Annotated in this window: 55 protein-coding genes (2 of these 55 cut by a window edge); 36 read left to right on the top strand and 19 right to left on the bottom strand. The window is 60.2% G+C overall.

What is annotated here, in order from left to right; translation table 11 throughout:
- The 6 genes in view from G9X67_RS30955 to G9X67_RS30930 are tightly spaced (at most 60 nt apart) and all read right to left on the bottom strand, a layout consistent with a single transcriptional unit that may run on beyond the window.
- Positions 1–149, bottom strand: the beginning of a protein-coding gene (locus G9X67_RS30955; RefSeq protein ID WP_171600419.1) for an ABC transporter permease subunit. It extends 949 nt beyond the left edge of the window; 149 of the gene's 1,098 nt are visible here — the first part of the coding sequence; it begins with the start codon at positions 147–149; its stop codon lies off the left edge, out of view.
- A gap of 6 nt (positions 150–155) precedes the next feature.
- Complete coding sequence (locus G9X67_RS30950; RefSeq protein WP_138388846.1) at positions 156–1,742, bottom strand: ABC transporter substrate-binding protein; 1,587 nt, start codon at positions 1,740–1,742, stop codon at positions 156–158.
- 42 nt (positions 1,743–1,784) lie between these two features.
- Complete coding sequence (locus G9X67_RS30945) at positions 1,785–2,735, bottom strand: dihydrodipicolinate synthase family protein (RefSeq protein ID WP_171600418.1); 951 nt, start codon at positions 2,733–2,735, stop codon at positions 1,785–1,787.
- 60 nt (positions 2,736–2,795) lie between these two features.
- Entirely contained in the window at positions 2,796–3,686 is an 891-nt protein-coding gene (locus G9X67_RS30940; RefSeq protein ID WP_171600417.1) for an SMP-30/gluconolactonase/LRE family protein, read from the bottom strand.
- Positions 3,683–4,513, bottom strand: a complete 831-nt coding sequence (locus G9X67_RS30935; protein ID WP_138388849.1) for an NAD(P)-dependent oxidoreductase — start codon at positions 4,511–4,513, stop codon at positions 3,683–3,685. Before G9X67_RS30935 ends, G9X67_RS30940 begins: the two co-directional genes overlap by 4 nt.
- A gap of 20 nt (positions 4,514–4,533) precedes the next feature.
- Positions 4,534–5,247, bottom strand: a complete 714-nt coding sequence (locus G9X67_RS30930; RefSeq protein ID WP_138388998.1) for a FadR/GntR family transcriptional regulator — start codon at positions 5,245–5,247, stop codon at positions 4,534–4,536.
- A gap of 317 nt (positions 5,248–5,564) precedes the next feature.
- On the opposite strand from G9X67_RS30930, the gene G9X67_RS30925 reads away from it, so the two are divergent.
- The 6 genes from G9X67_RS30925 (at position 5,565) to G9X67_RS30900 (ending at position 13,880) form a co-directional block, all read left to right on the top strand.
- Positions 5,565–7,502, top strand: a complete 1,938-nt coding sequence (locus G9X67_RS30925; RefSeq protein WP_171600416.1) for an ABC transporter substrate-binding protein — start codon at positions 5,565–5,567, stop codon at positions 7,500–7,502.
- A gap of 123 nt (positions 7,503–7,625) precedes the next feature.
- Positions 7,626–8,612: an ABC transporter permease gene (locus G9X67_RS30920; RefSeq protein WP_027664799.1), complete on the top strand. Its 987-nt coding sequence runs from the start codon at positions 7,626–7,628 to the stop codon at positions 8,610–8,612.
- Positions 8,613–8,621: 9 nt separating this feature from the next.
- The gene (locus G9X67_RS30915) at positions 8,622–9,743 is read left to right on the top strand and encodes an ABC transporter permease (RefSeq protein ID WP_129422515.1); all 1,122 of its coding nucleotides are present in this window, start codon (positions 8,622–8,624) and stop codon (positions 9,741–9,743) included.
- Positions 9,744–9,750: 7 nt separating this feature from the next.
- Positions 9,751–11,472: an ABC transporter ATP-binding protein gene (locus tag G9X67_RS30910; RefSeq protein ID WP_171600415.1), complete on the top strand. Its 1,722-nt coding sequence runs from the start codon at positions 9,751–9,753 to the stop codon at positions 11,470–11,472.
- Complete coding sequence (locus tag G9X67_RS30905; protein ID WP_138388852.1) at positions 11,469–12,680, top strand: mandelate racemase/muconate lactonizing enzyme family protein; 1,212 nt, start codon at positions 11,469–11,471, stop codon at positions 12,678–12,680. The genes G9X67_RS30910 and G9X67_RS30905 overlap by 4 nt, the downstream gene beginning before the upstream one ends.
- A 12-nt stretch (positions 12,681–12,692) precedes the next feature.
- Positions 12,693–13,880: a galactarate dehydratase gene (locus G9X67_RS30900; protein ID WP_011649533.1), complete on the top strand. Its 1,188-nt coding sequence runs from the start codon at positions 12,693–12,695 to the stop codon at positions 13,878–13,880.
- 183 nt (positions 13,881–14,063) lie between these two features.
- On the opposite strand, the gene G9X67_RS30895 is transcribed toward G9X67_RS30900, so the two are convergent.
- The 7 genes from G9X67_RS30895 to G9X67_RS30865 form a co-directional block, all read right to left on the bottom strand.
- Positions 14,064–14,636: an NADPH-dependent FMN reductase gene (locus tag G9X67_RS30895; RefSeq protein ID WP_003550113.1), complete on the bottom strand. Its 573-nt coding sequence runs from the start codon at positions 14,634–14,636 to the stop codon at positions 14,064–14,066.
- 85 nt (positions 14,637–14,721) lie between these two features.
- Positions 14,722–15,387 (bottom strand): nitroreductase, encoded by a 666-nt coding sequence (locus G9X67_RS30890; RefSeq protein ID WP_138388854.1) that lies wholly within the window; start codon positions 15,385–15,387, stop codon positions 14,722–14,724.
- Between the two features lie 392 nt (positions 15,388–15,779).
- Positions 15,780–16,133 (bottom strand): metalloregulator ArsR/SmtB family transcription factor, encoded by a 354-nt coding sequence (locus G9X67_RS30885; RefSeq protein WP_138388855.1) that lies wholly within the window; start codon positions 16,131–16,133, stop codon positions 15,780–15,782.
- Between the two features lie 193 nt (positions 16,134–16,326).
- Positions 16,327–17,019, bottom strand: a complete 693-nt coding sequence (locus G9X67_RS30880; RefSeq protein ID WP_138388856.1) for a response regulator transcription factor — start codon at positions 17,017–17,019, stop codon at positions 16,327–16,329.
- A 1-nt stretch (position 17,020) separates the two neighbouring features.
- Positions 17,021–17,398 (bottom strand): response regulator, encoded by a 378-nt coding sequence (locus G9X67_RS30875; RefSeq protein WP_003550117.1) that lies wholly within the window; start codon positions 17,396–17,398, stop codon positions 17,021–17,023.
- A gap of 3 nt (positions 17,399–17,401) precedes the next feature.
- On the bottom strand, positions 17,402–18,043 hold the full coding sequence (locus tag G9X67_RS30870) for a response regulator (protein WP_138388857.1): 642 nt from the start codon (positions 18,041–18,043) through the stop codon (positions 17,402–17,404).
- A complete protein-coding gene (locus G9X67_RS30865; protein WP_138388858.1) occupies positions 18,040–21,675 on the bottom strand; it encodes a PAS domain-containing protein in 3,636 nt (1,211 codons plus the stop codon). Before G9X67_RS30865 ends, G9X67_RS30870 begins: the two co-directional genes overlap by 4 nt.
- A 351-nt stretch (positions 21,676–22,026) precedes the next feature.
- On the opposite strand from G9X67_RS30865, the gene G9X67_RS30860 reads away from it, so the two are divergent.
- From G9X67_RS30860 to G9X67_RS30765, 20 genes are all read left to right on the top strand, one after another.
- Positions 22,027–22,779, top strand: a complete 753-nt coding sequence (locus G9X67_RS30860) for an NAD(P)H-binding protein (protein ID WP_138388999.1) — start codon at positions 22,027–22,029, stop codon at positions 22,777–22,779.
- Positions 22,780–22,867: 88 nt separating this feature from the next.
- Entirely contained in the window at positions 22,868–23,101 is a 234-nt protein-coding gene (locus tag G9X67_RS30855; RefSeq protein WP_138388859.1) for an AbrB/MazE/SpoVT family DNA-binding domain-containing protein, read from the top strand.
- Positions 23,098–23,502 (top strand): type II toxin-antitoxin system VapC family toxin, encoded by a 405-nt coding sequence (locus G9X67_RS30850; protein WP_138388860.1) that lies wholly within the window; start codon positions 23,098–23,100, stop codon positions 23,500–23,502. The genes G9X67_RS30855 and G9X67_RS30850 overlap by 4 nt, the downstream gene beginning before the upstream one ends.
- Before the next feature lie 118 nt (positions 23,503–23,620).
- Positions 23,621–24,934, top strand: coding sequence for a hypothetical protein (locus G9X67_RS30845; protein WP_171600414.1), 1,314 nt, complete (start codon positions 23,621–23,623; stop codon positions 24,932–24,934).
- 271 nt (positions 24,935–25,205) lie between these two features.
- On the top strand, positions 25,206–26,399 hold the full coding sequence (gene repA / locus G9X67_RS30840; protein WP_017991335.1) for a plasmid partitioning protein RepA: 1,194 nt from the start codon (positions 25,206–25,208) through the stop codon (positions 26,397–26,399).
- A 4-nt stretch (positions 26,400–26,403) separates the two neighbouring features.
- Entirely contained in the window at positions 26,404–27,405 is a 1,002-nt protein-coding gene (repB, locus tag G9X67_RS30835) for a plasmid partitioning protein RepB (protein WP_138388862.1), read from the top strand.
- Between the two features lie 154 nt (positions 27,406–27,559).
- Positions 27,560–28,864 carry a plasmid replication protein RepC gene (gene repC, locus G9X67_RS30830; RefSeq protein WP_171600413.1) on the top strand — a complete coding sequence of 435 codons (1,305 nt, stop codon included), beginning with the start codon at positions 27,560–27,562 and terminating at the stop codon, positions 28,862–28,864.
- 109 nt (positions 28,865–28,973) lie between these two features.
- Positions 28,974–29,858, top strand: a complete 885-nt coding sequence (locus G9X67_RS30825; protein WP_138388864.1) for a dihydrodipicolinate synthase family protein — start codon at positions 28,974–28,976, stop codon at positions 29,856–29,858.
- Between the two features lie 7 nt (positions 29,859–29,865).
- Entirely contained in the window at positions 29,866–30,543 is a 678-nt protein-coding gene (locus tag G9X67_RS30820; protein WP_171600412.1) for a GntR family transcriptional regulator, read from the top strand.
- 55 nt (positions 30,544–30,598) lie between these two features.
- Complete coding sequence (locus G9X67_RS30815; RefSeq protein WP_138388866.1) at positions 30,599–31,927, top strand: sugar ABC transporter substrate-binding protein; 1,329 nt, start codon at positions 30,599–30,601, stop codon at positions 31,925–31,927.
- On the top strand, positions 31,927–32,865 hold the full coding sequence (locus G9X67_RS30810; protein ID WP_138388867.1) for a sugar ABC transporter permease: 939 nt from the start codon (positions 31,927–31,929) through the stop codon (positions 32,863–32,865). Before G9X67_RS30815 ends, G9X67_RS30810 begins: the two co-directional genes overlap by 1 nt.
- The gene (locus G9X67_RS30805) at positions 32,865–33,680 is read left to right on the top strand and encodes a carbohydrate ABC transporter permease (protein ID WP_064655543.1); all 816 of its coding nucleotides are present in this window, start codon (positions 32,865–32,867) and stop codon (positions 33,678–33,680) included. The genes G9X67_RS30810 and G9X67_RS30805 overlap by 1 nt, the downstream gene beginning before the upstream one ends.
- Positions 33,681–33,698: 18 nt before the next feature.
- Positions 33,699–34,703, top strand: a complete 1,005-nt coding sequence (locus G9X67_RS30800; RefSeq protein WP_171600411.1) for a sugar kinase — start codon at positions 33,699–33,701, stop codon at positions 34,701–34,703.
- Between the two features lie 337 nt (positions 34,704–35,040).
- Entirely contained in the window at positions 35,041–36,363 is a 1,323-nt protein-coding gene (ugpB, locus tag G9X67_RS30795) for a sn-glycerol-3-phosphate ABC transporter substrate-binding protein UgpB (RefSeq protein WP_138388869.1), read from the top strand.
- A gap of 65 nt (positions 36,364–36,428) precedes the next feature.
- Positions 36,429–37,313: a sn-glycerol-3-phosphate ABC transporter permease UgpA gene (ugpA, locus tag G9X67_RS30790; RefSeq protein WP_138388870.1), complete on the top strand. Its 885-nt coding sequence runs from the start codon at positions 36,429–36,431 to the stop codon at positions 37,311–37,313.
- Between the two features lie 12 nt (positions 37,314–37,325).
- Complete coding sequence (gene ugpE / locus G9X67_RS30785; protein WP_138388871.1) at positions 37,326–38,174, top strand: sn-glycerol-3-phosphate ABC transporter permease UgpE; 849 nt, start codon at positions 37,326–37,328, stop codon at positions 38,172–38,174.
- 1 nt (position 38,175) lies between these two features.
- On the top strand, positions 38,176–39,222 hold the full coding sequence (locus G9X67_RS30780) for a sn-glycerol-3-phosphate import ATP-binding protein UgpC (RefSeq protein WP_138388872.1): 1,047 nt from the start codon (positions 38,176–38,178) through the stop codon (positions 39,220–39,222).
- A 54-nt stretch (positions 39,223–39,276) separates the two neighbouring features.
- Positions 39,277–40,026: a glycerophosphoryl diester phosphodiesterase gene (locus G9X67_RS30775; protein WP_138388873.1), complete on the top strand. Its 750-nt coding sequence runs from the start codon at positions 39,277–39,279 to the stop codon at positions 40,024–40,026.
- Between the two features lie 9 nt (positions 40,027–40,035).
- Positions 40,036–40,821, top strand: a complete 786-nt coding sequence (locus tag G9X67_RS30770; RefSeq protein ID WP_138388874.1) for a DeoR/GlpR family DNA-binding transcription regulator — start codon at positions 40,036–40,038, stop codon at positions 40,819–40,821.
- Positions 40,818–41,663: an HAD-IIB family hydrolase gene (locus G9X67_RS30765; protein WP_138388875.1), complete on the top strand. Its 846-nt coding sequence runs from the start codon at positions 40,818–40,820 to the stop codon at positions 41,661–41,663. The genes G9X67_RS30770 and G9X67_RS30765 overlap by 4 nt, the downstream gene beginning before the upstream one ends.
- Here G9X67_RS30765 and G9X67_RS30760 read toward each other — a convergent pair.
- The 3 genes from G9X67_RS30760 to G9X67_RS30750 form a co-directional block, all read right to left on the bottom strand.
- Positions 41,621–42,466 (bottom strand): carbohydrate ABC transporter permease, encoded by an 846-nt coding sequence (locus tag G9X67_RS30760; protein ID WP_171600410.1) that lies wholly within the window; start codon positions 42,464–42,466, stop codon positions 41,621–41,623. The two genes, G9X67_RS30765 and G9X67_RS30760, sit on opposite strands and share 43 nt — an antisense overlap.
- A gap of 5 nt (positions 42,467–42,471) precedes the next feature.
- The gene (locus G9X67_RS30755) at positions 42,472–43,410 is read right to left on the bottom strand and encodes a sugar ABC transporter permease (RefSeq protein ID WP_171600409.1); all 939 of its coding nucleotides are present in this window, start codon (positions 43,408–43,410) and stop codon (positions 42,472–42,474) included.
- Positions 43,411–43,498: 88 nt separating this feature from the next.
- Positions 43,499–44,746 carry a sugar ABC transporter substrate-binding protein gene (locus tag G9X67_RS30750; protein ID WP_064655552.1) on the bottom strand — a complete coding sequence of 416 codons (1,248 nt, stop codon included), beginning with the start codon at positions 44,744–44,746 and terminating at the stop codon, positions 43,499–43,501.
- A gap of 574 nt (positions 44,747–45,320) precedes the next feature.
- Between G9X67_RS30750 and G9X67_RS30745 the strand changes: the two genes are divergently transcribed.
- Complete coding sequence (locus tag G9X67_RS30745; RefSeq protein WP_171600408.1) at positions 45,321–46,355, top strand: LacI family DNA-binding transcriptional regulator; 1,035 nt, start codon at positions 45,321–45,323, stop codon at positions 46,353–46,355.
- A 19-nt stretch (positions 46,356–46,374) separates the two neighbouring features.
- On the opposite strand, the gene G9X67_RS30740 is transcribed toward G9X67_RS30745, so the two are convergent.
- Together G9X67_RS30740 and G9X67_RS30735 are read right to left on the bottom strand one after the other, a co-directional pair.
- Complete coding sequence (locus G9X67_RS30740) at positions 46,375–47,310, bottom strand: alpha/beta hydrolase (protein ID WP_171600407.1); 936 nt, start codon at positions 47,308–47,310, stop codon at positions 46,375–46,377.
- On the bottom strand, positions 47,307–48,455 hold the full coding sequence (locus G9X67_RS30735) for a Gfo/Idh/MocA family oxidoreductase (protein ID WP_171600406.1): 1,149 nt from the start codon (positions 48,453–48,455) through the stop codon (positions 47,307–47,309). The genes G9X67_RS30740 and G9X67_RS30735 overlap by 4 nt, the downstream gene beginning before the upstream one ends.
- Positions 48,456–48,730: 275 nt before the next feature.
- Between G9X67_RS30735 and G9X67_RS30730 the strand changes: the two genes are divergently transcribed.
- A complete protein-coding gene (locus G9X67_RS30730) occupies positions 48,731–49,549 on the top strand; it encodes a sugar phosphate isomerase/epimerase (protein ID WP_171600405.1) in 819 nt (272 codons plus the stop codon).
- A 92-nt stretch (positions 49,550–49,641) separates the two neighbouring features.
- Here the strand turns inward: G9X67_RS30730 and G9X67_RS30725 are convergent, their stop codons facing one another.
- On the bottom strand, positions 49,642–50,403 hold the full coding sequence (locus tag G9X67_RS30725) for a DeoR/GlpR family DNA-binding transcription regulator (protein ID WP_003550157.1): 762 nt from the start codon (positions 50,401–50,403) through the stop codon (positions 49,642–49,644).
- 245 nt (positions 50,404–50,648) lie between these two features.
- Between G9X67_RS30725 and G9X67_RS30720 the strand changes: the two genes are divergently transcribed.
- The 8 genes from G9X67_RS30720 to G9X67_RS30685 form a co-directional block, all read left to right on the top strand.
- Entirely contained in the window at positions 50,649–51,449 is an 801-nt protein-coding gene (locus G9X67_RS30720; protein WP_171600404.1) for a class I fructose-bisphosphate aldolase, read from the top strand.
- Positions 51,450–51,452: 3 nt separating this feature from the next.
- A complete protein-coding gene (locus G9X67_RS30715; protein WP_171600403.1) occupies positions 51,453–52,394 on the top strand; it encodes a PfkB family carbohydrate kinase in 942 nt (313 codons plus the stop codon).
- 340 nt (positions 52,395–52,734) lie between these two features.
- Complete coding sequence (ugpC, locus tag G9X67_RS30710) at positions 52,735–53,880, top strand: sn-glycerol-3-phosphate ABC transporter ATP-binding protein UgpC (protein WP_018480621.1); 1,146 nt, start codon at positions 52,735–52,737, stop codon at positions 53,878–53,880.
- A 135-nt stretch (positions 53,881–54,015) separates the two neighbouring features.
- Entirely contained in the window at positions 54,016–55,092 is a 1,077-nt protein-coding gene (locus G9X67_RS30705) for a Gfo/Idh/MocA family oxidoreductase (protein ID WP_171600402.1), read from the top strand.
- On the top strand, positions 55,092–55,937 hold the full coding sequence (locus tag G9X67_RS30700; protein WP_171600401.1) for a sugar phosphate isomerase/epimerase: 846 nt from the start codon (positions 55,092–55,094) through the stop codon (positions 55,935–55,937). The genes G9X67_RS30705 and G9X67_RS30700 overlap by 1 nt, the downstream gene beginning before the upstream one ends.
- Positions 55,934–56,743: an alpha/beta hydrolase gene (locus G9X67_RS30695; protein WP_171600400.1), complete on the top strand. Its 810-nt coding sequence runs from the start codon at positions 55,934–55,936 to the stop codon at positions 56,741–56,743. The genes G9X67_RS30700 and G9X67_RS30695 overlap by 4 nt, the downstream gene beginning before the upstream one ends.
- Positions 56,744–56,747: 4 nt before the next feature.
- The gene (locus tag G9X67_RS30690) at positions 56,748–57,449 is read left to right on the top strand and encodes a ribulose-phosphate 3-epimerase (RefSeq protein ID WP_138388889.1); all 702 of its coding nucleotides are present in this window, start codon (positions 56,748–56,750) and stop codon (positions 57,447–57,449) included.
- Positions 57,450–57,565: 116 nt separating this feature from the next.
- Positions 57,566–57,671: the 5' end (the start) of an ROK family protein gene (locus G9X67_RS30685; RefSeq protein ID WP_171600398.1), read on the top strand. It continues 851 nt past the right edge of the window; the window shows 106 of its 957 coding nt (coding positions 1–106); its start codon is at positions 57,566–57,568; its stop codon lies off the right edge, out of view.

The raw sequence follows: 57,671 nt of genomic DNA, 5'->3' as shown, positions 1-57,671 counted from the left end.
AGGCCGAGCAGCGTCGTCACGACTGCCACGACACGTCCCGCCAGGCGCCGCAGCAGGCTCAGTGCCGGGTGAGGGGCCGCCTCGGCGAACCCGCCCGCCGGGGAGGGCAGTCTGCTCCCCCCCTTCGATGTCATATCGGCGCTCGCCACGGCGTTCTACTCCTTGGTCACGTCATGCCAGCGCGTCGACCATGTCGTATGCCCGTGATAGCCCTTGACGTTGGCGCGCATGACATAGGGGTCGGTTCGCTGGAAGAAGATGACCAGCGGCGAAGCCATGCCGGCATAGATGCCGTCCATCTTCTTGAAGATGTCGGTGCGTTTTTCCGTGTCGCGCTCCTTCATCGATTGGTCGATGAGCGTGTTGAGCTCGTCCACCTTCATGCCCGTGCGCCAGAGGTAATAGCTGCCGAGGCGGGCCTCGTCGCTATTGTCGGGGTTGAAGGCATATTGCGTGGCGACCGCGAAGGGATCGGGCAAGCGGGCGCCGGAATTGCCGAGCAGCACTTCGAATTTGCGTTCGCGGAAGGCGGGCGTGAACTCGCCGGGCACGAGCTCGAGATCGAGGCCGGCGGCGCGCGCACTCGCCTGCAGCGCTTCGGCGAAGGGCAGGGTCGGGGCTCCCGACGGATTGAGCACCTTCTTCAAGCCATTGGGATATCCGGCTTCCGCCAGCAGCTGCTTGGCCTTGGCGGGATCGTAATCGTAGCGGACCGCCGCCTCATCGGGAGCGCCGATCATGCCGCGCGGGATCATCGACTGCCAGGGAAAGCCCGTATGGCGCATGATATTGCCGGAGATCGCTTTCCAGTCGAATGCATGCTGGAAGGCCTCGCGAACCTTTGGCTTCTGCAGATCCGGGTCTTTCTGATTGAGGGCGATATAGTAGAAGCCGAGACCCGGGACATTCTCGATGACCATGTCCTTCTTGGTGGCGAGCGCATCGAGGTCGCCGCTTGCAACATACTGGCCGACATCGACGTCGCCGGCTTCGAGCTGCAGCCGGAGATTGCCGGATTCAGGGATGTGACGAGCGACAACGCGCGCCATGGCCGGCTTGCCGTCCCAATATTTCGGCTGCGCATTGAAGATCGCGACATCGTTCGGCCGCCACTGCGCCAGGCTGAATGGGCCGCTGCCGGCGGAATTGGCGGAAAGCCAGGCGCCGCCGAAATCGCCGTTTGCCTCGTGCGACAGCACCGTCTTCTTGTCGACGATGCCGATCGACGAGCCCGCCAGCGAATAGAGCACCAGATCGGTATTGACCGCTTGCGGCAGCTCGATCTCGAGCGTGTGTTCGTCTTTTGCGCGAACGAGCTTTTCGACGTTTTCAGGTGTGAAGCCCCAGAGCGCGATGTCCGTGGAGCCGACCTGGCCCATCTTGATGACGCGCTGGATCGACCAGGCAGCATCTTCGGCGGTCACCTTGTTGCCACTCTGGAAGACCGCGTCGTCGCGTAATGTCAGCGTGATGATCATGCCATCCGCCGAGACGCTCCATTGCGTCGCGAGCATTGGCTTCAGCGTTTTAAGATCGTCCGGCGACAACTGCACGAGGTTGTCGTAGAGATTCGAGATCAGCTCCGAAACCGTGCGGGCATTGTTCTGGGCCGGATCGAGCGTCCTTATGCCGGTGAGATTGGTGCCGATCACCAGCATGTTGGGCGGCGACGCCGCGAAGCTGGGCTGCGCCGTCGTCAGGGCGCCGGCAATTGCGATCGTTGTCAGTACTTGTCTCAGCATCTCAAGACCTCCCAATCCTGTTGTTTGTGGATAGTGTCGAAATCAGCCGGCCGCCTTTACGGGCGGCTGGTCTGAATGAGTTTGAATGTCGCCTTCGGCCTCCCAGCCTTGAAGCAGCCGACGAAGCTCCTCGCGGTCATGCTGGTCGAGCTGCGGCAATCCCGGCACACGCACGGGACCGACGTCGAGACCGGAATAGGTGACGGCTTCCTTGACGACGGTCACGTTCGCACCATTGCGGAATTTGGTTCGCATCCGCTCGAATGGCTCGAGCTTGTTGACGATCGCCCTGGCGGCGGCAAAATCGCCTTTTTCAAGCGCAGCGTGGACCCCAAGCGAGAGCTTCGGCGCGACATTGACGAGGCCGGATGTGAAGCCGCGCGCACCCGCTGCCGTAAATGTCGGCGCCCAGCTCTCCGCCAGGCCGCAGACGAACAGCGCGCCGCCGGGGCTCGCCGCCGGGATCGCCCTCGACAACAACATCAGATCGGTCGTGGCGAATTTGATGCCGGCAATATTGCCGTGATTTGCGAGGCGGACGATATCAGCGACGGCGAAGCCATCCGCCCTGACATAGGCGATGAGCGGCAGGGCGGAAGCATCCGCAAGATTGCAGAAATAGTCGATCTGGGCTGCAGGTGCTGCGAAGGGATCGACGGGTTGATGCGACATGACGGCGGACGCGCCGATCGCCGCCGCATCTTTCGCCATCCCGATCGCCTCGCGCAGCGACCGGCCGATCGCCGCCGTCACCGGCGCCTTGCCGTTAACGCCTGAAACCGCCGCCTCGTGGACGATCCTAATCTCCTGCGGCGTCAGAGCATAGAATTCCCCGGTATTGCCGGCAGCGACGATGTTGTGAATACCCGCTGCCGCTACCCGCTCATAGACCTTCGCCGTGATCCGGGGTTCGACTTCACCCTGGCTGTCATAGGCGGTGACCGGAACACCCGATACGCCTGTAAGCGCCTTGCGCATGGTTGCGATGCTCATCTTTCTCCCCCGTTATCTTTCCATCAATCCGCCGTCACCCGGAGGGTGATCGGCACGTTGTCATCCGACGGGATGCTCCCCGAAGCGGAAGGGCGGCAGGCCCTCTGCATCCACGTCGAAGGCGATCACCGTCCCCGTCTCGAAACGCCCGCTGCGATCCGTCGACAGGCTCGTGACGAAGAGGGTGCGCAGATCCGGCCCTCCGAAACACGGCATCGTCGGTGCGGGGACCGGCAGAATGTAGATTTCGACGACTTCGCCTTCGGGCGATATTCGGTTGAGGCGACCGGCGGAAACGCCGGCACTCCAGTAGAACCCGTCACGATCGGTTGTCGCTCCGTCCGGCCGACCCTCGTCTTCAGTGAAGCTGCGGAGCCGGCGCCCATCGCCGAGGTCGCCCGTATCAGGATCGAAGTCGAATGCCTGCAGGAAGCATTGCCGGCTGTCGGAATGATACATCCGCCGGCCATCCGGCGACCAGGCAAGGCCGTTGGAGCTCGTCAGGTTCGTGGCCACGGTCCGCGTGCTGCCGTCGGCGCTCACGCGGAAAAGTGCGGCCTCATCGATCTGCGGCTTGGATTCACTGATCGAGCCGATCCAGAAGTGCCTGTCGGGACCGACCTTTCCATCGTTGAGGCGGCAGTTGATGTCGCGTCCGACCGGATCGCACAGAAATTCCAAATCTCCTGAGACGGGATCGAAAAGATGGACGCCCGTCTGAAGCGCCACGACGATCCTGTGATCGCGGCAAAGCCCGAGGGCGCCGATTGCAGCCGGCATGTCGAAGCGGTCGATCTTTCCAGAAGCCGAGAGCTGGACGAGTGCCGGCGCCAGAATATCGACGAACCACAAAGTGCCGGTCCCTTCGTCCCATACCGGTGATTCACCGACCGTCAGCGGCTGCTGGAACACCGGACGGACGTCCGGGCGGATGATCCGAGGCGCAGTCATTCGACCGTCTCCAGGCTCTTGGCCAGGCCCTCGGCATCGCGCATGCGGATGGTACCGTCGTGATTGATCTCACAGAACCCGCCACCCTGGAACGCCAGCGCGACCGGCCCCTCGGATCCCTCTTCGATGCGGGCGTGATCACGCGGCCGGTCCTGTGGCTGGTAGCCCAATCGTGCCGCCAGATCGTTCTCCCACCACATCTCCTCGGTGTCAGAAACGCCGTAGACCACTGTTGCTGCGATCAACGGGTGCGAAAGGCCGATCCTGACCAATTGCGCCAGGTCTCGCGCGCTGATCCAGATCGCAACCGATCGTTCGCTGTTGGGATAGGTGCCCGCATTGCCGATGCGGATGGAAAGAGAGCGAATGCCCGACGTGTCGTAGTAGAGCCCCGCCACAAGTTCGCCCCAGCATTTGGAAAGTCCGTATGGGCTGTCGGGGCGCATCGGGTCGAGCGGCGACACCAGCTGGCCGCGCGGATAAAAGCCCGTGGCATGATTGCTCGATGCATAGACGACCCGCTGGACCTTGTTGATCCGCGCGGCTTCGTAGAGATTGTATGTTCCAAGCACGTTCGCGTGCAGAATGGCATTCATGTCCGTGCCGCTTGCGATACCCGCAAGATGGACGACGCCATCGATATCCTTCAGCGCAGCCGTCGCCTCGTCGAGCTTTGTAAGGTCGGCCTTGACGAAATTCTCGTTTTCGCCAAGCCCGTCAGGTTCCTGGAGATCGATCAGGCTGAGGTGCTCGACATGCGACCGAAGAAGCGGGCGCAGTAGCGTCCCTACACGTCCGGCAGCACCCGTCATAGCGACCCGTTTCATCGTCTCTCCTCCCATATCGCTCAAACGCCCTGGAACATGCGGGCACGAGCATTCAATATGTGTTTTTTCATCGCATCATGCGCTTCGGTTTCCCGGTGCGCGAAGATCGCCTCAACGATCACCGCATGCTCATCCTGGACGCTGCGGATCTGTTCCGGCGTTCGCTTCAAGCTCAAGCTTCGCGTAACGGAATGCCCGATGGCGAAATGCGGCTTGAACCACTCGCGCAGGGTGATGTGGAACTGGTTCCCGGTCGCCATGGCAATTGCATCATGCAGAGCCTGGTCCTCCTCGGCGCCAAGCTCCCCGTTGCGCAAACATTGCTCGATCGACAGAAGCGCTGCCGTTATCCGCTCCCTGTCGACCGGTTGCCAGTTTCGCGCTGCAAGCTCCGCCGCCTCGGCTTCGAGACCGGCGCGGAATTCGAAGAACCGCTGGACATCGGCCAAGGAGCCGACCGGCACCATTTTCAGCATCGACGAATCCGGCCTTTGTCTGACATAGGAACCGGAACCCTTGCGCGAAACGACCAAGCCATCGGCTCTCAAGCGTTCGAGCGCTTCGCGCACGACGGGTCTCGATGCGCCGAAATCAGCGGCGAGCTTCGTCTCCGGCGGCAGCCGTTCGTTCACCGGAAAGTTGCCGTCGGCGATCATCCCCACGATCTTCTCGTAGATGATGTCGCTGAAGCGCGTTGCGCCCCTGTTCGAAACGGCATCGACGGCGAGTGTCATCATGGTCCTTTTCTCTCAAGGCCGCGTGCGCCGGGTCAGCGGCCACACCTTGGCTGTCGCCGGCCATGATGTTCAGGGCGGCGACAGCATCTGACAGATCCAACGTTTTTCGTCCTGCTGGCCGTATTTCAGCGGCACAACGTCGCATTTCAATGCAGCATGGCTACAAAATTTGTAATTATCTGTCAACTCTTGTAATCATTTGAGAACGTGTCTATGGTTTCGATCGTAGCGCCGAGGAGGGCGTCAGCGTCGGGTCGGGAGCCCGTCGCATCAGCCGGCGCAAAGGCTGCGCCGGCACAAAAGGGAGGAATTCGATGGCCAAAGAAATACTGTCGCGTGGCGTCACCCGCCGCGCCGTGCTTGGTGGCATGGCTGGTGTCGCGGCGCTGTCTATCGCCGGTCGCGTGTCTGCCGCAGGCGGCGAAGCGCCGGCCCTTGCGCAGCTCGCCAAGGATGGAAAGCTGCCGCCGCTGGCTGAGCGCCTGCCGAAAAAGCCGATGGTCGTGACGCCGTTCGAGAAGGTCGGCACCTATGGCGGTTCGCTGCGCCGCGGCCTTCGCGGTTCATCCGACCATAACGGCATCCTGCGTATGGTCGGCAACCAGAGCCTTGTGCGCTGGAACCTCGATTTTACCGCCGTGCAGCCGAACCTTGCCGAGCGCTGGGAAGTCAGCGACGACGCAACACAATTCACGTTCCATCTGATCGAAGGCGTGCGCTGGTCCGACGGTCATCCCTTTACGGCCGATGACGTCGTTTTCGCGATCGAAGACTGCGTCAAGAACACCGAGCTCTACAGCTCGACACCGGCGCAGCTTGCCGTCGCCGGCAAGCCGGTCACCGTCGAGAAGATTGACGACTATACGGTGAAGTTCACCTTTGCTGCGGCCAACGCGCTTTACCTGGAAAACCTCGCCACACCGCTTGGCCAGCATCCGACGCTGTTCCCGAAGCATTACTGCAGCCAGTTCCTGCCGAAATATAATCCCAATATCGAGGCCGATGCGAAGAAGGCCGGCGTCACCAGCTGGACGGAGCTCTTCCGCAGCCGTTGCGGCGACATCGAGATCCCGTCGCGATGGGGCAATGTCGACAAGCCGACGCTCGATCCATGGGTGGTCAAAGAGCCCTATGCCGGCGGCGCGACGCGCGTCGTCATGACCCGCAATCCTTATTTCTGGCAGGTCGATACCGAGGGCAACCAGCTCCCCTACATCGATGAGATCAACTTCGGCATCTCGCAGGACGTCGAATCGCTGATGCTGAACGTCATCTCTGGAAAGATCGACATCCAGGAACGTCACATCAGCGTTCTCGCCAACAAGCCGACGCTGTCCAAGAATATGGAAAAGGGCGATTATCGGCTGCTGACGCTCGTGCCTTCGGCCTCGCAACAGTGCCAGATCTATTTCAACATCACCCACAAAGATCCTGCCATGCGCAAGATGTTTGCCGACAAGGCGTTCCGGCAAGCGCTGTCGATCGGCATCAATCGCCAGGAGCTCATCGACATCGTCTATTTCGGACAGAGTGAGCCCTATCAGGCCGGGCCGCGTCCGACCCATCCCTGGTATAACGAGAAATACGCGCGCCAATTCACCGAATTCGACGCCGACAAGGCAGGCGCGATGCTCGATGAGGCCGGCTATAAGAAAGGCAGCGACGGTTTCCGCCTCCGGCCTGACGGCCAGAAGGTGTTCTTCTCGATCGACGTCATTCCGACGCTTTATCCCGACCTCGTCGATGCCCTGGAACTGGTCAAGGCGCATTGGGCTCAGATCGGTGTCGACATGAAGGTCAACACGATCGAGCGGGCGCTCTATTACACCCGCGGCGACGACAACGCCCATGACGCGGCGGTGTGGCCAGGTCCTGGCGGTCTCGATCCAATGCTCGATCCGCGCGATTTCTTCGCCTTCCATCCGCAGGGTTCGCGTTACGCCATTCCGTGGACGCTTTGGTACACCTCCAACGGTGCACGCGGCGAAGAACCGCCGGAAAGCCAGAAGAAGCGCATGAAGCTCTTCGACGAAGCGCGTTCGACGGCCGATCTCGACAAGCGCGGCGCGATCATGAAGCAGATCTTCGACATCGCGGCCGAGGAGTTCGAGACCGTCGGCCTTTGCCTTGCCGTCGGCGGTTTCGGCATCATCCGCAACAATCTGCGCAATGTTCCCGAGAAGGAGCCGGATAGCTGGTCCTGGCCCAATCCCGGCCCTGCAATGCCGCAGCAATTCACCTTCACGAGCTGATTTTCGTCATAAGCGCCGTACCATCAGGTACGGCGCTTTCTTTCAGTTCGCCCTCCGAGATGCCTTGCCGGCCCTGACGGCCGACAAGGCCCGGAAGGCGGCGTTCAATGCAAGAGGCGCCTCATGCTGGTCTTTATCGCCAAACGCTTCCTATGGATGATCCCATCGCTGTTTGCCGTCAGCTTCCTGGCTTTCGTGCTGATCCAGCTGCCGCCGGGCGATTATGTCACGACCTATATTGCGACGCTGGCAGCCTCCAACGAGATCGTCGATCAGAACACGGCGGCGCAATTGCGCGAGCGCTTCGGCCTCGGCGACCCGATGCTCGTCCAATATTTCAAATGGATGTGGGGCATTCTCACGCGCGGCGATTTCGGCATCTCCTTCGAATGGCAGCAGCCGGTCTCGGACCTGATCTGGGAGCGCATGGCGCTGACGCTGGTTCTGGCCCTGTCGACATTGATCGCCACCTGGGCGATCGCGCTGCCGATCGGCGTCTATTCCGCCGTGCGCAAATATTCGATCGGCGACTATTTCTTCACCGCCTTCACTTTCTTCGGCCTGGCCGTTCCGTCCTTCCTGCTGGCGTTGGTGCTGATGTATGTCGCGGCGGTCGAATTCGGGCAGGATGTCGGCGGGCTCTTTTCGCCGGAATACGAGAACGCGTCCTGGAGCTTCGCCAAAATGGTCGACCTCTTCTCGCATCTCTGGCTTCCGGTCATCATCCTTGCCGTCTCCTCGACGGCGAGCCTCATCCGCGTCATGCGCGCCAACATGCTCGATGAGTTGCCGAAGCCTTACGTCACAACGGCCCGGGCAAAGGGTCTCTCTGAGTTCCGGCTGCTGATGAAATATCCTCTGATGATCGCGCTCAATCCGTTCATCTCGACGATTGCCTGGCTGCTGCCCAACCTCATTTCCGGCTCGGTCGTTGTCGCGATCGTCCTCAATCTGCCGACGGCCGCACCTTTGCTGCTGCAGGCGCTGATGGCCCAGGACATGTATCTGGCCGGCGCCTTCGTCCTGCTGATCTGCGCGCTGACGCTGATAGGCTCTCTGATCAGCGATATCCTGCTTGCGCTGGTCGATCCCCGCATCCGGTTGGAATAGGAGCCCCACGTGGCCGACATCACCGTTACAAACATTCCCCCGGATCGCGCCGCCGTTGCATCGCAGTGGCAACTCATCTGGTGGGCTTTCCGCCGGCACCGGCTGGCCATGGTGGCGCTTGTCGTCACTGTGCTGATGTATATCGTCGCCCTGCTTCCCGGCTTTTTCGCCATCAACGATCCGTACCTGCAAAATGCGCGGGCGACCTTTCACCCGCCGCAGAAATTGCATCTGATCGATACTGAGAACGGGTTCTCCTTCGGCCCGCATTATTATCCGATGAAGCTCACCCGCGATCCGGAAACGCTGGCCGCCATCTACAAGGAAGACACGACAAAACGTGTCGACGTCCAGTTCTTCGGGCGCGGCTATGAATATTCCGTGTTCGGCCTATTCAGGACCAACATCCATCTGATCGCCTCGCCCGACAAGACGACGCCGCTGCTTCTCTTCGGCGCCGACAGGCTTGGACGCGATGTCTTCAGCCGAACTGTGCAGGGCTCGCAGATATCGTTGTCGATCGGCCTCGTCGGTGTCTTCTTCTCGTTGATGCTCGGCATCGTGCTCGGCGGCATCTCGGGGTATTACGGCGGCCGCATCGATTTCTTCCTGCAGCGGGTGATCGATTTCGTGCTGTCGCTGCCGACGATCCCGATCTGGCTGGCGATGGCCGCGGCCCTGCCACAGGACTGGCCTGCGACGCTACAATATATGATGATCACGATCATCCTGTCGCTGACCGGCTGGGCGCAGCTCGCCCGCGTCGTTCGCGGCCGCTTCCTGTCCTTGCGCACCGAGGAATTCGTCGCCGCCGCCAGGCTCGACGGCGTTCGCGAAAGACGCATCATCTTTCGCCACATGCTGCCGAGCTTTGCCAGCCATATCATCGCGTCGATCACGCTTGCGGTGCCGGCAATGATCCTTGCCGAAACCTCTCTTTCCTTCCTGGGGCTCGGTCTGCAGCCGCCGACCATCTCCTGGGGCGTGCTTCTGCGCGAGGCCCAGAACATTCGCTCGATCGCCACCGCGCCATGGCTCTTCATGCCGGGCTGTGCCGTCGTGGTCGCCGTGATGGCGCTCAACCTTCTCGGCGACGGCCTGCGCGATGCAGCCGACCCCTACAACAAATGAGGCCGGCATGACCGATACCCTTCCTATTGCCGGCAGGCCGCTGCTCCAGGTGAAAAATCTGACGGTGGAGTTCCCTCTGCGCACCGGCGTCTTTCGCGCCGTCAGCGATCTGTCTTTCTCGATCGAGCCGGGCAAGACGCTCTGTGTCGTCGGCGAAAGCGGATCTGGCAAATCGGTGACGGCGCGTTCGATCCTGCAGATCGTCGATGCGCCTGGCCGTATATCCGGCGGATCGATCATATTGAACGATCAGAACGGCGGCTCGATCGATCTAACCAGCCTCAATCCGCGCGGGCGTCAGATCCGGGCGATCCGCGGCCGCGACATCGCCATGATCTTCCAGGAGCCGATGTCGTCGCTGTCGCCGATCCACACGGTCGGCAACCAGATCGTCGAGGCGCTTCGCCTTCACACCCGGATGAGCAAGGCAGAGGCGCGCGCTGAAGCCATATCGCTGCTCAGCCAAGTCGAGATTCCCTCACCGGAAAAAGCGCTGGACCGATATGCCTTTCAATATTCCGGCGGGATGCGCCAGCGCGCGATGATCGCCATGGCGCTCGCCTGCAAACCGCAACTGCTGATCGCCGACGAGCCGACCACGGCCCTCGACGTGACGACCCAAGCCGAAATTCTCGACCTGATCGCCCGGCTGCAGAAGGCCAAGGGCATGGCCGTTCTTTTCATTACGCATGACATGGGCGTCGTGGCGCAGATCGCCGACGATGTGCTCGTCATGCACAACGGCGTCGCCAAGGAATATGCGCCGGTCGAGCAGATCTTTCATGCGCCGAAAGACGACTATACCCGCATGCTGATCGGCTCGGTGCTGAAGCTGGAAGCGAAGGCCGAAATCCGGCTGGCGCGCCCGCCGCTCGACACGACGGCGCCACCGATCCTCGAACTCCGCAATGTCTCGATGGATTTCGGCGAGGTGAAAGCGCTGGACGATGTTTCCATTTCGCTTCTGCCGGGCGAGACGCTCGGCATTGTCGGCGAGAGCGGATCCGGCAAGACGACGATGGGTCGCTCGATCATGCGGCTGATCGATCCGACTGCCGGCGAAATCCTCTATCGCCGCGCCGACGGCGACATCATCGATCTGGCAACGGCAAAAGGGCAGACGCTTGCCGCCGCAAGGCGGGAATTGCGGATGGTGTTTCAGGATCCTTTCGGCTCCCTCAACCCACGCATGACCGTCTCACAGATCATTGGCGAGCCGCTGCTCGTCAATGGCGTTGCAAAAGGGCGGGCGCTGGAAGAGCGGGTTTGTCACCTGATGGAGCAGGTTGGCCTGGACCCGAGGGCACGCGAACGCTACCCGCACGCATTCTCCGGCGGCCAGCGCCAGCGCATCGGCATTGCCCGCGCCATCACCCTCAATCCGCGCGTCATCGTTGCCGATGAGGCGACCTCGGCGCTCGACGTCTCGGTGCGCTCGCAGGTGCTTGATCTGTTGATGCGCCTGCAGGACGAACTCGGTCTCGCCTATATCTTCATCAGTCATGACATCGGCGTTATCCGCTACATGTGCGACCGTGTCGGCGTCATGTACAAAGGCCAGCTCGTCGAAATCGGCGACGCGGAGAAGGTCTGCCGCACACCCGAGCACGCCTATACGCAGGCGCTCATATCAGCGATTCCGCGCCCTGATCCGCGTGATCGCGATCAATCGCGGCGCTTCCGCTACGTCGCGCCGGACATTTTGAAGAATGGGAGTTTTCAGCGATGAAAATCACCGGAATCCGCACTTTTCTCATGCATGTCGGTCAGCCCGATCCCGCGAACTGGGCTTCCGACCAACGCTCCAGTAGTGGCGTCTCGAAACAGTTCGGCGGCACCAGAAACTGGCTCTTTCTGAAGGTCGATACCGACGAGGGCATCACCGGCATCGGTGAATGCTCAGGCTGGCCGCGCGTCGTCGAGACGGCGATCCATGATCTCGCCCCACTCCTCATTGGCGAAGATCCGGCCCATATCGAACGGCTATGGCAGAAGATGCATATCGCGATGATGGGCCATGGCATGCTCGGAACGGTCGGAGGCGGTGCGATGACCGGCATCGACATGGCGCTATGGGACATCAAGGGCAAGGCGCTCGGCGTGCCTGTCTGGATGCTGCTCGGCGGCAAGGTGCGCGACCGGATCCCGATCTATTCGCATGCGAATACGCCCGAGCGTGCGCTTGCCATCAAAGCGCGAGGCATAAAGGCGATCAAATGCGGCGGCGTCGCCGATCCGGTCCGCAAGGTTGCTGCGCTGCGTGACGCCGTCGGTGACGACATGGACATCGCCATCGATCTGCATGGGCCGCCGTGGCTGACGCCTGCGGATGCCTGCCGGCTGGTGCGGGCGCTCGAACCCTATGAATTGATGTGGGTGGAAGATCCGATTGCGCCGGAGAATATCGACGGCTACCGGCGCATCCGCGACGCAGCACATGTGCCGCTTGCCGCCGGCGAGCGCTCGGCGACCATCTTCGGCGAGCGTGAGCTCATAGAGAAGGAACTGGTCGACATCATCCAGCCGGACACCGGCCGGGCCGGCGGCATCACCCAGATGAAGAAGATCGCGGCCATGGCCGAAGCCCATCATATCCAGATGGCGCCGCATTCGGGTTCGCTCGGGCCGGTGGCGGAATATGCGGCTCTGCATCTGCTTGCAGCGATCCCCAACGCCCTCATCCTTGAGCGGCTCGACGACGACTGGGACGGCCGCCGCCAGACGATCGTGCCGCACCCGCAACAGGTCGACGGCTTGATCGCCGTTCCCGATGGCCCGGGACTTGGCTGCGATATCGACGAGGCCTTCGTGGCGCGCTTCCCCAGCAACGGCAATGTCTCGGTGCCGCAAAGTGCCGGTGCCTACAATCCCGGAACCGACAACGAGCATCTCTACGTGCAGACGCGCCAGTCGCGCCGCACCTATTTCAATCGCTAGAAGGACAGAAAGATGAAGATCGACCGCATGCGGGTTTTCATGACCCGCGACAAGGACCGTCCGCGCGTGATCGTCGCGCTCGACACCGATGACGGGCTGACGGGTTGGGGCGAATGCTACAATCACGGCCCCGACAAGGCGCTGCCGCCGCTGCTCGATTATCTCTACGGATTTGTCTCCGGCCAGGACCCGACACGCGTGGAGTATCTCGTCAATCTGCTGATCCAGCAGAGCCGCTTTCCGCCGGGGGCGCTTGGCCTTGCCGCGATCTCCGCGCTTGATCACTGCCTGTGGGACCTTGCGGCCAAGGCGGTGAATGTCCCGGTCTACAAGCTGCTCGGAGGCGAAGTGCGCGACCGCATCAAGGTCTATGCCGGTGTCTATACCGCGCCGGATGCGCCGGCGGCCCGCGACGAATTCGATCGCCTGAAGGAGGGATGGGGGTTCACCGCCTTCAAGCTCAGCCCCTGGCGGATCGACATGCACTCCAACCGCTGGGGTAATGTCGTCAAAGCCTCGGCGGATTATTTCCGCTCGCTTCGCGAAACGGTCAATGACGAATACGAAATCGCCTTCGATGCCCATGCGAAGATTTTCGAACCGATCGCCGCTCGCCAGCTCGGCAATGCGCTGGCGCCTTATGACCCGCTGTTTTTCGAGGAGCCGCTACGTCCTGAAAATATCGAGGCCTGGGGCGATCTGAAACAGGGGCTCAACTGCACACTTGCGACCGGCGAGTCGCTCTATAACAGAAACGAGTTCCTGCGGCTGCTGCAGGTTAAGGGCGCCGACCTCATCCAGCCCGACATCTGCGTCGTCGGCGGCATCAGCGAAATGCGCCGCATCGCCACACTCGCCGAAGCCTTCTTCGTCGGCGTGGCGCCGCACAACCCGATGGGCCCGCTTGCGACGGCGGTCAATGTTCATTTCTCGGCGGCGGCACAGAATTTCCGCATCCTCGAATACCGGCTGCCGAAGGGACAGGCCTATGTCTATGGCGGCCTCGATATCGAGAAGCGGGAGGGAGAAACCCGTTACGTCGTCGATCCCTATCTGCCGAAGGACGGCTATCTGGAACTGCGTCCCGACCGGCCGGGCTGGGGCGTCGAAATGGACGAGAAGGCGATGGAAGAGGAGGGCTACATCCATTGGCAGCGACGCGTGCCGAAGCGGCCCGACGGCTCCTACGCCTTCGCCTGAGGGCATTGCCCGTTTAAAAAACAGGAGCTGACCGCCCGGATGGCGCGGCCAGCTCCTGCAGGGCGACGCTTCTAGAGCATGATGCCGAAAAGTGTGAGCGGTTTTCGGGTGACATCATGCTCTAACTATTTAATTTAGAACAGGATTCAAATTTTAGGCCGGTCGGCCTAAAATCATCCTGTTCTAGGCATCTTTCGGCAGCACTGAGCGAACCCTTGCGATGAAGACATGGAAGTCCTGCATGTAAGTGCGAAGGAAATCGGCGGTTTTGTCGTTGGTGACCTCGCCGTCATCGGTGATCAGCCCCGGTGTGAACTGGATGTAGGCTTCCGGGGCATTCATCTGGGGAGAGTTGCAGAAACTGAGCACACTGCGCAAATTCTGCTGGGCGACTGCCGTGCCAATCGCGCCCGGCGACGTGCCGATCACCGCTGACGGCTTGCGTGTGAACGAGTTGGTGCCATACGGGCGGCTCGCCCAGTCGATGGCGTTTTTCAGCCCGCCGGGTATGGATCGATTGTATTCGGGCGTGACGAACAGCACGGCGTCGACGGCCGCGATTGCCGCCTTGAATGCCTTGCCAGCCGGAGGGTAGTCGGCGTCGTAGTCGTAGCTGTAGAGCGGCAGGTCCTTGAAGGATATCTCCGACATTTCAAGTTCCGGCGGGGCGAGCCGCACCAACGCCTTGGCGAGCTTGCGGTTGATCGAGCCCTTGGCGAGGCTGCCGATGAGATAGCCTACTTTATGCGTGGTCATGGCGTTCTCCAATATCTCGCATGATAAGGGACGTATCATACGCAAGAATCATAGAAGGGGTGTCTTGTCCTTCGTTCGCAGGTCACTAATCGCCGAGGAACGTGACCGTCTCGCCGAGCGGGGCGCGGCCCGTACGGGCGTAACTGACCGTGGGATCTTCGTACCCGATCGACATGCCGCAGAAGAGGATGAGCCCGTCCGGGGGTGATAGGACCTCTGCGACGGTCTCGCGAACCTGCGACCACGCCATCTGCGGGCAACTGTGCAGACCTTCGGCGCGGAGCAGCAGCATGACGGTCTGCAGATACATGCCGACGTCGGCCCATTGCGGTAGGCCCAGGTCACGGTCGATGTAGCAGAACAGGGCGGCGGGCGCGCCGAAACAGTTCCAGTTGGCGATTGCTGCCCGCTGGCGCGCCTCCCAGTCCTCGCGCGCAATGCCGAGCGCGCTGTAGCGCTCCTTGCCGAAGGCGGACCGGCGCTCGCCGTAAGGGGGCTTCAGCCCGGCCGGGTACATCTCGTACTGCCGCTTGTCCCAGGCGTCGCCATGGGCCACGCGCTCGACGGCGGACGTTTTGAGCTCTGCCAGCGGTGCGCCGGTCATCACGTAGGTGTTCCACGGCTGGATGTTCGATCCTGACGGCGACCAAGCTGCGGCGGACAGCACACGCTCAAGCACGTCCCTCTCCACAGGCTCGTCTTTGAATCCGCGCACCGACCGTCGACTTTTGACTGCCTCATATACGTCCATGATCGCCTCCATGGCGCTGGCCGTTCGTTACGTCCATACTCATGGCCGCTTCCTCCTGACTGTTCCGTTCCTGATGTGGTTCATTATCTCCATTCGCAATGGAGGCGTAATCACACCGTGGTCTAGGAGGCGTACATCAAACGTACATCAGGGATCGATGCGTTCGGGGGGGGGCATGTGGGCGAAGCATCGCGGGGCTCCCGCGCCACGGGCGTCCCGGCCTGGAATGACGCCCCTGAACGGCCTCAGCTTGGCGCTTACGCTCAAGCCGCAGTCATCCTTTTCGCCGTCTTCGCCATTGCGCTGCTCTTCGTTGCCGCGGCGCCGATCCCGAGTTGCCTACAAGATCATGCTCCAATCATGAGCCGCAAGAGCAACGCTTCGTCGTCTCGTCAGGTGCCTACGGCTTGGACGCGTTCCACTGGGGGGCGAGGGTGCCATCCGAAGATGTCGGCAAGCGTATTGAGCATCGCCGTGGCCGCGGCGGATTGAAGTGAATAGTAGATCGTCTGGGCAGCCCTTCGGGTCTGCACGAGTTCCTGCTCTCGAAGAATTGCCAAATGCTGGGAAGTCGAAGATTGGCTCAATCCCACCTCGTCGGCCAGGACGCTCACGGACATTTCTCCTTCGGCCAGCAGATGCAGAATGTGAAGCCGTTTGGCATTCCCCATGGCCGACAGGAAGTTTGCTTCGTTGTCGAAGACGTTGGTTTCAGGGGAAGGCGCGGCTGACGATTGATTGTTCAAAGCGAGATCTCCTTGGGGAACCAAAGCCGGGTATCTGGTCATATCCCCGAGCTTTAATTTAGAGATAACGCATGGGTGCGGGGCCGAAACCCATTATCGGCGCCGCATCGTCTTTTCCGGCGCAAATCGGATACGGCGCGCATCAAATGGACAGCGGCGGCAGATCATCTTCGAGGCCGGCATCCTTCGCCTACTAGCGCGGGCCGACCTGGCGCATTTGTGCGGGCAGTGTTTCCCAGGCCCGGATCAGTTCGCCGATGGAGGCCGCCTCCATCTTGTGCATGACATTGCTGCGATGCAGCTTGACCGTCACCTCGCTGATGCCGAGATCGAAGGCGATCTGCTTGTTGAGGCGGCCGCGCGCCACTTCATGCAGGACCTCGCGCTCGCGCTGCGTCAGTGTCTCCAGGCGCTTGATATTGCGCTTGGTGACCGCCGCTTCGGCTCGCCGTTCGGCGTCCATCGCAATGCCGGCAGTCACGGCGTCGAGCAGCGTCTGGTCCCGCACCGGTTTGGTGAGAAAATCCACGGCGCCGGCCTTCATCGCCTGGACGGTCATCGGGATGTCGCCATGCCCGGTCAGGAAGATGATCGGCTTGGAAATGCCGTTTTCGGCCAGATGGCTCTGCAGGTGAAGACCGCTTGCGCCTGGCATGCGTACGTCGAGGATCAGGCAGCCGGGGCTATCCAAGATATCGGCGTCAAGCAATTCACGGGTCGAAGCAAAACTGGTCGACTGGAAACCCGCCGACAGGATCAGCTCCGACAGCGCCTCGCGAACCGATGCGTCGTCATCGACGATAATGACAAGCGGCTGGTTCTCTTCATAACTGCACTGCAATGATAACGGCGCCGATCTCCGCAGCAACGGCTGGTCAACTCTCATGTCACCCTCCATCTGTCGATTTATGCAAAGCGTTGGCAATGGCCGCCAGCAGGGCCTGGGCATCGAAGGGCTTGCGGAAAAATCCGCTCGCGCCTTGAGCGCGTCCCTGATCTGCTATCTCGTGGCGGCCCGTGATCATGAATACCGGCAGCTCCGGCCGTGATTTCCTCACCAGGTCACGAAGTTCGAAGCCGTCGATGCCGGGCATTCCGATATCGGTAATGAGCAGGTCGAGGTCCGACAGCCCGTTGACGAGCAGCGAGCCCGCCGATGAGAAGCTGCGGGCCACATAACCCGCGGATTCCAGAAGGTCGCCCATCGATTCAAGCAACCTTGGATCGTCATCGACAATTGCCACGACGTGTCTTGTCTTGTTCATGTTTCAATTCCCTCCCACTCGGCGCGAGTGGGTTATCGGTATTTCCAATCTCTCCGCGATCCGCACCAGATCGGCGAGCGATGCCGCCGCCATTTTGTGCATCACGTTTCTTCTGTGAATCTGCAGCGTCACTTCGCTGATCCCCAATTCGGCTGCGGCCTGCTTGTTGAGAAGGCCGCTGACGACCAGCGGCAGCACCTCGCGCTCGCGCGGCGTCAGGTCGAGATAGTGTTGTCTGAGCATGTCGATCTCGGCGCGCTCGGCTCTCTTTTCCCGATCCTGAGCAATCGCCGCGTGGATTGCCGCCATGAGATCCGCATCGCTGAACGGCTTGGTCAGGAAGTCCACCGCGCCATGCTTGATCGCACGCACGGAAGAGGGAATGTCGCCGTGTCCCGTAATGAAGACGATCGGCGGATGATCCCTGTCTGCGATCTGTCTCTGCAGATCGAGACCGTTGATGTCAGGCAGCTCGATATCCAGCACGAGGCAGGCGGGCACGTCCGGCTTGTCCGCTCTCACGTAGTCGCAGGCCGATTCGAAGGTAATGGCGTGCATGCCGTGCGAGTCCAGCAGCTCGCCGAGCGCTTCCCGGATACGTTCATCGTCGTCGACGATAAAGACGATATGGTCGTCGGCCGTCATGGCGCCGCCTTCGTTTCAATAGGCAATGTGAAGATCAACGTTGCTCCGCACGGATTGTTCTTCTCGGCCCACAATCGTCCGCCGTGCAGTTCGACGATCGAGCGGCAGATGGCCAGCCCCATGCCCATGCCGTTTTCCTTCGTCGTAAAGAACGGCTCGAACATCTTTTCGGGAAAGTCGATGCCCTGGCCGCGATCGCTGATCTCGGTCTGGAGGATATTCCCGATCTGGCGCACGCGGATTTCGATGACCCTGTCGCCTGTCGTGGCGTCCATTGCCTCGATGCCGTTGCGGATGAGATTGATCAGAACCTGCTGGATCTGGATGCGGTCGATTGCGATGAGCGGAAGGGTGGCGTCGACCTCCACCTCCAGCCTAACGTGACGACGCCAGGCCTCGTCGGCCATGAGGTTGCGCGCTTCGTTGACGATGCCGGAGAGCGTCGATGGGATCCTTCTGTCTGCGGATTGCTTGAACAGAGCGCGAATGCGGCTGACGACATCCGCCGCCGAGTTGGCATCTCGGATGATGCGCTCGACCGTCCTCTGTGCCCGCTCCATATTCGGCGGTTCGGCCATGAGCCAGCGCTGGCAGGCGTGTGAGTTGGCCACGACGGCCGCAAGCGGCTGGTTCACCTCGTGCGCGATGGAGGCTGAAAGCTCGGCCAGGCTCGCCACTTGGCTCGCCCGTGCAAGACCCTCTCGCGCTCGGCGCAGATCTTCCTCCGCGTGAACCTCACCGTCGATATCAAGGCAGATGACATTCCACTGGACGATGACGCCTTCGGCATTGCGCATCGGTGCCGCACGCGTCTCGACCCAGCGATATTCACCATCATGGCGCCGCAGACGGTGCCTACGCGCATAGGGCTCGCCAGTGGACAATGAATGGGCATAGTTTTCTTTGACCCCTGCCACATCGTCGGGATGAACACCGGCATCGAGTGTGCCGTCCAGCCGGGTTTTGCCCGTTCCGTCCAACTCCTCGAGATTATAGCCGAGGAAGTCACGCAGTTGCTGGCTGCGATAGATCGGTTCTCCATCAGGTGCTGCGCAATCGATCATTGCCGGCAGCGTTTCAACGAGCTGCCAGAGCGATCGTTCTCTCTCCCGCAGTGCCTCCTCGACGCGCAGTTGATCGTCGATGTCATGCGACAGACCATACCATTGGACGATCCGGCCGCTCTGATCCCGCAGCGGCTCCGCGCTGCCTTTCACCCAGCGATAGACGCCATCGGCGCGCCGCAGGCGATACTGGCTGGAGAAGCGCTCCCCCGTAGCGAAGGAATGGTTGAGCGCTTGCTCGAGGCTGGCTGCATCGTCGGGATGGACGGCGGCCTCGATGAGCGCCGCCAGCCGGCTGACGCCCGGCTTTTCCATATCGGCAATGTCGAGACCTAGAAAATCGATCAGGCGCTGGTTGAAGAAGGTTGGAGCGCCTTCCGGATTGAGCCGCCAGAGCAGGCTCGGAACCATGTCCACGAGTTGCGAAAGCTCCCGCTCCCGGTCGCGTAGCGCTTCCTGCGCGCGCATCTCATCGTCGATATCGACGGATATGACATACCATTGCATGATCGCGCCGCTTTGATCGCGTAGCGGCTCGGCTCGGCCATCGACCCAGCGATAGGCTCCGTCGAAACGGCGCATGCGATATTTTATCGAGAAGGAATCGCCGGTGGCGAGGGAATGGTGAACCGTCTCCAGCAACCTCGATGCGTCATCGGGATGGACGAGAGTGTGAATGACCGAGGAGAGGCGGCTCATGCCGGGCCTGTCCATATCGCCGACATCGAGACCGAAAAAGTCGATCAGGCGCTTGTTGAAGAAGACCGGTTCGCCTTCCGGCGTCAGGCGCCTGATCTGGACCGGGACCATGTCCACGAGCTGCGAGAGCTCGCGTTCGCGGTCGCGCAACGCCTCCAGCGCGCGCACCTCCTCGTCGATATCGAGGGAGACGCCGTACCATTGCACGACCGTTCCGTTGTCATCGCGGCGCGGCTCCACCCTGCATTCGGCCCAGCGGTAGACGCCGTCCTTTTCAAGCCAGCGAAACCGCATGACGGAGCCGCCGCCGGTTTCGAAGCAATTGCGTAGCGTGCGCTGCACGTCGGGCGCATCCTCGGGATGAATCAGCTGCCGCAGCAACTCGTCGATGCGCGGTTCGGCCCGCGCGTCGAAATTGGCGATGACGGCACGGAAATGATCCTGGTAGCGTTTGTTGAAGTAGGTCGATCCGCCTGTCGGTTCCACGCTCCATATGCGGACCGGCACGGCGTCGATCATCTGCTGAAGCTGTCTTTCGCTCCGCCGAATGGCCTCTTCGGCACGCATCTGATCGTCGATATCGTGACAAAGCCCGTACCACTGGACGATGTTTCCGGCCTGATCGCGCATCGGCTCGGCGCGGCTCGACATCCAGCGAAAGAGACCGTCGGCGCGCCGCAGCCGATACCGCATGACGAAGCTCTCGCCGGTGGCGAGGCAATGGCGAAGGGCGTCCCTGAACCCGGCTGTATCATCGGGATGAACGGTGGCCTGCAGGACCGCCTCCAGCCGGCTCATGCCTGGCCTGTCCGAGTCCGCCACGTCAAGACCCAGGAAATCGACCATCCGCCTATTGAAGAAGGTTGGCTCGCCCTCGGGCGTCAGACGCCAGACATGGCTCGGAACCATGTCCACGAGTTGCGAGAGCTCCCGTTCCCGGTCGCGCAACGTCTCCACGTTTTGGCGCAATGTGAGTACTGCCAGCTGGTGCTGTCGGGATATGGCGGCGACAATCAGCGCCGAAAATGCCGAGATGGCCAGAAACAGCTGCAGCATGATCTGATTGTGTTTCTGGGATTCGGGATCACCGGCAAACTGGCTGGCGCCTGTTATCGTGAATACCGCCGTGATCAGAGCAAGCAGAGCGAGCGATACCGCAGCGCCCTTGAACTCGAAGCGGACTGCGGCCCAAAGGAGAGGCGGCATGATAATATAGGCGAAAGGAAGGTAGCCGCTCAGTGAAAGAGCCGCGACACCGAGAAAGATCAGCGCCAGGACGCAGGCTTCCACCCATTGCGCGGCCGAGAACTGCGTCTTGCTGCGCCAGCTGTGAAAGAGGACCAAGGCCAGCGGCGAAACGATGAGGACACCGGTTGCGTCTCCGATCCACCATAGCGGCCAGGCCGTCGCGAAGGATTGCGATTGAATCGCGAACCAGGCAAGCGTGGCACTTCCCACGGTCGCGCTGACAATCGGTGCAATTCCGGCAGCCAGGATGACAAATGTGAGAACTTCCTGCAGAGTTTCCAACTGAACTGGGTGCTTCAAGGTCCGGTTCACCAGCCATGCCGCGACCATTGCTCCAAGAGCGTTGCCGACATAAATCAGGAAGGCCGCAGGCACGGGGCTGTAGAACCACAGGAAATTGCTGAACATCTCTGCCAGGCAGCCCGCCAGGATCCACCATGGCCAGCTGCGCCTGGAGGCAAGGATGAGGGTCGCGACGAAAAGCCCGCCCGGAGGCCAGATGGAAATACCCGTTCCCGGCACGATTGCCAGCGACTGTGCGAAGCCGCAGGCGAGTACATAGGCGAGGAAGAAAAGCCCCAGATGTAGGAAACGGGGACGGTGCGACCAGACGCTCAGCATCAACTGCTCCTGCCGGACAGAGAAAACCGGGGGATCATCAGCATTTCCTGCAGCAGTCGTTCTCGATTTCGGGGCTGGCGAGCTCATGTTACAAAGCGTAATCCCGCCGCACCACAACCGCAACTCATGGAAACCCATGCATCGCGCGGGAACGTAGCCGGAATTTTCGGGCGGACGACGGATCGGAAGACTGTCCTGTTTTCCCGATGGCGCATCCTAGACGTCAGGCTGGTACCGCTATGCCCTTCGGCTAGGGCGCCAGACCTCAAGAACGATGGAAGGCGTCCGGCTTTCCGGTCATTGTCGATCGGCGTGAGGCATTGTAGACGACATGCAACAGAGGATGCCGATATGAAAGTCACGGTGGTGGGAGCAAGCGGTCTCATCGGAACGCGGCTCAGCGAGAAGTTGCGCCGATCGGGCCACGACGTCGCGGCCGCATCATTGTCGCTTGGCGTCGACACGGTCACCGGCAAGGGTCTGGACGTGGCGATGGCGGGAACCGAAGTCGTTGTAGACGTGACCAATGCCGCATCGTTCGGCGACAGTTCGGCGTTCGATTTCTTCAAGGCGTCGACGAAGAACTTGCTCGCAGCTGCGGCGGAAGCCGGCATCAGACACTATCTCGCACTCTCGGTCGTTGGCACGCCGCGCCTCGTGGAAAGCGACTATTTTCGCGCGAAAATGGTACAGGAAAATCTCATCCGGGCTTCAGGTCGACCCTATACGATCCTCCGCTCCACGCAATTTTACGAGTTCATAAACGGATTGATCGACATCGGGGCCGAAGGCAATGTCTTTCGATTGCCATCGGCCTTGATGAGACCGGTCGCAGCCGGGGATGTCGCAGCATTCCTGGCGGAACTGACAGCCGGTGCTCCCTCGGGCGATGTCGTCGAAATCGGCGGCCCGGAGCAATTCGGCATCGATGAAATCGCCCGGGTCTATCTCGCCGCGAACGAAGACGAACGGCAGGTGATAACCGATCGATCCACGTCGTATTTCGGTGTCGAACTGACCGACGACGCACTGATTCCCGGCGCTGGCGCGCGCGTGGCGCGCCAGACGCTTTCCGACTGGCTCTACCAATCGATGGCCGCTTAGCAACCGGCTTCTGCGGTAAGCATCGGGTTTGAAATTTTCCAACGAAGGTAATACTTTCCAACAGGAGAGTATTACAAAGGCGCCCGATATGGCCACGACCGTTACCGCGAAAGGGCAGGTGACCATTCCCAAGCGGGTCCGGGATCTGCTTGGCATCGTTCCGGGCAGCCAGGTCGATTTTCATCGCGCTGCCGACGGCAGTGTGGTTCTGACGCGCGCTGACAGGAAGCGGCCGGTCAGTCGTTTCGAGAAGCTACGCGGCCATGCCGGCAAGGGCCTCGACACCGACGCTATCATGGCTTTGACGCGTAGCGAAACGTGACGCTCGTCGACACCAAAGTTCTTCTGGGCCTCGTGACCGGTGACCCGAAATGGTCGAGTTGGTCCATAGCCCAGCTCGAGACGGCGAGCATCGAAGGTTCCCTGCCGATCAATGATGTCGTCTATGCCGAACTTGCGGTTCGATACGACAGGATCGAAGCGCTCGAGACTTTTCTGGAAGAGGCCGGCCTCGATATGAGGCCGATGCCGAAGGCCGCCCTGTTTCTTGCGGGCAAGGTCTTCACGCAATATCGCAAGGCAGGCGGGTTGCGCACCGGCGTGCTTCCCGATTTCTTCATCGGCGCTCACGCAGCCGTAGAACAACTGCCGCTGTTGACCCGCGATATCGGCCGCTATCGGTCCTATTTCCCATCATTGAAATTGATAGCGCCTGTTTCCTAAGCTCCCTGATAGGGCGTGTGTCGAAGCATTCAACAAACCTTCATGAAGCTCAGGGTTGAAATGGTCGCGCCCAACTCCAAATCCCGTCGGCGGTAGTCGAAACGCGAGGGGAGGGCGTATGGGCAACGCGCATATCGATCGGATCGGCCGGGACAAATCGGCCTTGGGCTTCGTTCTCGTCATTTTCTGCCTCCTGTCCTGCCCCCAGGCATTGGCGGCACCCGCCGATATCGGCGACCTGACGGTGAGCCTGCCCGATGCCGCTTCCGGCTGGAGGAAAGCCGGCAAGGGCAATCTGTTCATGCTGCAGAAGGATTTTCCGGAAACGGAGGATGACAAGCGCGGCAGTGCTCTGATCCAGATCACCAAGCCGCTCCCGGCGGCGCGCAATTCTCTGCAGGCCGGCATGAAGACCTTCGTCGCGACGCTTCCCGACATGGCGAAGGAAGATATCCTGATCAAGCATTATGGGGTCACGGTGAACGGCTACGACATCCGCGTGGAAGAACGCTGCTGCGTCCATCAGAAGAACGTGACCATTAACCAGATCGTCGTCGGCATCGCCGGCGACGAGCGGCAGACCTATCTGCAGCTCGTGTTGCTGAATGTGAACGGGGACAGAAGCAGTAGCGCCGAGGCCGATTTCGCAACCCTCGTGCGCTCGGTGAAGCTTGATCCTTCCGACAAGGATTTCGATCTCGTGCCGGCGAGCGATGACGGCGGGCTGGACGGCGTTTTCACCCATCTCGATACCGGTCTCCGGCCGAATGTCTTCGGTGGTATGGATTTCTATTCGGACAGCACGATCACCACGTTCGATCCGAAAGGGCTGTTCAGCACGGAACTGCCGAAGGGCGGCCGGAGCATTGCCGAACATTGCAGGGACACCCCGACCGATTGCGGCCTCTACAAGCTTACCGGCGGCGGGTTTTTCTCCTCCGCCGGGTCGATCGAAATGCGTAGCGTCACCTCTGCCTACGGCACAATCGAGATCGAGACGAAACCATTCTCGAAAAAAGGCGAAGACCTGGAAATTGCCGACGCAGACTACCGCGCCGTGCCGCCATTTGATGAGGGTGCGACGCTCGACGGCGAATGGGTATCCACCTTCGCCTCGAGCGGCATGACCGCGACCTCGTCGGGATCGGTGGCGTCCAGCCATACGATGACGCTTCGTCGAAACGGTACTTTCGAACGTACAGGCTGGTCCGGCGCCTCGATCACGAACGAAATCGGCGGGTCGCAATCGGGCGTCACCACGTCAAGCAACCGGCCGGGCGCAAGCGGACGCTACAAGCTTTCCGGCTACCGTCTCGACCTGACCGATGCGAGCGGCAAGACGGAAAGCATGAGCATATTCGAGCCGGACAAAGGTTCCGACGGCCTTCTGGTGATCAACGGCAACAACTACCTGAAGGACGATGGGAAATAGAGAGAAAGCGCCCAAGCTATTGATACATTAGGATTATATGGCGACGCGGTTGACCTCCCGGTCGGCTGGAAAGCCACCGTGGTTAGTCACTTCGAGTGATCGGCAATGCGTGAATCACTTGAAATCTGGCTCATGTCGCCAGCCGCCGCGATGGCGCTGAAACGGACGGTTTGGTTAAGCATTTGTAAATTGGTAACGAATCGAGGCATATAGTAACTGCGCAACTGAAGCGCTTTCGTTCAAAATTGCGCAGTTACTTGGGAAAAAGATCATGCAGCCGAGCCTTGCTCTTCAGGACGATCAAGAGCATCTCCCGTCGCTTCTGGCAACAGATGCGAAGGAGTTATCCTATCAACTTCAGCAGCATCAGGCAAAAATCTTTCCCCCGCTCTCGCAAAAGACCATCAGAACATTTTCGCCGGCGGAAGCTGCGGCCTTCATCGGTATCGGCGAAGGTTATCTCCGCCAGGTGGCCGCCGACGGCCATGGGCCTGATCCGCTCGCAAACGGACGGCGGCTTTACAGTGCAACCGATATGGACCGGATTCGCCGGGTCCTCGACGAGCGAAACGGAACGCCGAAATATGTGCCGGCCCGCAGGCCGGGGGAAAAGCTCCAGATCGTCTCCGTCATGAATTTCAAGGGCGGCTCGGGCAAGACCACCACCGCGGCCCATCTGGCGCAGTTCATGGCGCTCAGGGGCTACCGCGTGCTCGCCGTCGACCTCGATCCGCAAGCCTCCTTGTCCGCCTTGTTCGGCCATCAGCCGGAATTCGATGTCGGAGAGGGCGAAACGATCTACGGTGCGATCCGATATGAGGAGCCGCGCCCCATCGCCGACATCGTGCGTGCCACCTACACGCCCAATCTGCATCTCATTCCGGGCAATCTCGAGCTGATGGAATTCGAGCACGAGACGCCGAAGGCGATGGCGTCGGGGACGGCGGAGACGATGTTCTTTGCCCGCATCGGCGAGGTCCTGACGGAGATCGAAAGCCTTTACGACGTCGTGGTCATCGACTGCCCGCCGCAACTGGGGTTCCTGACGATGTCGGCGCTCTGCGCGGCAACCTCGGTCTTGATCACGGTCCACCCGCAGATGCTGGATGTCATGTCGATGTCGCAGTTTCTGACGATGACGAGTGAGCTGATGTCGGTCGTGGAAAAGGCCGGCGGGCGTACTAGCTATGACTGGATGCGCTATCTCGTGACGCGGTTCGAGCCGAACGACGGACCGCAAAGCCAGATGACCGGCTTCATGCGGGCGATCTTCGGCAATCGAATGCTCCACAACGCCATGGTGAAGTCGACGGCGGTCGCCGACGCCGGCGTCACCAAGCAGACACTCTACGAGGTCGAGCGGTCGCAGTTCACACGCGGAACCTACGATCGGGCTCTGGAGTCGCTCAACCTCGTGAATGGCGAGATCGAGGCGCATATTCGCTCGACCTGGGGGAGGAAATAGATAGATGGCGCGCAAGAACCTCATCGAAATCTCCGCTCCGAGCCCGGAAAGAATGGACGCAGTCGCACCGCGCGACAATCGCCCGATCGCGGGATTCGTGCCGCAGGAGCGCAGTGCAGCGCCGGTCGGCGGCATTACCAAGACGCTCGGCAACATTACCGAGAAAATGGAGCGGGCGAGTGAGCTGGAGCGGCAGCTTGCCACCGGCCAGACCATCGTCGAACTCGATCCCGGCCTGATCGACGCTTCCTTCGTCAGCGACCGATTGGCGATCGATGCGGCCGAACTCGCGCAACTTGTCGAGCAGATCCGCGAGCATGGGCAGCAGGTTCCGATCCTTGTCCGCCCGCATCCCGAAACCAGGGGACGCTATCAGGTCGCCTACGGCCATCGGCGCCTGGCTGCCACCCGAGAAATCGGCATCAGGGTGCGTGCGGTCGTCCGCGATCTCACCGACGGTCAGCTGGTCGTCAGCCAGGGACAGGAAAACAGCGCTCGAACCAATCTCTCCTACATCGAGCGCGCGCTCTTCGCATCGCGGCTCGAGGAACGCAGCTTTGGCCGCGATGTCATCATGGCGGCTCTCGGCGTGGACAAGGCGGCGCTGTCGAGAATGCTGATCGTCATACGACAGGTCCCCCTTGATCTCGTCAACGCCATAGGTGCAGCACCTGATATCGGCCGCCGGCGATGGTTGGAACTGGGCGAGCGGCTTGAGAAAGCCGATGTCGAAAGGATCATCGCGGAGTTGTCCGCGGACGACGCGCGTAAAATTTCGAGCGACGAGCGGTTTCAGCGGGCACTCGTTCTGGCAACGAAGAAGACGGCTGCGCCGAAGCCGGCGGTGGCCAAAGCCCAGGTTAGTGGCGTGCCTGTCATGATCAAGAAGACAGCATCCGGTGCGACCTTCGTCTTCGACGGCAAGACCGCGCCCGGTTTCGATCAATTCGTCCAGGAAAGGCTGAAGGGCCTGTTCCAGGAGTTCAACAAGGACAGAGGAGCGTAGCGCGCAAAAGAAAAAGGCCCCCAACGACGACGCCGTGGAAGCCCTTCTCAGATCTTAAGCACATCGAGAATCGCATTTCCCCGAATCACAGTCAAGCGTCTTAGGCACCAAATTGGTGGATGGTTTTCTTTTGCCTGAACGAAGGTGAAGGCAAATGGAGAGTGGATATGTGACGACGCCCTTTGGGCGGCGGCCGATGTCGCTTGGCATGCTGGCAAGCCAGCAACTGGCCGAGACCATCGAGCCGGGAATGAAACGCAGTAAATGGAAGCTGTTCAGGGCGATCTGCGAAGCGCGGCCGGCGCTTGGCGTCACCGATCGGGCGCTGACGGTGCTCGATGCGCTTCTGACCTTCTACCCTGACGACGAAATCTCCGAGGAAAAAGGACTGATCGTCTTCCCGTCGAATGCGCAGCTTTCGTTGCGCGCTCGAGGCATGACCCCAGCCACCCTCAGGCGGCATCTTGCCGTCCTGGTCGAGGCCGGCCTGATCCTGCGCAAGGACAGCCCGAATGGCAAACGCTATGCGCGCCGCGACAGGGCAGGGGCCATCGGCGAGGCTTTCGGCTTCAGCGTCGCACCGCTTCTGGCGCGTGCTGTCGAAATCGAAACCCTGGCCGCCCAGGCGGTTGCCGACCGGGAGCTGCTGCGGGTGACCAGGGAACGCATGACGCTGTGCCGGCGCGATATCTCCAAGCTGATTGAGACGGCCCTCGAAGAAGGGGTTCCCGGTGATTGGGAAGGCATTTCGGCGATGTTTCGAGCGCTTCTTGCCCGACTTCCACGCGTGGCGACAGCCGAAGACCTGGCACCGCTGCTCGACGAGATGGGGCTGCTGCGTGCCGAGATCGTCAACATGCTGGAAATACGGATAAAAACAAAAAAAATAGACGCCAATGAGTCTCAAATTGAGCATCACAAACAGAATTCAAATCCCAACTCCATTTATGAATTTGAACCAAGCTTCGATACGAAGCAGGGCGAAAAGGCAGCGGCCGATAATGACCCGAACGCCGGGCCGTCCGACGAACGAAGATTGAAACCGCAAAAGCCTTCCGGCGGGATGAGCAACAGGACGGGGGGCGCGGCCGATCCAGGCGCCGGACCAAGCCTGAAATCCTTCCCGCTCGGCCTCGTCCTCCAGGCCTGCCCCAGTATTCTCGATTACGGGCCTGGCGGAAGCATCGGCAATTGGCGAGACCTTATGTCGGCGGCCGTCGTCGTGCGCTCGATGCTCGGCGTCAGTCCCTCGGCCTATGAGGAAGCCTGCTCGGGCATGGGGCCGGAAAACGCCGCAACCGTGATCGCCTGCATCTTGGAAAGGGGTGGGCACATCAATTCGCCCGGCGGTTATCTCAGAGATCTGACCCGAAGGACCGAAAGGGGCGAATTTGCGATCGGCCCGATGCTGATGGCGCTCGTGCGGGCGAATGGGCCGGCGGCGAGGCATGCCAGTTGATCGTGAGAAAGCGACTGCCTCGACATTCGCGTAGGCAGTGCGCAATCACCTCTTTACAGCTAACATGTTAGTTTGCTACATCTGATCCGTTCATTGGGAGGAAGCATATTTGACACAAAAATTCGGGCTCTCGGTTGCTCTTGCCACGCCGTTCGACAGCAATGGCGATATCGCGATCGAGGCGATGATCGAGCAGGCACGGCGCAGCCTCGCGGCCGGCTGCTCGAGTGTGACCCTGTTCGGGACGACGGGTGAAGGCTCTTCCCTCGGCACCCAGGAACGTGAGCGTATCCTCGCTTCCATGCTCGACAGTGGGATAGCCGCAAAGCAGATCATCGTCGGTGTGCTGGTCGACGCTGCCGAGGATGCGGCGATGCAGGCCGGTCATGCGCTCTCCAAGGGAGCCCGCAATATCCTTCTTGCGCCACCGTCCTATTTCAAGAACGTGAGTGACGACGGCGTCTTCCAGTGGTTTTCGGCTGTTTTCGCTATTCTGGGCGACAAGGCGCGAGACATAATCGTCTACAACATTCCTTCGGTCACCATGGTTCCGCTGAGTGTATCGCTAATCGGCCGGCTACGAACCGCCTTTCCCAATGTCGTTACGGGCGTCAAAGATTCCTCCGGCGACTGGCCTTTTACGGAAAAGCTGCTGAAGGCGCATGGCGATCTCGTCATCCTGGTGGGCGACGAACGTCACCTGGCGAAGGGCGTGCGGCTTGGCGGCCAGGGTGCGATCTCCGGCATGGCGAATTTCGTACCTCGCGAAGTCAAGCTGATGGCGGAAGAGGGCAAAGACGATTCTCGCATAGAGGATTTCGTGGCCGAATTGTTGAAATTTCCGGTGACCGCTGCCGTGAAAGCGATGGTCGCTCACTTGACGTCGGATGAAATCTGGCTTGCGGTTCGCCCACCACTCGTTTCAATATCCGACGAAGGGCAGGCGCAACTCGCTCTTGCGTTCGACACTCTTTTCCGCTCGAAGGCGGCATAGGTCGGAGATGTTTCTGGGAGAGGCGATGGACGGAACGGACGAGCAGCCGACACTGCGGGAAAAGGCGTATGAGAGCTTCACACGCCATCTTCTTGCGCGTGACGTGCGCCCCGGCCAGTTCGTTTCGCAGCGGCGCCTCGTCGAGCTGACAGGGCTGACGCTTGGCGCCATCCGCGAACTCATCCCGAGGCTCGAAGCCGAAGGTCTGATCAAGACGGTGCCCCAGCGGGGGTTGCAAATCGCGCATATCGACCTGAACCTCATTCGCGAGGCGTTCCAGCTGCGCGTCTTCCTGGAGAAGGAAGCGGTCGCGCTTTTCACCCGCTCCGCGTCTGACGAGACGGTCGCCGGGCTTGTGAAGCAGCATCGGGATATCGCCGACGCCATTCGAAATGGCGATGGATCGCACGAATTGGAAGTACACGCGCAAGCTGTCGATTGGGGCATGCATGACGCCTTTATCGATGCTTTGGGAAATACCATCATCTCGAACGCCTACCGGGTGAACTCGATCAAGATGCGCCTGATCAGTCAGGACCGTTTTCGCATCGATGGTCACGTCGGACCTGTCATGGTTGAGCACCTGAAGGTGCTCGAGGCAATCGAACGACGATCGGCGGAGGACGCCGTCAACAGCCTTGTCGCACATATCAATCATGCAAGAGATCGTGCGCTCAGGATATAATCGGAAATAAACAGCCGGGGATGAGGAGATCGCCGGCAAAAGGAGGAGGAATCACATGTCATCGTTTTTGAACCCGACGAGACGCGGCTTTCTGGCAGGTACGGCCGCTTTTGGCGCCAGCAGCATGCTCGGCGTCCGGTTTGCATCGGCTGCCGTCGATTGGAAGCGCTTTGCCGGCACGACGCTTGAAGTCAACCTGGTCAAGAGCCCGCGCAGCGAAATACTTCTGAAGTACCTGTCCGAATTCGAGGAGCTCACCGGCATCAAGGTCAATGCCGAAGCGACACCCGAACAACAGCAGCGCCAGAAAACGACCATCGAGCTGAGCTCCGGCAAGCCGAGCTTCGATGTCGTGCACATGAGCTATCATGTCCAGAAGCGGCAGTTCGAAAAGGGCGGCTGGCTTGCCGATATCGGCGGGTTTCTCAAGGACCCCTCGCTGACCGACCCGTCTCTGGTTGAAACCGACTTTGCCGAAGCCGGCCTGACTTTCGCCAAAGATCCGGACGGCGTTCTGCGTTCGCTTCCATTCTCGGTCGATTACTGGATCATCTACTGGAACAAGACGCTGTTCGAGAAGAAGGGGCTGGCCTACCCGACGACGTTTGAAGAACTCGCCAGTGCTGCGGAAGCGCTCACCGATCCTTCGAGCAACACCTACGGCTTCGTCGCCCGCGGCCTGAAGAACGCCAATACGCCGGTCTGGACGTCGCTGCTGCTCGGCTATGGTTCGAGCCCGCTCGGCCCTGATGGCAAGCTGCGCACGACATCGCAAGAAGCGATCGATGCAGCCAAGCTCTATCAAAAGCTGATGACCAAGACCGCCCCTCCCGGCGTCTCCGGCTTCAACTGGGCCGAGGCGCAGTCGGCCTTCCTGCAGGGCAAGATCGGCATGTGGCTGGACGGCGTCGGTTTTGCGCCGCCGATCGAGAATCCGGAAAAGTCGCGCGTCGTCGGCCAGGTCGGTTACGGCATCATGCCGAAAGGTCCGAAGGCACAGGCCGCGGGCACCTTCGGCGACGGGCTCGGCGTCGTCGCGGCAAGTCAGAAGAAAGAAGCCGGCTACCTCTTCTGCCAATGGGCGATTTCGCATGAAATGGGCGCACGTCTGCTGCAGGCCGGCGCCGGCGTTCCTTTCCGCCAGTCCGTCCTCGAGGATGCGAAGGTCCGCGAAGGCGTCAAGATGCCGGGCGCCTGGCTTGATGCCGTTGTCGGTTCCGGCAAGATCTCGCAGCTCGCGCTGCCGGTCATCATTCCGGTCACCGAGTTCCGCGACGTCTATGGTGTCGGTCTCACCAACATGATCGGCGGCGCCGATCCCGAAACCGAGCTGAAGGCAGCGACGGCACAGTTCGAACCCGTCCTGGCGAAAAGCGAGGGATAATGGCCTCGACAAGCATCGAAACGGCCGCAGTGGCCAAGACGTCGAAAGGAAGGAGCAAACCGGATCGGTTTGCTCCCAACTACTGGCCTTTCGTCATCCCGGCGCTCATCGTCATTGCGGCCGTCATCGTTTTTCCATGGGTGTTTACCCTTTGGATGAGCGTCAACAGCTGGACGCTTGGCCAGTCCCAGGTCTTTGCGGGACTGGACAACTATGCCCGCCTGGTCGTGGATATGCGCTTCTGGGACTCGCTGTGGCATACGGTGCTCTATACGACGCTCTCCGTGGTGGCGCCCCTTTTCCTAGGGACGCTCGCCGCGCTGATCTTCGATACGCAATTTCCGCTGCGCGGCCTTCTGCGTGGCATATTCGTGATGCCGATGATGGCGACGCCCGTCGCCATTGCCCTCGTCTGGACGATGATGTTCCACCCGCAGCTCGGCGTCCTCAACTATCTTCTCTCCCTCATCGGCATCGGCCCGCAGGAGTGGATCTATAATCAGAACAGCGTCATCCCATCGCTGGTGCTGGTCGAGACTTGGCAATGGACGCCGCTTATCATGCTGATTGTGCTCGGCGGTCTGGCGGCGGTTCCACGCGAGCCCTATGAAAGTGCCGAAATCGACGGAGCCAATGTCTGGCAGAAATTTCGCTATCTGACGCTGCCGATGATCGCGCCATTCCTGATGATTGCCGTGATGATCCGCAGCATCGATGCGGTGAAAAGTTTCGACATCATTTACGCCATGACCCAGGGCGGCCCGGGCACGGCGTCGGAAACGATCAACATCTATCTCTACAACACTGCTTTCGCTTACTACGATATTGGCTATGGATCTGCGATGGCGGTTGTCTTTTTCATCCTCATCGTCCTGCTCGCCTTCGTCCTGATGATGCTGCGGCAGCGCGCGAACTGGTCCGACGGGGAGGCACGCTGATGAAGCGCAAGACGCTCGATCGCATCGGCTTGCTGTTTGTTGCCCTGGTGATGATATCGCCGGTCGTCCTGTTCTTCCTCTGGATGATCTCGCTGTCGCTGAAATATGAAATCGACAACGGCGCTTATCCGCCGATCTTCATCCCGGAGCGCTTTGCCTGGTCGAACTATCTGAAGGTTTTCGAGGAGAACAACTTCTTCCTCTATCTCTGGAATTCGGTGCTGGTGACCGGTGCCGCCACGCTTCTGGCGCTGCTGATCGGCGTACCGGCCGGATATGGCATCGCGCGCCTGAAGGCTGAGAAGTCTGCGTTGGTCATCATGATCGCGCGCATGACGCCCGGCCTTTCCTTCCTGATCCCGCTCTTCCTGCTGTTCCAGTGGCTGAATCTGCTCGGCACGCTGCTGCCGCAGATCATTATCCATCTCGTCGTCACTGTGCCGATCGTCGTGTGGATCATGATCGGTTATTTCGAGACGACGCCGATGGAGCTGGAAGAGGCTGCAAGCATCGACGGCGCAACACCCTGGCAGGTTTTCCGGCTGGTCGCCTTGCCGATCGCCAGGCCAGGCATTGTCGTCGCCTTCATCCTCTCGGTCATCTTCTCGTGGAACAACTTCGTCTTCGGCATCGTGCTCGCCAGTCGCGAGACGCGCACGCTCCCCGTCGCCGTCTACAACATGCTCTCATTCGAACAGGTCAGTTGGGGTCCGCTGGCGGCGGCGGCATTGATTGTCACCTTGCCGGTGCTGATATTGACGGTGTTCGCGCAACGGCAGATCGTAGCGGGCCTGACGGCCGGCGCCGTCAAGTGAGCGGGTGAGACTACGGTTTTGACGACTTCTTCTATTTCTATCTTCGACCCGCCTCCCGGTCAGGCGCGCCGCGTTTTGTGTGTCGGCGCGGCGGTTATGGACACCCTGTTTCGTGTACGCTCGCTACCGACTGGCCAGGGCAAAATCCTGCCTTACGATATGCTGCAGGTCGCCGAGGGCATGGCATCGAGTGCTGCCTTTGCAGTCGCCCGGCTGGGCGGCAATGCCAGCCTCTGGGGTGCAGTCGGCGATGATTCCACTGGCGAACGCATCATTGCCGACCTCAGCGATAGCGGCATAGACACGGGCGGCATGGTACGTGTGGCAGGCGCCCGCTCGGCGGTCTCGACGATCCTTGTCGATGATCAGGGCGAGCGCTTGATTGTGCCTTTCTACGATGCAGGCCTGCACGAGACGATCAAGCCGGTCACAAAACAGGAAATTTCTGCTTTCGATGCGGTGCTGGTCGACGTCCGGTGGCCGAAGCTTGCGCTGCGGACGTTGGTGGCAGCCAGAGACGCGGCCATTCCGGCCATTCTCGATGGTGACGTTGCAGGCGATGGCGTGATCGAGATGCTTGCACCGGCCGCCAGCCACATCGTGTTCTCGCAGCCGGCGGCCGAACGGCTTGCCGGAACAGCCGAGCTGGTGAAGGTCGTCGGCCTTCTCAAGCGAAAGTTCGAGCATGCCTTCATCAGCGTCACGGCTGGCGAAAACGGCTGCTTCTGGTTCGATGACCGAACCGGCGAAGTTGTCCATCTTGTCGCTCCGAAGGTGAGGGCCGTCGATACGCTCGCAGCCGGCGATATCTTCCATGGCGCTTTCGCGTTGGCTATCGCCGAAGGCATGCCGATCGAAGAGGCGATGCGCTTGTCATCCATGGCGGCGGCGCTCAAATGCCAGGTTTTCGGCGGTCGCACCGGCGCGCCCACCAGAGCCGAAGTCTGCAGGGTGCTGCAAAATTGGGACCCGCCGGTGGCGGCGATGAGAGGTCCCAATTGGAAGAGGTCGGAAGGCCGATAAAGTGATCACAACGGGAGAGTTGTGAAGATCCGGGCAGCAACGGCCGTTAACGGTGAACGCCATGGAGGCGTTCACGCTTGCGCTGTCACCCAAAGGCGACCAAGCCCATGCGGCCAGTTATACGGCGCTTAGTCCATATCCCCGACCTAAGAACAGCGCACCTCGAACCTGAGGCTGTCGCCAGCATTGCGCCAACCCAGCACGGGTGATCGTCGGTCGCGGCTGGCAATCAAATGTTCATTTGAACATTTCATTCTTGCAAAGTGAAACTCGCCTGTTACCATCGGGCTCACGTTCGTAGCGGGAGGCTTCGGACCGACAACAAGTGGGAGTGAGGATGAACAAGATCGCTTTTTTCCTGTCCGCAGGATTGACCAGCCTATCGTTATCCGTTCCGGCAATGGCAGCCACGAAGATCCAGTGGTGGCACGCGATGGGCGGCGAGAATGGCGCGAAGCTTGAACAGATCGCCAAGGGGTTCAACGCATCTCAATCTGACTACGAGATCGTCCCGGTCTTCAAAGGCACTTATGACGAGACGCTGACGGGCGCCATTGCTGCGTTCCGCGCCAACCAGCAGCCCGCAATCGTGCAGGTCTACGAAGTCGGCACCGGCACCATGATGGCAGCACAGGGCGCGGTCTATCCCGTTTACCAGTTGATGAAGGATGAGGGGGAGGCCTGGGACCAGAGCAAATTCATTGCTCCGGTCGTCGGTTACTACTCGGACACCAGCGGCAACGTTCTGTCCTTGCCGTTCAATTCCTCGACGCCGATCATGTATTACAACAAGGATGTCTTCAAGAAGGCGGGGCTTGATCCGGAGACGCCGCCGAAAACATGGGCGGACGTTGAAGCCTTTTCGCGGACGATCATGAAGTCCGGCGCAGCCAGATGCGGCTTCACCAGCGCCTGGATCTCGTGGATCCAGACTGAGAACCTGAATGCGCTGCACGATAAGCCGTATTCCACAAAGGCCAACGGTTTTGGCGGCTTGGACGCAGAATTCACCTTCAACAATGATCTCACGATCCGCCATTGGGGCAACCTGAAGAAGTGGCAGGACGAGGGGCTCTTCAAATTCGGAGGACCTGGCGGCGGCGATAACGCTCCTCCGATGTTCTATTCTCAGGAATGCGCGATGTACATGAACTCGTCCGCCGGTCGGGCAGGGGTCATCAACAACGCAAAGGCTTTCAAGGTCGGTTTTGCGCCGCTTCCCTACTATGACGACGTTATTCCGCAGCCGCTCAACTCGATTATCGGCGGCGCCACGCTCTGGACGCTGAAGGGTCGCCCGGAAGAGGAATACAAAGGTGTCGCGAAGTTCTTCACTTACCTGCAGAAGCCGGACGTCCAAGCCGATTGGCATCAGTTCTCGGGCTACCTGCCGATAACCGAGGCTGCCTATAAGCTGGGCCAGGATCAGGGCTATTACGAGAAGAATCCCGGAGCAGATATCGGTATTAAGCAGCTGACGCGGGTGACACCCACCGACAATTCCAAGGGCATCCGGTTCGGCAACTACGTCCAGGTGCGTGGCATCATCGACGATGAGTTTGCGACCTTGCTGGGCGGGAAGAAGACGGCGAAGGAAGCAGTTGATTCCGTGGTCGCACGAGGCAACGAACAGCTTCGCGATTTCCAGTCCGCCAACTAATGGGCTCCGCGACGGGGGCTGGTGAAAGACCGGCCCCCGTTTCCCATCCGTCAGTGTGAGGGCCCATGCAAACCAAACGGACCGTATTTCCCAACAAGCTTTTGCCTTACCTGCTCATCGCTCCCCAAATTTTCGTGACGGTGGTCTTTTTCCTCTGGCCTGCGGCAACTGCATTCTGGCAATCTTTCCTGCGCCAGGACGCCTTCGGTTTCAAAACGAGCTTCGTCTGGTTCGAAAACTACCGTCGGCTCTTCGCCGATCCGATCTACATCAATGCCTTTGGCCACACGCTCATCTTCGCCATTCTCGTGACGGTGCTATCAACGTCAATTGCGCTGCTCCTGGCTGCAGCGGCAATGCGTGTGTTGCGCACCTCTCGAATTTATTCGACCTTGCTCATTTGGCCATATGCCGTCGCCCCCGCGATCGCCGGCATTCTTTGGTGGTTCATGTTCAATCCGTCGATCGGTATCGTCGCGTATATGTTGCGAGCGATGGGGATCAACTGGAACCATCTGATCAATCCCGATGATGCCATGGTTCTGATCGTGATCGCGGCGACGTGGAAACAGATTTCCTATAACTTCTTGTTTTTCTTGGCTGCGCTGCAATCCGTCCCACGCTCGCTTCAGGAAGCCGGGGCCATTGACGGAGCCGGGCCGATGAAGCGTTTCTGGACGATCGTCTTCCCGCTGATCTCACCGACGACCTTCTATCTGATCGTCATCAATATCGTTTACGCGATGTTCGATACGTTCGGCATCATTCATGCGACCACCCAAGGCGGACCGGCGCGCGCGACGGAAATCCTTGTCTACAAGGTCTATTTCGACGGCTTCATCGGACTGAATTTGGGTTCGTCGGCGGCGCAGTCGGTCATTCTCATGGTGATCGTCATCGCTCTGACCGCGGTCCAATTCCGCTTCATCGAACGCCGCGTGCAATATTGAGGAATCCCAAGGATGGTTGAAAATCGCCCCTTCCTAAATTTCCTGGCGCACCTTGTCCTCATCATTGGCGTCACGATCGTGGTCTTTCCGGTCTACGTGGCTTTCATCGCATCGAGCCACGGCCCAAACGACTTCTTGTCAGGCGTCGTACCACTGACACCAGGTAGCCACATCATCGAGAATTATTCGACGATGCTGTCATCCGGGATGACAAGCTCAGGGGCGCCGCCGATCGGGCCGATGATGATCAACTCGCTGATCATGGCGGTTGGCGTCGCCGTCGGGAAGATCATCATTTCGATCCTTTCGGCCTTTGCCATCGTCTATTTCCGGTTTCCGTTCCGGACCTTGGCATTCTGGATGATCTTCATCACCCTGATGTTGCCGGTCGAGGTGCGCATCGTGCCGACCTATAAGGTCGTCGCCGACCTTGGAATGCTGAACAATTACGGCGGCCTCATCATTCCGCTGATAGCATCGGCAACCGCAACCTTCCTGTTTCGTCAGTTCTTTCTGACAGTCCCTGACGAACTGATGGAGGCTGCCCGTGTCGATGGAGCAGGGCCGATGAAGTTCTTCCGCGATATTCTGCTGCCGCTGTCGATCACCAATATCGCGGCGCTCTTCATCATCCTCTTCGTGCTCGGCTGGAACCAGTATCTCTGGCCGCTCATCATAACGACCGACCAGAGCTTCTATACCGTCGTGATGGGAATCCAGCGCATGGCAGCGGTTGCCGATGCCGAGCCGCGCTGGAACCTCGTGATGGCAGCGGTCATTCTGGCCGCCCTGCCACCTGTCCTCGTCATCGTCGCCATGCAACGCCTTTTTGTCAAAGGCCTGGTCGAAACGGAGAAATGAAATGGCAACGATCAACATCATCGACGTCAAGAAGAATTATGGTGCCGTTCCGGCGGTCAAAGGCATCAACCTGTCTGTTGCGGATGGCGAACTCATCGTGCTCGTCGGCCCGTCCGGCTGTGGCAAGTCAACTTTGCTTCGCATGATTGCCGGGCTGGAAACCATCAGCGAGGGCCACGTCGAGATTGCCGGCCGCAATGTCAACAAGGCAGAGCCCGCCGACCGCGATATCGCCATGGTCTTTCAAAATTACGCGCTTTATCCGCATATGACCGTGCGCGGAAATCTCGAATATGGTTTGAAAAATCGCGGCACCGAACGGGCGGAAATCAACCGCCGTGTGGCGGAGGCGGCCGAGATCCTCGAAATCGGGCCGATGTTGGATCGTAAGCCTCGCGAACTGTCCGGCGGGCAACGCCAGCGTGTTGCGATGGGGCGCGCCATCGTTCGCGAGCCGGCCGCCTTCCTTTTCGATGAGCCTCTGTCCAATCTCGATGCCAAATTGCGGGTACAGATGCGCGTTGAAATACGCCGGCTGCAACGGCGCCTGAAGACCACCAGCATCTATGTCACCCATGACCAGCTTGAAGCGATGACGCTGGCAGACCGGCTGGTCGTCATGAACGGAGGACTTGTCGAACAGGTCGGCACGCCCGTGGCGGTCTACGATCGCCCGGCGAGTTTGTTTGTCGCCAGCTTCATCGGCTCACCGCCTATGAATCTTGTGCCGATCGACGTCCTCAGGGCAGCCGACAGCGAAAGTGCCCTGGCATTGCCCGCCGGCACCGACATGGTCGGTCTTCGCCCAGACGCGCTGCTCGTCACCAAGCCGGTTGAGCCTTCCGTTCGTCTCAATGCAACGGTCGAGTTGCTCGAGCCAATTGGGGGAGAAAGCCATCTGCATGTGCGATTGGGTGGGAGCCAGCAGACGGTCGTCCTGACCGTACCGGGGCGTCCGGATTTTGCCGAGAACGCAAATGTCGACGTCTTCGCACGTGTCGGCGCGATGCACCCTTTCAACAGCGATACCGGAAAACGCACCGATTGACTCCGGTTTATTATTTCTCCATCCCACCCAGAAGACGACGAAAGTGATGAGACGATGACGACCGTAGAGCCGCGATCCGGCCCGAGACGCAGTGAAGTTCAGGCGCATCGAGGCGCCTCTGCCATAGCGCCCGAGAATACCATTGCCGCTTTCCGGGCGGCCGCTGAACAAGGCGCGGAGTGGGTCGAACTCGACGTTGCACTTCTTGCCGACGGTACGCCGGTCGTCATCCACGACGTTTCTATCGATCGCTGTTCCTCGTCAAAGGGAAATCTTGCCGACCTCACCGCATCGGATCTCGAAGCCATCGACGCGGGCTCATGGTTCAGCCCTAAATTCAAAGGTGAACCACTGCCAACGCTGGCCCGCGTTGTTTCGGCGCTTGGCGAACTCGGCCTCAACGCCAATGTCGAGATCAAGCAGCATGCCCATCACAAGTCACTCGACCAACTGGTCAAAGTCGTTGATCAACATCTGAAGGCGCGGGCGGCGCACACCAAGATCATGATCTCGAGCTTTGATGCCGCTGCGTTGAAGGGAATGCACGAGATTGATCCAAGCTACGAGCTCGCCATGCTGTGGAGCAAGTTGCCTGCGGATTGGCTGGATGTCCTTCGGTCGATTCCCGCAAAGACCATCCATCTCGACTACAAGGCACTGAGTATCGGGTTTCTCGAGGAGGCCGTGCGTCGCGGCATCTCGGTGCGGGCGTGGACCTGCAACGATCCCAGGCGGCTCGCATCTTTCTGGGATGTTGGTTTGACCGGTGTGATAACAGACGACCCCAGTGTCTACCTCACGTAAGGAGCGGCGATGGGGCAGCGGATCATATCGAGCCGACAACGTGAGATCCTCGCGCTGATCGAAGCGGAAGGTGTTCAGTACATCGAGGAGCTGGCGCGCCGGTACGATTTGACGACGCAGACGATCCGCCGCGATATCAATGCATTATGCGATCTCGGGCACGCGCGGCGCTTCCACGGCGGCGTCGACCTACCGGTCGAGGGCAGCAACATCTCGCTCAATGCCCGCGCCCAGCTCAATCGGCGGGCCAAGCGGCTGATCGCCAAGCGCGTCGCTTCCGATATAGGTGCAGAGGCGACAGTGTTCCTGGGGATCGGCAGCACGGTTCGGTTCGTTGCAGAGGCGTTGCGTGATCACCAGGGTCTGACGGTGATCACCAACAACATCCACGTCGCTTTGAGCCTTTGCGACGCGCCGAGTGTCGAGGTCCATTTGACGGGTGGTCTTTTGCGTCACGACGATCGCGACGTGGTGGGCACGGATGTGATCAAGTTCGTCGAAAAATTCTATGCGACTTACGCAGTCGTCGGCGCAGGCGCTTTAAGCCCGCTCAACGGTCTGATGGACTTCAGCTATAGCGAAGCCCAAATCACCAATGCCCTCCTTGAGAATTCGCAAACGCAGATTCTGGCCGCCGACGTCAGCAAGTGGACGCGAAACGCTTCCGTGCGTGTGGCGCCATTCAGCAAACTCACCCGTTTTTACACCGATCGGTTGCCTGGCGAAGCGGCCGCCATCAATGCCCTCGCCGAGAGCGGCTTGGACGTGGTCACATGCAGCGAGGACATGACATGAGCTACGTAGACCTGGCGCCATCAGCTCGTGAGTTACAGGATGTGCGCTACCTGTTCACCGACATCGACGATACCCTGACCACCGAAGGCAAGCTTCTGCCGCAAACCTACGAAGCTCTCTGGGATCTCAGCCGGGCGGGTATTGCCGTCGTGCCGGTTACGGGCGGCTCCGCCGGTTGGTGCGAACATATCGTTCGTGCCTGGCCGGTGGCCGCAGTCATCGGCGAAAGTGGCGCATATTGTGTCACCCGTCGGGACGGTGCAGTCGTCTTCGACTATTGGGAGGACGCCGCCCTCCAGACCGAGCGCCAGCGTCAGCACCTCCAGGCAATCGAAGAGCTGGTCTCGCGAAGGGGCGCGGCGTTCAGAATTGCCCACGACCAGGTCTTTCGGCTGGCGGACGTCGCGATCGATATTCAGGGTCACGACCCGCGTGAGGTCGAGGATCTCGCATCCAGTATAAAAGCCATTGGCGGAACGGTTGCGATCAGCTCCATTCACATCAACACTTGGATCGGTGATTACAACAAGCGCTCGATGAGCGAGCGCGTTTTAACCGAGATGTTTGGTGTCGATCCCGATGAAACAGCCGCTGTGACCGCCTTCGTCGGTGACTCTCGAAATGATGCACCGATGTTTGGCTTTATCCGCAACTCCTTCGGGGTCAACAACATCATCCCGGTTCTTTCACAATTGCAACACGCGCCGAAATGGGTCTCCTCGCAGCCCGCCGGGCTTGGCTTTGCCGATATTGCCCAAACAATCTTGAACGCGGCTGGCGCAGGTTCTGAGACGTCTCATCAGCTTTTGACTGAGCCGGCGGTCATGCCTGCCAGGAAGTAGCGTTGAGCAACCAGGTAAAGGACCAGAAGGGGAAGGGAACCGAGCACGCTCATCGCCATCATCTCGTTCCATTCGAAGGCGTGCTGGCCCATCAGAAGCTGGATGCCGATCGGAACGGTTCTGAGGTCCATCGACTTTGTCAGCGTCAGCGCAAAGAGGAATTCGTTCCACGCCAGCAGGAAGGTGTAGACCGCGGTGGCGACGATCCCGGGGATGGAGACCGGAACGATGACGCGCCATAGGGCCGTCCAGCTCGAGCCGCCGTCGACCAGGACGGCCTCGTCCAACTCTTTCGGCAAGGTGTTGAGATAGCCTGTCATCAGAAGGACGGCGTAAGGCAGGGTGAAGACCATGTAGGTGAGGATCAGCGCCAGATAGGTATCGAAGATCCTGAAGGCGACCACCATTCCGAAATAGGGAATGAGAAGGGTAATCGGCGGAACGGTCTGGGTGCTGATGATGAAGATGTTCAAGGTGTTCTTGAACCGGAACTGATAACGGCTGAAACCGTAGGCGGTCACGATCGCGACGAGGAGGGTCAGACCGGTGACGACGCCGGCGACAAAGTAGCTGTTGATGAAGAACCGCACTTTCACCGGATCGTTGAAAATCGTCAGATAGGCGGCCACCGTGAAATCATCCGGCAACAGCCGCGGCGGAAGGGCGAAGATTTCGGTATTCGATTTCAGCGAACTGAAAAACATCCACACGATCGGAAAAGCCGAAAAAACCAGGCCGATCGCCAGACCGAGATAGGTCAGGATGGTCGGCAATAGGGAGCTCTTGAAGGAACGCTTTGCCATGGCGGTCACCTGCGCTGCTGGTGTTTGATGTAGAAATAGGTGACGCTCATCGAGATGATGAGGATGATCATCGCGCTCGCCGAAGCCAGCGAGAATTCATATTGGGAGAAGGCGAGCTTGTAGGTGAAGGTGGAGAGCACTTCCGTCGAATAGATCGGGCCGCCGCCCGTCGTCATCCATACCAGCGGAAAAACCTGCATCGTCCAGATGAAATCGAGAAGCGCGATGCTGATGATGATCGGCATCAGCTGCGGAATGGTGATGTACCAGAACTTTTGGAGTCCGTTGGCGCCGTCGATGCCGGCCGCCTCGTAAAGCTCCTTCGAAATGCCCTGGAGGCCGGCGAGCAGGCTGACCATGTAAAGCGGATAACCCGCCCAGATGTTTGCAAAGGTCAAAGCGTGAATGGCGGTGCGCGTCGACGAAAACCACTCGACCTTGAAGTTGATGATATGGAGCGCCATCAGCACGCTGTTGACGACGCCGTTCGGGTCGAGCAGCAGGCGCCAGATGATGGCGATGATGACGGCGGTAAACAGCCAGGGCAGGATGAAGAGCACACGCAGGATGCTGCGAATAAGCGGATCGACGCGGTTGGTGTTCAACAGCAGCGCAAAGGCCAGGCCGATGATGAAGTGGAAGACGACGCTCATGATCGTGAAATAAAGCGTCTGTACGACCGACTGCCAGAAGACCGGATTCTCGAAGATCGTCATATAATTCTGGACGCCCGCGAAGGCAGCGTCCTTTTTCATGATGGCGCCGTCCATCAGTGAATATTTGAAGACCATCACCATGGGAAACAGCATCAGTAGGACAAGCAGCAGGGTCGCCGGCGACACGTAGAAATACGGCACCAGCTTCCTCAGGGTGCTGTAACGAAGCCATCCTTTTCTTCGCGCTTTGGGGTGCGCAGCGACCAGAGCCGTAGCCGAATGATTCATGAGCTGTGACTTTCTATTCTGCCGAAATTTGACGACTTGCACCGGCAGCGCCTGGTTGCGCTGCCGGTGATCCGTGAAAGCGACTTGCTTAGAACTTCGCCAGCCAAGCCTTCTCGGTATTGGCAGCTGCTTCCTTGGCTGACTGCCCGCCGTCGAACATCTTCTGAACTTCGACGTTCATGTCGCGCATCAGCTCTTCGGCAACCGGAAGGCCGACGAATTCGTTTGCAGGATAACCGCTCTGGAAGATTTTGAAGGCTTCCGCGAAGATCGGGTCCGAGGCCACGAAGTCCGGCTTGGCATGGACGTTGCCGGGGAAGGCATTGGCAATCGAGACGAGACGGCCGTTGACGTCAGGGCTCATCAGGTATTCGACGAGCTTCCAGGCTTCTTCCTTGTGCTGGCTGCCCTCGCTGATGCCGATGCCCCAGGACGCATAGGGCATGCCGCGCTTGCCGGTGTAGCCGTCCGTGGCCGGCAAAGCGGAGATGCCGAAATTGAGCTTCGGATTACGCTCGCGGATGAGGTTCACATGGGCGAGGGAATCCACCATCATGCCGACGCGGCCATTGACGAATTCCTCGACCTTGTCCTGTTCCTTCTTGGCAAAAATGCCGGGAGAAATAACGCCTTCCTTGTTGAGGGAAGCGATATAGTCGAGCGTGCCGACGACTGCTTCATTTTCGAGGTCAGGCTTGCCGTCCTTCAGCATCGAGGCGCCGGAGGCCCAGACCCAGGACATGACGTCGTTCTGGATTCCGCTCGGAGACTGCAGCGATAGCGGCAGGACCCAGCCGTATTGGTTCTTCGAGGCGTCGGTCATTTTCTTCGCGGCTTCGGCAAATTCCGTGCGCGTCGTCGGCAGCTTGTCAACGCCGGACGCCTTGGCGATATCCAGGTTCACGAAGACGGGATAGACGAAGGATGCCAGCGGGAACATCACGCTCTTGCCATCGACCTTGACGATATCGGTGATCTGGCTTTTGTCGTATTTCGCCTTCTCCATCAGTTCGTCCATGGAGGCGATCGCGCCCTGCTTGGAGAGCCCGTTTACCCAGGCACCATCGAGGCCCACCACGTCGCTGAGCGTTCCCGAGGCGGCGCCGACGACGATCTGGTCACGCGTCGTGGCATAGGGACCGCTGACCAGCGTCACCTTGATGCCGGGATTTTTGGCTTCGAAATCGTTCATGATGCCGCGCAAGGCGCCGGACGGCATTTCGGGTTCCCACCATTGAATGAACTCGATGGTGGTGTCGGCAAACGCCGATGTGGCGCAGAGCGCCCATACCGCCACGGCAGCCCGCATCGTCACGCCGAATTTTCTGATATTCATCTGTGCCTCCCAAAGATTGTCAGTTAATCGATCCTCCTCAAGATCGTAGGCAAAGTAGGTTCCCTGAAGCCCCCATCTGTCAATGAAGAACTGCGATCGGGAAGAGATGGGAGGCCGGCATTCACGGCGTGTGTCGAGTTAAATCATTGATAAAAAATAATAAAACCGATTGACATCATCGGCATTTTTCTGCAGCATTTGTGTTGCTTGTGACGCATTTTTTCTTTACTTTCGTAAACAAATGAAAGTTTACCCAACAAAATGAAAAGCGTGGAACCCGGCGTCTTCACTGCAAATTTTCGAATTTGGGGCGCTGAAACAAGCACCTTTCGCAACCACGCGGCGCAGACGGCGCAAGTCGCAGTGAAGGCATTATTTCGATTTTCGAAAGGGAAGGCAGGGCCTGCACCAAAAATGACGGATCACGCCGGCTTACGCGGTGACTTTCGACGATTCAGGATACGAAGGTCATCCTGTACAAATTGCCGAATGCATGATTTGGCGCATCAGAGGATCGTCCGTTGAGTGAAATCGTTCCCGATCAGTTGTCGTCGTCCCGCCAGTAAGGAATTGAATGGCCAAGAAAAATTATAAATCGATGGACGACTTCGCGACTGCCGCCGGCGTATCGCGTCCGACCTTGTCGAAATATTTCGATGACCCCTCGCAGATCAAGGAGGTGACCCGCAAGCGTATCGAGGCGGCTCTCAAGAAGTCGCATTTCGAGCCGAACCTTTTCGCCCGGCATCTCAATCGCAAGCGGACCAGGAATATCGGGATTCTGGTCCCGACCATGTCGGATCCCTTTTATGTGCAGGTCGTGTCGCTGATCGAGCTGGAGTTGCGCGAAAAGGGATTCTGGCCTGTCCAGATCTCTTCGCACACGCGGCCGGAGCTGGAGGCGGAGGCCGTTCGGACCTTGCTGTCGCTGAAGGTCGCGGGTGCGATCGTGGCGCCGCTCGGAGCCGGTTCGCGCCGTTCCGCGCTGGAAAGGCTGAGGGATGCCATACCCGTCGTCTGCTTCGACAATCCTGCCGACGCCGACCTTCCTTATGTCGGCAACGATAACGCGCAAAGCATGGCAGCCATTGTGCAATATCTCTGCCGGTCCGGTGAGCCGCCGATCTTCCTGGAAATTCCGCATATGACCGAAAATGCCGGCGAACGGCAGGCGGGCTACCGCGCGACCATGGCGAGGGAAGGGCATGCTCCGTTGGTCATCGATTGCGACGCACCACCTTCCTGGGAATTCGAGCGTCTCGGATACGAGCAGATGCAGAGAATTCTTGCGAATGGCGGTCTTCCGGGCAAAACGCTGCTATGCGCCAACGACCGCTTCGCTTTCGGCGCGATGGCGGCCGCATTCGCTTCGGGACTGAAAATCGGCCGTAGCGACGCGTGCGACGTGCGCATTGCCGGGCACGACGATCACCCGCTGAGCCGATATACCTGTCCGTCGCTGACGACGATGGCCCAGAACGCGCCTGAGATCGCCGCGAAATCCGTGGAGCTTTTGCTGGCGCATATCGAAAGCGAGGATGATGGAACCACCCCTGCGACGAACAAGGTGATCCTCGAGGCAACGCTGGTTATGCGCGAGTCGGCTTGAGACTGGGCGGGTTCCCGCCTCAACGGGCAAGCGCAGGATCCATGGCGCGCCATGCCATAGCAATAACCTCGAGAGCCTCCTGCGCCTCCGGAATGGCCCGTCGCTTCGATACGAAGCCATGGATCTGTCCAGGCCAGATCCGGGTCGTTGCCTTCGCCTCAGTGCCAAGCCGCTCGGCATAAGCGGCCCCTTCGTCGAACAACACGTCGTATCCGGCAAGGATCACCAGGGCCGGCGCCACGCCCGCCAGCGATGCTGCGCTCAGCGGCGAGGCTCGCCAGTCCGACCGGCTCGCGGCGTCCGGCAGATAGTGGTCTCGAAACCATTTCATCGCCGCCGCCGTCAGGCCGAAACCCTCTTCGTAACGTGAGTAGCTATCGCTTGTCTGCAACTGGTCGGTCACCGGATAGATCAGCACCTGTCCGATAACAGCCGGCACCTGTCCGTCCCGCGCCAGCAGGGCGACGACGGCGGCCAGATTGCCGCCGGCGCTGTCGCCGGCGACGACAATTCTTGCCGGATCGATGCCGAGCGCATCGGCTTGATCGGTCATCCAGACGAGTGTGGCGGCGCAATCATCGATCGCTGCCGGAAAGGGATGTTCCGGGGCCAGGCGATAGTCGGGCGAAACCACGACAGCGCCTGCCATATTGGCCAACGTCCGGCAGATGTCCTCATGGGTTTCCGGTGCTCCGATCACAAAGCCGCCGCCATGTAGATAAAGCAGAGCCGGTGCGCCCTGGCGCGGCGCTGCGCGGCCGCGCCATATCTTCAACCTGATGGCGCCCACATGCCTTTCCAACATCTCGGCCACGTCTTCGAGCGGCCGTTGAATGTCTGCGAAACTATCGAGATATTGCTGCCGCGCCAGCGCCGGCGTGCAGCTTTCGACCGGCGTTTGCGGATCGCCAGGCCATGCAAGCGCACGTTTGGCGGATTCATCCAGTCGTGTCATGCCAGCAAACTCCTCGCTTCGTCTTCCCGCAATTCTTTTGGATGCGCGACAATACCCGGAATGGTCTGCACGACACCGGTTTCACCGGCACGCAGGATCGCTTCCATGACTTCGAGCACATGGAGAGCGAGATCGCCCGAAGCACGCGGCGCACGGCCCTCGATGATTGCGCGTGCGAGATCGGCAAGGCCCAGCATGCGGTAGTTGGCGCGATCAGGCGCTGCGATCGGCCAGTTGACGGCGCCAAAGAGTTCGCCTGATGTATCCGTTTCCTGCCAGGGCGCGCCGCGGCTGGAGAGCGCGACGGAGCCGCCGAAATTGTCGGGGTCGGGCAGACGCAGCGAGCCTTCGGTCCCGTGGAGCTCGATGGGGTGATTGGAGTGGCGGAAGACGTCCCAGGAGGTGCCGAAGGTGACCGTGGCACCGCAATCGAATTCCAGCAACGACAGCACGCTGGTCGGCGTGCCGACCTTGAACGTGGTGCCCTGCTTCGGTCCCTCCGCCGTGATGAGCCGCTCTTCCTGCCCGCTTGTGGCGACGGCCTGCACACGGCGGATCGGCCCCATCAGATTGACCATCATCGTCAGATAATAAGGCCCCATATCCATGACCGGGCCGGCGCCGGCCTGGTAATAAAAGCTGGGATCCGGATGCCAGTGCTCCATGCCGCGCCCCATCATGAAGGCTGTCCCGGTCACCGGCTTGCCGATGGCGCCGGCTTCCATCTGCCGCCGGGCATGGCGTCCGGCCGCCCCCAGGAACGTGTCTGGCGCCGAGCCGAGCATGAGGCCCTTTACGGCGGCGGCATCCACCAACCGGCGTCCTTCGGCGGCCGTGACTCCGAGCGGCTTCTCCGTGAAGACATGCTTGCCCGCCGACAGCGCCCGCATCGAAACGTCAAAATGCGCGGCCGGGATCGTCAGATTGAGGATGAGGTCGATGTTCCTGTCGTCGATGAGGCTATCGACGTCAGCCGCACGCAGATCGAACTCAGCTGCGCGGCGCTTGGCGGCGTCTGCGTTGAGGTCTGCACAGGCGATGATTTCGACGCCGCGAAACAGCGGCGCGTTGCGCATATAGGCGAGCGAAATGTTGCCGCATCCCACAACGCCGATCCTGAGTTTCATGCCATTGGTCTGTGTCATCGAAGAACCTGATTTTGCCGTTGCGGGTGCGAAGGGTTGAGGGTGCGTTACATTTTAATCGCAAGGAATAAAATATATTGACGCACGGTAACATTTGACCGTACGTAATGGCAAGACGCTGGCGCCCCGCTGAAGAGACCGTCGTTCCAGTCTTCGGCCGCCTCTCCAGGCGGAAGAGGTTTGGCAAGGCCGGCGAAGCCCCCGAGGATTGCACGCGCGGGGAAGCCGCCGGCTTCGGTATCGGCTGTCATCAATGAATAGGTCAGGACCGCGATATGAAAAATGCTGAGCCGCAGATCGGCTGCCAAACATTCACCTGGGAGATGCTGGGCACGGGTTGGGGCGGCGGTCCGGATGATCTGGTGCGCGCCATTGCCGATGGCGGATATGCCGGTCTCGAAATCACCGATACGATGATCGGTCACTACGCGCTCAAGCCTGCCGACTTTGCCCGCACCCTGACGGATGCCGGCTTGGCGCTGGTTTCCTTTGCCTTCGGCTCCGCCAGCGGTTTCACGGTGGCGGAAAAGATTGCCTCCGATCTCGAAACGGCGCGGCGATGGATGGATTTCGCGGCGAACTTTCCCGGTGCGATGGTATCGATGGGATCGGCGACGGTTGTCTCGGATGGTCCACGCGATGAGAAATTTGCCATTGCGGCCGCGTGCTACAATCGTGCGACCGAGATTGGACAGTCGGCTGGCGTCACTGTAGCTGTCCATCCTTCCTCGCACCACAACACGCTGCTGTTCACGCGGAACGACTATGATCAGCTGTTTGCTCTCTTGGATCCACAAGTGGGTTGGGTGCCGGATACCGGCCATATCCTGCGTGGCGGCCAGCAGATCGGCGACACGCTGGCGGCCCACCGGGACCGGATCCGTTACGTGCATCTGAAGGATGTCGACGCCGGCGGGACCTGGTCGATGCTCGGCGAAGGCGTCTGCGACGTGCCTGCCGTGATTTCGGCCGTTCGCAATGCGCCGCAATTTATCGGCTGGATCGTGGTGGAAGAAGAATCGGACCATGCCGGAACCGATCCTTCCGCCGCCGTTCGCGCGAACCGCGAGACGCTTCGACGTCTGGGATTTTAGCCCATCTCGCTTTCCCCGGCATCGGCCGGGGCCTTCGGCTCGCGCCAAAGCCTCTCCCGGCTCTCTTTTGAAATGGACAGGTGGACTGCAGATCACGCGTAGCGAACCTCCACGCCCAGCTTGTCCAACCGGTGACGGATGCTGTGCGGCATGTTGCTATCCGTGATGATCAGATCGACGCGTGACAGCGAGAAGGCTTTGGAGGAGGCGCCGATGTCAAATTTGCTCGAATCCGCCACGAGGACGACACGCCGGGCCATGCGAACCAGGTTGCGCTTGGTCCGCGCCACGTCCTCGGAGACATCGACGACATCGAAGGCCTGATCGATCGCGTGGGCGCCGACAAAGGCCTGGTGGGCGACGAGCCCGCCGACCGCCTTGTCGGAGTCCTGTACGATCGTGCTCACGGTGCTGGGAAACACGCGGCCGCCGATCATGTGCACGTCGAGCCCTGGCCGGTACATCAGATGCTGGGCGATGTTCATTGCCGTGGTCGCAACCACGACGTTGTTGACCGGTGGCATCTGCATGGCCACCTGCAACAGCGTCGAACCGCTGTCGAAGACGATCGACTGGTTATCGATGATCTGTCGCGCAGCCATCTGGGCGATGCGTCGCTTCGCATCGAAATTGCGTTGCATGCGTTCCTCGAAGGCCGCTGCCGGAGAGTCGGACGGCAGGGCGATTGCCCCGCCATGCGTTTTGATCAACTGCTTTTTGGCGTCCATGATTTCGAGATCGGAGCGGATCGTCACTTCCGATACCTCGAAGAATTCCGCGAGCTGGCGGGTGCGTGCCTGGCCGACCCGTTGAAGTTCCAGCATGATCTGCTGCCGCCTCTGTTCTGCAAGCATATGTGATCCCGACCTGTCGCCCTTTGCGATCATATGGCTTTTGAAAAACGAAAGTTCACCGCCTTATCCTACGGCTCTTGCTACAAAAATAGCCGCATGATGACGAAAATGCACGTCAAAAATTCATCATCCATGTAAAAACGAAAGAAATCGAAATATTGAATATTTGTTTGTTTTCGAGTTAGGGTTCCCCCAGCATCGGCGCCAGCAATCGCAAAGCCGGCAATCACAAAGGAAGTATCGCCATGGGTCTCGGAACCAAAGTCCGCCTCGCACGCCTGTTCTCGAACCCATCGGGGCATCTGTTCGGCGGCGCCGTCGATCATTTTGTCGGTTATGGCAATGTGCGTGAGGGCGGGCTTGCCGACCTGCCGGGTGCGCTCAGACGCGTCATGGCGGGAGGCCCCGACTACATCAGCATTCAGCCCGGCGCGGCGCGCCACCTCTGGTCGGAATATGCCGGAAAGGCAGCGCTGGTCATCCAGGGCGGTTGCTTCACCGCCGACGACCGTATTCGTCAGCTCATCGCGACCCCGGAAGACGCGGTGCGTTATGGTGCGGACGCTCTGGCTGTCGCCATTCCCGTGCGCGGCGCCACCGAAGGAGAGTATATCCGCTGGCTCACCGATACGGTCAACGCCGCCGCCCGCTTCGAAATGCCGGTCGTTGCCCATGTCTATCCCCGCGATTTCACAGATGGCGGCAAGATCGTATTCACCCCGGATGAGATTGCCTATGCGGTGCGCATCGGCTTCGAGGCCGGCGTCGACGTGATCAAGGTCGGCTACACCGGCGATTTCGAGTCCTTCCGCGAGACCGTTGCGACTTGCCCGATCCCGGTCGTGATCGCCGGCGGCCCGAAGACCGATACGCTGCTCGGAGCGCTCGTCCAGACCTCGGAAGCATTGCGCGCTGGAGCCAAAGGCGCGGTCGTCGGTCGCAATCTTTGGGGTCACGGCGATACCACCATGGCCGCGCGCGCCTTCAAGTTCGTCATTCACAACGGGATGGCGCCTGAGGATGCGCTGGCGGCGGCCGGTGCTTGAGACGTGTCGCGCCCTTTCCAGGTTCTGGGCTTCGGCGCTCTGGCAATCGATGACATCATTTATGTCGATCGGGGGCTGACGGCCGGCAAGGGGAAAGTGACGAAGCGCACCACGGACCATGGCGGCAACGTGGCGACGGCCCTTGTTGCCGTCGCCCGGCTCGGCGGGCAGGCCGGCTTCATCGGCTGGCTCGGTGATGAGCCAACGGCCGACGTGGCGGGCAGCGAGCTCGAGCGGGACGGTGTCGACATATCGCTGGCTCCCCGCCACGCGGATGCCGCGCCGATCCGCTCCGTGATCACGGTTGGTCCCGACGGCGACCGGTTCATCGCTTATGACGACGATGTGCTGCACGGCACGTCGGATGCGCTGCCCGACGACGTTCTGATGCAGGCCCCGGTACTGCTGATCGACGGCTATGCCACGCACTCCGAAAGTGTCGTGGCGCGCGCACGCGCCCTGGGTCTGGCCGTGATTGCCGATATTGAATGGACGGTGGGCGCCGCGACCGACCGGATCCTGGCTTTTGCCGATCATCTGGTGCTGCCGCTTGCCTTCGGGCGGGAGTACACCGGCGAGGGTGATCCCACGATGATCCTGGACAAACTCTGGTCCGGGGATCGGTCCGCGGTTGTCCTGACTGATGGCGAACGAGGGACCTACCTCCGCCAGAGCGGCGATGCCACCCGCTGGCATGTACCGGCCTATCAGGTTCAGGCGGTCGACACGACCGGCGCCGGTGATTGCTTTCACGGTGCCTACTCTCTTGCTCTCGCTAGGGGTAAGAGCCCGCTTGATTGCACTGCCTATGCCACGGCGGCGGCCGCCATTTCCGTGACCGCACGGGGAGGGCGCAGAGGCCTGCCGGATCACCTGATGTGCCTGGCATGGATGGCGGCGGAGAATGCGCCTGTGCCGATGCCGATGCCGGGATGCCAAAAATGAGCGCGGGCGGCGATGGGTGCCAGCACCGGTCGACTGCCCGAGCAGAGCCTCACGGCTGACGTGTCATTGAATCGCTTTGAGCGATCTCTCAACAGCGGCAACTTTGATCATAAAAGTTACGCGCGATAAAAAATATAATTCCGCAGTTTATTTTTAATTTCTTGTAAAAGATCGATATTTTTCAAATAGGTATTAGGAACTGCTGGTAATCTGCGGCGAACTATCCTCGATTCTTTGGTTGACTTTGAAGCTCAGGCCTGAGCTTTCTTGTCAAAAGGATCGGAGACGGCGGGGAGCGCCGTCTGAAGATATGATCTGGACTGGTACGGGAGGACGAGACGTGGCTGTGGTTGTACTCGACAAAATCTGCAAGACCTATGGAAACAGCTACCATGCGATCAAGGATCTGAGCCTGACGATCCATGATGGCGAGTTTCTGATTCTGGTCGGGCCGTCCGGATGCGGAAAATCGACCGCTCTGCGCATGATTGCCGGGCTCGAGGAAATCAGCAGCGGAACATTGAGCATCGGCGGTCAGGACGTCGTGGATCTCGCGCCCAAGGACCGGGACATTGCCATGGTCTTTCAGAGCTATGCGCTTTATCCGCACATGACTGTGTTCGACAACATCGCCTTTTCGATGAAGTTGGCCGGAAAGAACAAGGCCGAACGTACCAAGCGCGTGCACGAGATCGCCAAGATCCTGCAGCTGGAGCCCTTGCTGGGCAACAAGCCCGCACAGCTTTCCGGCGGCCAGCGCCAGCGTGTTGCGATGGGCCGCGCCATGGTCCGCGAGCCCGCGGCATTCCTCATGGACGAACCGCTCTCGAACCTCGATGCGAAGCTGCGTGTTCAGATGCGGGCAGAGATCGCCAGCCTGCAGAGACAGCTGGGCGTGACGACGATCTACGTGACCCATGATCAGACCGAAGCGCTGACCATGGGCGATCGGGTTGCGGTGCTGAAGGGCGGCGTGCTGCAGCAGGTGGATACGCCCAAGGCTCTCTATCACCGCCCGGTCAATGCGTTTGTCGCCGGCTTTATCGGCTCGCCTTCGATGAACCTTTTCGAAGGGCGTCTGGCGAGTGGACGGATCCATCTGCCGGGCTTCTCCATTCCCTTGTCCGGCGGCGCCTTCGAGCGCGCTCCCGGTCTATCCGCATTCGAGGGAAAGGATGTGATCTTTGGGGTCAGGCCCGAGGACCTCTACGACAGCCGGTTGCCGTCTGGCGCCTCCCATCCGACGATCCCCGTTGTCGTGAAATCGATCGAGGAGCTTGGGTCCGAGCTGATCGTGCATTTGAAGATCGACGCGGTCCGCATCGACTCAGGCGACCCCGATGCCGTCGAGGACCTGAGCGGGGCCGCCAATGCTGTCGCGCGGTTCGAAGCAGTCAGCGCGGTCGAGACAGGCCAATCGATCGATCTGGCCATCGACCCGGCGAAACTGCACTTTTTCCACCCTCAAACGCATATGGCGCTGTGAAGTGACGAGGGAGAGCCGGCAGGCGCTCGTCGCGGCCCGGCCAGAAGACGTCGGCGACGTTTGATGTCTTGAAAGCATTCCATCCGACGCCGAAACCAGCGTTCATCTTCAGTATCCGACTTAAAGGGCTTATCGATGCCAGCAAAACAGGAACGACGTCTCCGCATCGGCGTATTGGGAGCCGGCCAGATTGCCCAGGCCGCGCACTTCGAGAGCTGCACGAAGGCAGCCAATGCCGACCTTTATGCGATTTGCGACGTTGCCGAGGATCTCCGCGAACGTATGGCAATCACCCACGGGGCGGAAAAAACCTATGGCGACTACGACAAGATGCTGGCCGATCCCGACCTCGATGCCGTGGTCATCGCGACCGCCGACGCCTTTCATGTCCCGGCTTCCATTCGCGCCCTTCAGGCGGGCAAACATGTCCTGTGCGAAAAACCCGTCGGTGTCACTATCGAGGAATGCCTCGAACTGAAGGCTGTGGTCGACACGTCGGGAAAGGTGTTTCAGGTCGGGCATATGAAGCGTTTCGACGCGGGGCTCCAAGCTGCCAAATCCTTCATCCGCGATGAAATGGGCGAGATGGTCGCTCTCAAAGCATGGTATTGCGACAGCACGCACCGCTATCCGATGACCGATGCGGTCCAGCCGCTGATCGTCACCAGCGCCAATGCGAAGAAGCCCTCCGCCAATCCGAAAGCCGACCTGCGGCGCTACTATATGCTTGCGCACGGTTGCCATCTGATCGACACGGCACGTTATTTCGCCGGCGACATTGTTTCGGTCAACGCTCGTCTGTCCGAGCGAGCCGGCATCTGGTGCTGGTTCGTGGACGTGGAATTTGCCTCCGGCACGCTCGGCCATCTCGATCTCACCGTCCAGGTGCGCATGGACTGGCACGAAGGCTTCCAGATCTACGGCAAGAACGGCAGCATTTTGGGCAAGACCTATAACCCATGGTACTACAAGACCAGCGAGGTGGACATTTTCCGGGAAGCGGACGGAGCCACCCATCGCGTTCTCGGTGCCGACGGCCATTTTTATCGCCGTCAGGTCGAAGGCTTCGCCCGCACCATTCTGGATGGCGCGGTGATGGAAGGCGCCGACATCGATGATGGTCTGGCATCCGTCCGCGCCATGGTCGCCGTTGCGCGCTCCGTCGAAAGCGGCAAGGCGGTTGCGCTGTCCGACGTCACGGGTGGGGTGTGATGAAGCTCGGCATCTTCGCAAAGACCTTCGAGGGAACGGAACCCTTGACCGTTCTCAATGCGGTCGCTGGCGCCGGGTTCACCTGCACACAATATAATATGGCCTGCTCGGGCCTTGCGCCGATGCCGGAGACGATTACCGAAGCCCAGGCCCGCTCGGTTGCTGAAGCGGCGGGCGAAAGCGGCGTCGAGATCGTCGCCATTTCGGGCACCTTCAACATGATCCATCCGGATCCCGCCGTCCGCGAGGCCGGCCTTCGCAGACTGGCAACGCTGGCCGAACGCTGCGCCGGCATGTCGACGGCTCTGATCACGCTTTGCACCGGCACACGCGACCCCATCGACCAGTGGAAGGCGCATGCCGACAACGACACGCCGGAGGCCTGGCGGGATCTCCTCGACGCCATGGGCGCGGCCATCGAGATCGCCGAGCGCTACGATGTGGATCTCGGCATCGAGCCCGAGCTTGCCAATGTCGTCAACTCGGCTGAGAAGGCCTATCGGCTGATCGCGGCACTAAAGAGCCCCCGCATCAAGATCGTGCTCGATCCGGCCAATCTCTTCGAGGTCGCGACGATGCATGAACAGCGGAGCATCGTCTCTTCCGCCATCGACCTTCTGGCCGATCGGATCGTCATGGCGCATGCGAAAGATCGCAATCCCGACGGTAGTTTCGCGACCGCCGGCAAGGGCGTCCTCGACTATGGGCATTATCTCGGCCGTCTCAAGGCGATCGGCTTTAAGGGCAGTCTTGTCACGCATGGTCTTTCGGCCTCGGAGGCGGCCAGTGTCGCAACCTTCCTGAAGAATAACCTCGACGGTAATTCTGCGGAGGCTGGCAGATGAGACGGGCGCAGCCGTTCGAAACCAGCGACGGGGCCATTCTCAACGTCGATATGGCGGGCGAGGGCGCGTCCATAATCTTCCAGCACGGCTTATGCGGCGACGCGGCGCAGACCGATGAAGTCTTTCCGCTCGGCGCGGGGTTTCGCCGGATCACGATCGAAGCGCGCGGGCACGGCCATTCCCAAGCCGGCAAACTGGAGCAACTGTCGATCGCGACCTTCTGCGATGATATCGCCGCCTATATCGAAAAAAACCTTACGTCGCCGATCGTGATCGGCGGCATCTCGATGGGCGCGGCGATCGCTTTGCGTCTGGCGGTCAAGCGCCCCGATCTTGTCAAGGCTCTGATCATCGCAAGGCCGGCCTGGCTGACGGCATCCGCGCCGGAGAATATGGCACCCAACGCCGAAGTCGGGCATCTTCTGAAAAATCTGCCGCCGAATGACGCAAAGACAGCATTCCTGGCCGGGCCGGTGGGCGTGCGGCTCGCCGCCGAGGCGCCGGACAATCTGGCCTCGCTTGCCGGCTTTTTCTCCCGCACGCCTTTGGATGTGACCGCCGAACTGCTCACCAGGATTTCCAATGACGGTCCTGATGTGACCGACGAGGACGTCGGCAATCTCACCGTACCGACGCTGGTTATCGGCCATGATCGGGACAGCATTCATCCTCTTGGCCATGCGCATGCTCTTGCCGAGCGGATTGCCGGCGCGCGTTTGGTGCAGATCACATCGAAGACCGAGAGCCGCCCGCAATACGTTGCCGACTTCCGGCTTGCCATGGGCAATTTTCTGAAGGAGCTCTGAAACAATGACGACCCCCTCCAAAACCTGGATCGCCGATCTTCCGAAAGATCGCCTGATTGCCGAATTCTCCGTCTGGTCGGCCGATCTCGTGCATCTGGCGGACGATCTGGCGCGTGTCGATCCTCACGTCGACATCCTCCATATCGATGTCGCCGATGGCCATTTCGCGCCGGCAATGTTGTTTTTCCCTGATCTTGTTGCCGGCGTGCGCAAAGTGTCTTCGCGCCCGATCCATGTTCACCTGATGGTCGCCGACAGCATCCTCCTGTCGCAGATCGAGCAGTTCGCCGATGCGGGCAGCGACCTGATCAGTCTTCATTTTGAAAACGAAAGCGTCGCCGCCGAGGCGCTCGATCTTCTCGATCGCCGCGGTGTGGCCGCCGGCATGGTGCTCAAGGTCGACACCCCTGTCGAACGCGTCGAGAAATATGCTTCCCGGCTGCGCTTTGTGACGCTGCTCGGCACGGCGATCGGCGTGAAGGGCCAGGGTCTCGACGAAAAAGCCGGAGCGCGGCTTCAGCAGGCAAAGCAAATCATTGGCGGCTGCGGTGCAGCGCATCGGATCGTGCTGGCGGCCGACGGCGGTATTCGCGAGCACACCGTGCCGCTTCTGCGCCAGTCGGGCGCGGAGACGGTCGTCCTCGGTTCCCTGGCTTTCAATGCGCCATCGCTCGACGAGCGGATGGCATGGGTGCGCGCACTCTAGAGCGGTTCAGCTTTTAACGGAGGCGCAGAACCGCTCTATCCTTTTGTTTTTACGCAATTCCGGACGGAAAACCGCTTCGCACTTTTCCTGGAATTGCTCTAACTCATGGTCTTCACATGCAGCAGATTGCCATTGGAATCGACCTCGGTGGGACGCAGGTGCGCGCTGCCCTCGTCGACGAGCAGGGCAGGATCCTGGCGCGCGCAGCCGAACCGACGGATG

Origin of the sequence: Rhizobium sp. WYCCWR 11152 (genome assembly GCF_013087615.1) — a bacterium.
In the GTDB taxonomy this organism is placed as follows: Bacteria; Pseudomonadota; Alphaproteobacteria; order Rhizobiales; family Rhizobiaceae; genus Rhizobium; species Rhizobium indicum.
The sequence above is the reverse complement of the archived record's forward strand: the minus strand, read 5'-3'. Positions and strand labels throughout refer to the sequence as shown.

Coding starts and splice junctions, on each gene's coding strand:
- G9X67_RS30950 (WP_138388846.1), bottom strand. CDS start 1,742: ATGCTGAGACAAGTACTGACAACGATCGCAATTGCCGGCGCCCTGACG.
- G9X67_RS30945 (WP_171600418.1), bottom strand. CDS start 2,735: ATGAGCATCGCAACCATGCGCAAGGCGCTTACAGGCGTATCGGGTGTT.
- G9X67_RS30940 (WP_171600417.1), bottom strand. CDS start 3,686: ATGACTGCGCCTCGGATCATCCGCCCGGACGTCCGTCCGGTGTTCCAG.
- G9X67_RS30935 (WP_138388849.1), bottom strand. CDS start 4,513: ATGAAACGGGTCGCTATGACGGGTGCTGCCGGACGTGTAGGGACGCTA.
- G9X67_RS30930 (WP_138388998.1), bottom strand. CDS start 5,247: ATGACACTCGCCGTCGATGCCGTTTCGAACAGGGGCGCAACGCGCTTC.
- G9X67_RS30925 (WP_171600416.1), top strand. CDS start 5,565: ATGGCCAAAGAAATACTGTCGCGTGGCGTCACCCGCCGCGCCGTGCTT.
- G9X67_RS30920 (WP_027664799.1), top strand. CDS start 7,626: ATGCTGGTCTTTATCGCCAAACGCTTCCTATGGATGATCCCATCGCTG.
- G9X67_RS30910 (WP_171600415.1), top strand. CDS start 9,751: ATGACCGATACCCTTCCTATTGCCGGCAGGCCGCTGCTCCAGGTGAAA.
- G9X67_RS30905 (WP_138388852.1), top strand. CDS start 11,469: ATGAAAATCACCGGAATCCGCACTTTTCTCATGCATGTCGGTCAGCCC.
- G9X67_RS30900 (WP_011649533.1), top strand. CDS start 12,693: ATGAAGATCGACCGCATGCGGGTTTTCATGACCCGCGACAAGGACCGT.
- G9X67_RS30895 (WP_003550113.1), bottom strand. CDS start 14,636: ATGACCACGCATAAAGTAGGCTATCTCATCGGCAGCCTCGCCAAGGGC.
- G9X67_RS30890 (WP_138388854.1), bottom strand. CDS start 15,387: ATGGACGTATATGAGGCAGTCAAAAGTCGACGGTCGGTGCGCGGATTC.
- G9X67_RS30880 (WP_138388856.1), bottom strand. CDS start 17,019: ATGAGAGTTGACCAGCCGTTGCTGCGGAGATCGGCGCCGTTATCATTG.
- G9X67_RS30875 (WP_003550117.1), bottom strand. CDS start 17,398: ATGAACAAGACAAGACACGTCGTGGCAATTGTCGATGACGATCCAAGG.
- G9X67_RS30870 (WP_138388857.1), bottom strand. CDS start 18,043: ATGACGGCCGACGACCATATCGTCTTTATCGTCGACGACGATGAACGT.
- G9X67_RS30865 (WP_138388858.1), bottom strand. CDS start 21,675: ATGCTGAGCGTCTGGTCGCACCGTCCCCGTTTCCTACATCTGGGGCTT.
- G9X67_RS30860 (WP_138388999.1), top strand. CDS start 22,027: ATGAAAGTCACGGTGGTGGGAGCAAGCGGTCTCATCGGAACGCGGCTC.
- G9X67_RS30855 (WP_138388859.1), top strand. CDS start 22,868: ATGGCCACGACCGTTACCGCGAAAGGGCAGGTGACCATTCCCAAGCGG.
- G9X67_RS30845 (WP_171600414.1), top strand. CDS start 23,621: ATGGGCAACGCGCATATCGATCGGATCGGCCGGGACAAATCGGCCTTG.
- repA (WP_017991335.1), top strand. CDS start 25,206: ATGCAGCCGAGCCTTGCTCTTCAGGACGATCAAGAGCATCTCCCGTCG.
- repB (WP_138388862.1), top strand. CDS start 26,404: ATGGCGCGCAAGAACCTCATCGAAATCTCCGCTCCGAGCCCGGAAAGA.
- repC (WP_171600413.1), top strand. CDS start 27,560: ATGGAGAGTGGATATGTGACGACGCCCTTTGGGCGGCGGCCGATGTCG.
- G9X67_RS30820 (WP_171600412.1), top strand. CDS start 29,866: ATGTTTCTGGGAGAGGCGATGGACGGAACGGACGAGCAGCCGACACTG.
- G9X67_RS30815 (WP_138388866.1), top strand. CDS start 30,599: ATGTCATCGTTTTTGAACCCGACGAGACGCGGCTTTCTGGCAGGTACG.
- G9X67_RS30810 (WP_138388867.1), top strand. CDS start 31,927: ATGGCCTCGACAAGCATCGAAACGGCCGCAGTGGCCAAGACGTCGAAA.
- G9X67_RS30805 (WP_064655543.1), top strand. CDS start 32,865: ATGAAGCGCAAGACGCTCGATCGCATCGGCTTGCTGTTTGTTGCCCTG.
- ugpB (WP_138388869.1), top strand. CDS start 35,041: ATGAACAAGATCGCTTTTTTCCTGTCCGCAGGATTGACCAGCCTATCG.
- ugpA (WP_138388870.1), top strand. CDS start 36,429: ATGCAAACCAAACGGACCGTATTTCCCAACAAGCTTTTGCCTTACCTG.
- ugpE (WP_138388871.1), top strand. CDS start 37,326: ATGGTTGAAAATCGCCCCTTCCTAAATTTCCTGGCGCACCTTGTCCTC.
- G9X67_RS30780 (WP_138388872.1), top strand. CDS start 38,176: ATGGCAACGATCAACATCATCGACGTCAAGAAGAATTATGGTGCCGTT.
- G9X67_RS30775 (WP_138388873.1), top strand. CDS start 39,277: ATGACGACCGTAGAGCCGCGATCCGGCCCGAGACGCAGTGAAGTTCAG.
- G9X67_RS30770 (WP_138388874.1), top strand. CDS start 40,036: ATGGGGCAGCGGATCATATCGAGCCGACAACGTGAGATCCTCGCGCTG.
- G9X67_RS30765 (WP_138388875.1), top strand. CDS start 40,818: ATGAGCTACGTAGACCTGGCGCCATCAGCTCGTGAGTTACAGGATGTG.
- G9X67_RS30760 (WP_171600410.1), bottom strand. CDS start 42,466: ATGGCAAAGCGTTCCTTCAAGAGCTCCCTATTGCCGACCATCCTGACC.
- G9X67_RS30755 (WP_171600409.1), bottom strand. CDS start 43,410: ATGAATCATTCGGCTACGGCTCTGGTCGCTGCGCACCCCAAAGCGCGA.
- G9X67_RS30750 (WP_064655552.1), bottom strand. CDS start 44,746: ATGAATATCAGAAAATTCGGCGTGACGATGCGGGCTGCCGTGGCGGTA.
- G9X67_RS30745 (WP_171600408.1), top strand. CDS start 45,321: ATGGCCAAGAAAAATTATAAATCGATGGACGACTTCGCGACTGCCGCC.
- G9X67_RS30740 (WP_171600407.1), bottom strand. CDS start 47,310: ATGACACGACTGGATGAATCCGCCAAACGTGCGCTTGCATGGCCTGGC.
- G9X67_RS30735 (WP_171600406.1), bottom strand. CDS start 48,455: ATGACACAGACCAATGGCATGAAACTCAGGATCGGCGTTGTGGGATGC.
- G9X67_RS30730 (WP_171600405.1), top strand. CDS start 48,731: ATGAAAAATGCTGAGCCGCAGATCGGCTGCCAAACATTCACCTGGGAG.
- G9X67_RS30725 (WP_003550157.1), bottom strand. CDS start 50,403: ATGCTTGCAGAACAGAGGCGGCAGCAGATCATGCTGGAACTTCAACGG.
- G9X67_RS30720 (WP_171600404.1), top strand. CDS start 50,649: ATGGGTCTCGGAACCAAAGTCCGCCTCGCACGCCTGTTCTCGAACCCA.
- G9X67_RS30705 (WP_171600402.1), top strand. CDS start 54,016: ATGCCAGCAAAACAGGAACGACGTCTCCGCATCGGCGTATTGGGAGCC.
- G9X67_RS30700 (WP_171600401.1), top strand. CDS start 55,092: ATGAAGCTCGGCATCTTCGCAAAGACCTTCGAGGGAACGGAACCCTTG.
- G9X67_RS30695 (WP_171600400.1), top strand. CDS start 55,934: ATGAGACGGGCGCAGCCGTTCGAAACCAGCGACGGGGCCATTCTCAAC.
- G9X67_RS30690 (WP_138388889.1), top strand. CDS start 56,748: ATGACGACCCCCTCCAAAACCTGGATCGCCGATCTTCCGAAAGATCGC.